The sequence below is a fragment of the Aquabacterium sp. genome (assembly GCF_016234775.1).
Lineage (GTDB): Bacteria > Pseudomonadota > Gammaproteobacteria > Burkholderiales > Burkholderiaceae_C > Aquabacterium.
The window spans coordinates 112959-168924 of record NZ_JACRAH010000001.1; the positions used below are offsets into that span (position 1 = coordinate 112959).

General features: G+C 62.2%; 52 protein-coding genes and 1 tRNA gene (2 of these 53 only partly in view). 34 read left to right on the forward strand and 19 right to left on the reverse strand.

The window, feature by feature from the left end; all coding sequences use genetic code 11:
• From HY836_RS00515 to HY836_RS00575, 13 genes are all read left to right on the forward strand, one after another.
• Positions 1-228: the end of a FliH/SctL family protein gene (locus tag HY836_RS00515; RefSeq protein WP_290672287.1), read on the forward strand. Its footprint begins 846 nt before the window's first position; 228 of the gene's 1074 nt are visible here — the last part of the coding sequence; its start codon lies beyond the left edge, outside the window; it ends in the stop codon at positions 226-228.
• Between the two features lie 32 nt (positions 229-260).
• A complete protein-coding gene (fliI, locus tag HY836_RS00520) occupies positions 261-1655 on the forward strand; it encodes a flagellar protein export ATPase FliI (RefSeq protein WP_290672852.1) in 1395 nt (464 codons plus the stop codon).
• 59 nt (positions 1656-1714) lie between these two features.
• Positions 1715-2200 carry a flagellar export protein FliJ gene (gene fliJ / locus HY836_RS00525; RefSeq protein WP_290672290.1) on the forward strand — a complete coding sequence of 162 codons (486 nt, stop codon included), beginning with the start codon at positions 1715-1717 and terminating at the stop codon, positions 2198-2200.
• A 39-nt stretch (positions 2201-2239) separates the two neighbouring features.
• On the forward strand, positions 2240-3679 hold the full coding sequence (locus tag HY836_RS00530; protein WP_290672293.1) for a flagellar hook-length control protein FliK: 1440 nt from the start codon (positions 2240-2242) through the stop codon (positions 3677-3679).
• A gap of 139 nt (positions 3680-3818) precedes the next feature.
• Positions 3819-4454: a flagellar basal body-associated FliL family protein gene (gene fliL / locus HY836_RS00535; RefSeq protein ID WP_290672296.1), complete on the forward strand. Its 636-nt coding sequence runs from the start codon at positions 3819-3821 to the stop codon at positions 4452-4454.
• 45 nt (positions 4455-4499) lie between these two features.
• Positions 4500-5501: a flagellar motor switch protein FliM gene (fliM, locus tag HY836_RS00540; RefSeq protein ID WP_290672299.1), complete on the forward strand. Its 1002-nt coding sequence runs from the start codon at positions 4500-4502 to the stop codon at positions 5499-5501.
• A complete protein-coding gene (gene fliN, locus HY836_RS00545; protein WP_290672301.1) occupies positions 5494-5976 on the forward strand; it encodes a flagellar motor switch protein FliN in 483 nt (160 codons plus the stop codon). Before fliM ends, fliN begins: the two co-directional genes overlap by 8 nt.
• Before the next feature lie 16 nt (positions 5977-5992).
• Positions 5993-6343, forward strand: a complete 351-nt coding sequence (locus HY836_RS00550; protein WP_290672304.1) for a flagellar biosynthetic protein FliO — start codon at positions 5993-5995, stop codon at positions 6341-6343.
• Positions 6343-7128, forward strand: a complete 786-nt coding sequence (gene fliP / locus HY836_RS00555; protein ID WP_290672307.1) for a flagellar type III secretion system pore protein FliP — start codon at positions 6343-6345, stop codon at positions 7126-7128. Before HY836_RS00550 ends, fliP begins: the two co-directional genes overlap by 1 nt.
• Before the next feature lie 15 nt (positions 7129-7143).
• On the forward strand, positions 7144-7413 hold the full coding sequence (gene fliQ / locus HY836_RS00560; RefSeq protein WP_290672310.1) for a flagellar biosynthesis protein FliQ: 270 nt from the start codon (positions 7144-7146) through the stop codon (positions 7411-7413).
• Between the two features lie 29 nt (positions 7414-7442).
• A complete protein-coding gene (gene fliR, locus HY836_RS00565) occupies positions 7443-8204 on the forward strand; it encodes a flagellar biosynthetic protein FliR (RefSeq protein ID WP_290672313.1) in 762 nt (253 codons plus the stop codon).
• A 33-nt stretch (positions 8205-8237) separates the two neighbouring features.
• Positions 8238-9644, forward strand: a complete 1407-nt coding sequence (locus HY836_RS00570) for an alkaline phosphatase family protein (RefSeq protein ID WP_290672316.1) — start codon at positions 8238-8240, stop codon at positions 9642-9644.
• A gap of 57 nt (positions 9645-9701) precedes the next feature.
• Positions 9702-11705, forward strand: coding sequence for a DNA topoisomerase IV subunit B (locus HY836_RS00575; protein ID WP_290672319.1), 2004 nt, complete (start codon positions 9702-9704; stop codon positions 11703-11705).
• A gap of 33 nt (positions 11706-11738) precedes the next feature.
• On the opposite strand, the gene HY836_RS00580 is transcribed toward HY836_RS00575, so the two are convergent.
• Positions 11739-12488, reverse strand: a complete 750-nt coding sequence (locus HY836_RS00580; RefSeq protein ID WP_290672322.1) for a hypothetical protein — start codon at positions 12486-12488, stop codon at positions 11739-11741.
• Positions 12489-12617: 129 nt separating this feature from the next.
• Entirely contained in the window at positions 12618-13418 is an 801-nt protein-coding gene (locus HY836_RS00585; protein WP_290672324.1) for a hypothetical protein, read from the reverse strand.
• Positions 13419-13638: 220 nt separating this feature from the next.
• On the opposite strand from HY836_RS00585, the gene parC reads away from it, so the two are divergent.
• Positions 13639-15966 carry a DNA topoisomerase IV subunit A gene (parC, locus tag HY836_RS00590; RefSeq protein ID WP_290672327.1) on the forward strand — a complete coding sequence of 776 codons (2328 nt, stop codon included), beginning with the start codon at positions 13639-13641 and terminating at the stop codon, positions 15964-15966.
• A gap of 21 nt (positions 15967-15987) precedes the next feature.
• On the opposite strand, the gene HY836_RS00595 is transcribed toward parC, so the two are convergent.
• Positions 15988-16479 carry a cytochrome b/b6 domain-containing protein gene (locus HY836_RS00595; RefSeq protein WP_290672330.1) on the reverse strand — a complete coding sequence of 164 codons (492 nt, stop codon included), beginning with the start codon at positions 16477-16479 and terminating at the stop codon, positions 15988-15990.
• A 278-nt stretch (positions 16480-16757) separates the two neighbouring features.
• On the opposite strand from HY836_RS00595, the gene HY836_RS00600 reads away from it, so the two are divergent.
• Positions 16758-17579 (forward strand): NAD(P)-dependent oxidoreductase, encoded by an 822-nt coding sequence (locus tag HY836_RS00600; protein WP_290672333.1) that lies wholly within the window; start codon positions 16758-16760, stop codon positions 17577-17579.
• A gap of 10 nt (positions 17580-17589) precedes the next feature.
• Here HY836_RS00600 and HY836_RS00605 read toward each other — a convergent pair whose 3' ends face one another.
• Positions 17590-18210 carry a response regulator gene (locus HY836_RS00605; protein ID WP_367114596.1) on the reverse strand — a complete coding sequence of 207 codons (621 nt, stop codon included), beginning with the start codon at positions 18208-18210 and terminating at the stop codon, positions 17590-17592.
• A gap of 197 nt (positions 18211-18407) precedes the next feature.
• Here HY836_RS00605 and HY836_RS00610 point away from each other — a divergent pair, with 197 nt between their 5' ends.
• The 10 genes from HY836_RS00610 (at position 18408) to HY836_RS00655 (ending at position 29682) form a co-directional block, all read left to right on the forward strand.
• Positions 18408-20333, forward strand: a complete 1926-nt coding sequence (locus tag HY836_RS00610; protein ID WP_290672336.1) for an ATP-binding protein — start codon at positions 18408-18410, stop codon at positions 20331-20333.
• A gap of 148 nt (positions 20334-20481) precedes the next feature.
• Positions 20482-21054: a chemotaxis protein CheW gene (locus HY836_RS00615; RefSeq protein ID WP_290672339.1), complete on the forward strand. Its 573-nt coding sequence runs from the start codon at positions 20482-20484 to the stop codon at positions 21052-21054.
• A gap of 34 nt (positions 21055-21088) precedes the next feature.
• The gene (locus tag HY836_RS00620) at positions 21089-21433 is read left to right on the forward strand and encodes an STAS domain-containing protein (protein ID WP_290672342.1); all 345 of its coding nucleotides are present in this window, start codon (positions 21089-21091) and stop codon (positions 21431-21433) included.
• Positions 21430-23613, forward strand: a complete 2184-nt coding sequence (locus HY836_RS00625) for a chemotaxis protein CheA (RefSeq protein WP_290672346.1) — start codon at positions 21430-21432, stop codon at positions 23611-23613. Before HY836_RS00620 ends, HY836_RS00625 begins: the two co-directional genes overlap by 4 nt.
• A gap of 13 nt (positions 23614-23626) precedes the next feature.
• Positions 23627-25882 carry a methyl-accepting chemotaxis protein gene (locus tag HY836_RS00630; RefSeq protein ID WP_290672348.1) on the forward strand — a complete coding sequence of 752 codons (2256 nt, stop codon included), beginning with the start codon at positions 23627-23629 and terminating at the stop codon, positions 25880-25882.
• Positions 25883-25906: 24 nt separating this feature from the next.
• Entirely contained in the window at positions 25907-26722 is an 816-nt protein-coding gene (locus HY836_RS00635) for a protein-glutamate O-methyltransferase CheR (protein ID WP_290672351.1), read from the forward strand.
• Positions 26719-27276, forward strand: coding sequence for a hypothetical protein (locus tag HY836_RS00640; RefSeq protein WP_290672354.1), 558 nt, complete (start codon positions 26719-26721; stop codon positions 27274-27276). Before HY836_RS00635 ends, HY836_RS00640 begins: the two co-directional genes overlap by 4 nt.
• A 1-nt stretch (position 27277) precedes the next feature.
• Entirely contained in the window at positions 27278-28390 is a 1113-nt protein-coding gene (locus HY836_RS00645; RefSeq protein ID WP_290672357.1) for a chemotaxis response regulator protein-glutamate methylesterase, read from the forward strand.
• A 127-nt stretch (positions 28391-28517) separates the two neighbouring features.
• Complete coding sequence (locus HY836_RS00650; RefSeq protein ID WP_290672360.1) at positions 28518-29087, forward strand: chemotaxis protein CheW; 570 nt, start codon at positions 28518-28520, stop codon at positions 29085-29087.
• Complete coding sequence (locus tag HY836_RS00655; protein WP_290672363.1) at positions 29068-29682, forward strand: chemotaxis protein CheD; 615 nt, start codon at positions 29068-29070, stop codon at positions 29680-29682. The genes HY836_RS00650 and HY836_RS00655 overlap by 20 nt, the downstream gene beginning before the upstream one ends.
• Positions 29683-29713: 31 nt before the next feature.
• Here HY836_RS00655 and HY836_RS00660 read toward each other — a convergent pair whose 3' ends face one another.
• Both HY836_RS00660 and HY836_RS00665 read right to left on the reverse strand, forming a co-directional pair.
• Positions 29714-31123, reverse strand: a complete 1410-nt coding sequence (locus HY836_RS00660) for a bifunctional serine/threonine-protein kinase/universal stress protein (protein ID WP_290672366.1) — start codon at positions 31121-31123, stop codon at positions 29714-29716.
• Between the two features lie 35 nt (positions 31124-31158).
• Complete coding sequence (locus HY836_RS00665) at positions 31159-31902, reverse strand: metallophosphoesterase family protein (protein ID WP_290672370.1); 744 nt, start codon at positions 31900-31902, stop codon at positions 31159-31161.
• Between the two features lie 196 nt (positions 31903-32098).
• Between HY836_RS00665 and HY836_RS00670 the strand changes: the two genes are divergently transcribed.
• Complete coding sequence (locus HY836_RS00670) at positions 32099-32380, forward strand: H-NS histone family protein (RefSeq protein WP_290672373.1); 282 nt, start codon at positions 32099-32101, stop codon at positions 32378-32380.
• A gap of 5 nt (positions 32381-32385) precedes the next feature.
• On the opposite strand, the gene HY836_RS00675 is transcribed toward HY836_RS00670, so the two are convergent.
• Complete coding sequence (locus HY836_RS00675) at positions 32386-33615, reverse strand: diguanylate cyclase (protein WP_290672376.1); 1230 nt, start codon at positions 33613-33615, stop codon at positions 32386-32388.
• A gap of 190 nt (positions 33616-33805) precedes the next feature.
• Here HY836_RS00675 and HY836_RS00680 point away from each other — a divergent pair, with 190 nt between their 5' ends.
• Positions 33806-36580 (forward strand): CHAT domain-containing tetratricopeptide repeat protein, encoded by a 2775-nt coding sequence (locus tag HY836_RS00680; RefSeq protein ID WP_290672379.1) that lies wholly within the window; start codon positions 33806-33808, stop codon positions 36578-36580.
• Positions 36581-36616: 36 nt separating this feature from the next.
• Here the strand turns inward: HY836_RS00680 and HY836_RS00685 are convergent.
• From HY836_RS00685 to HY836_RS00720, 8 genes are all read right to left on the reverse strand, one after another.
• Positions 36617-36691, reverse strand: a tRNA-Arg gene (locus HY836_RS00685).
• 18 nt (positions 36692-36709) lie between these two features.
• A complete protein-coding gene (gene ureG / locus HY836_RS00690) occupies positions 36710-37354 on the reverse strand; it encodes an urease accessory protein UreG (RefSeq protein WP_290672382.1) in 645 nt (214 codons plus the stop codon).
• The gene (locus tag HY836_RS00695) at positions 37351-38106 is read right to left on the reverse strand and encodes an urease accessory protein UreF (protein ID WP_290672385.1); all 756 of its coding nucleotides are present in this window, start codon (positions 38104-38106) and stop codon (positions 37351-37353) included. The genes ureG and HY836_RS00695 overlap by 4 nt, the downstream gene beginning before the upstream one ends.
• Before the next feature lie 8 nt (positions 38107-38114).
• Positions 38115-38825, reverse strand: coding sequence for an urease accessory protein UreE (ureE, locus tag HY836_RS00700; protein WP_290672388.1), 711 nt, complete (start codon positions 38823-38825; stop codon positions 38115-38117).
• A 36-nt stretch (positions 38826-38861) separates the two neighbouring features.
• Positions 38862-40589: an urease subunit alpha gene (gene ureC / locus HY836_RS00705; protein ID WP_290672392.1), complete on the reverse strand. Its 1728-nt coding sequence runs from the start codon at positions 40587-40589 to the stop codon at positions 38862-38864.
• 33 nt (positions 40590-40622) lie between these two features.
• Positions 40623-40928: an urease subunit beta gene (locus HY836_RS00710; RefSeq protein WP_290672395.1), complete on the reverse strand. Its 306-nt coding sequence runs from the start codon at positions 40926-40928 to the stop codon at positions 40623-40625.
• Positions 40925-41113 (reverse strand): hypothetical protein, encoded by a 189-nt coding sequence (locus tag HY836_RS00715; RefSeq protein ID WP_290672398.1) that lies wholly within the window; start codon positions 41111-41113, stop codon positions 40925-40927. The genes HY836_RS00710 and HY836_RS00715 overlap by 4 nt, the downstream gene beginning before the upstream one ends.
• A gap of 109 nt (positions 41114-41222) precedes the next feature.
• Positions 41223-41525, reverse strand: a complete 303-nt coding sequence (locus HY836_RS00720; protein WP_290672401.1) for an urease subunit gamma — start codon at positions 41523-41525, stop codon at positions 41223-41225.
• Between the two features lie 108 nt (positions 41526-41633).
• Here HY836_RS00720 and HY836_RS00725 point away from each other — a divergent pair, with 108 nt between their 5' ends.
• Together HY836_RS00725 and HY836_RS00730 are read left to right on the forward strand one after the other, a co-directional pair.
• Positions 41634-45221 carry an ATP-binding protein gene (locus tag HY836_RS00725; RefSeq protein ID WP_290672404.1) on the forward strand — a complete coding sequence of 1196 codons (3588 nt, stop codon included), beginning with the start codon at positions 41634-41636 and terminating at the stop codon, positions 45219-45221.
• 30 nt (positions 45222-45251) lie between these two features.
• Entirely contained in the window at positions 45252-46211 is a 960-nt protein-coding gene (locus HY836_RS00730; protein ID WP_290672407.1) for a response regulator transcription factor, read from the forward strand.
• Between the two features lie 10 nt (positions 46212-46221).
• On the opposite strand, the gene HY836_RS00735 is transcribed toward HY836_RS00730, so the two are convergent.
• Entirely contained in the window at positions 46222-47019 is a 798-nt protein-coding gene (locus tag HY836_RS00735; protein ID WP_290672410.1) for a LytTR family DNA-binding domain-containing protein, read from the reverse strand.
• Positions 47016-48146: a sensor histidine kinase gene (locus tag HY836_RS00740; RefSeq protein WP_290672413.1), complete on the reverse strand. Its 1131-nt coding sequence runs from the start codon at positions 48144-48146 to the stop codon at positions 47016-47018. The genes HY836_RS00735 and HY836_RS00740 overlap by 4 nt, the downstream gene beginning before the upstream one ends.
• A gap of 335 nt (positions 48147-48481) precedes the next feature.
• Between HY836_RS00740 and HY836_RS00745 the strand changes: the two genes are divergently transcribed.
• On the forward strand, positions 48482-50092 hold the full coding sequence (locus HY836_RS00745) for a carboxylesterase family protein (RefSeq protein ID WP_290672416.1): 1611 nt from the start codon (positions 48482-48484) through the stop codon (positions 50090-50092).
• 14 nt (positions 50093-50106) lie between these two features.
• On the opposite strand, the gene HY836_RS00750 is transcribed toward HY836_RS00745, so the two are convergent.
• Together HY836_RS00750 and HY836_RS00755 are read right to left on the reverse strand one after the other, a co-directional pair.
• Entirely contained in the window at positions 50107-50625 is a 519-nt protein-coding gene (locus HY836_RS00750; protein ID WP_290672419.1) for an NUDIX domain-containing protein, read from the reverse strand.
• 71 nt (positions 50626-50696) lie between these two features.
• Positions 50697-51461, reverse strand: coding sequence for a fused MFS/spermidine synthase (locus HY836_RS00755; protein WP_290672421.1), 765 nt, complete (start codon positions 51459-51461; stop codon positions 50697-50699).
• 73 nt (positions 51462-51534) lie between these two features.
• On the opposite strand from HY836_RS00755, the gene HY836_RS00760 reads away from it, so the two are divergent.
• The 4 genes from HY836_RS00760 to urtB all read left to right on the forward strand — a co-directional run.
• A complete protein-coding gene (locus HY836_RS00760) occupies positions 51535-52257 on the forward strand; it encodes a GntR family transcriptional regulator (protein ID WP_290672424.1) in 723 nt (240 codons plus the stop codon).
• A gap of 17 nt (positions 52258-52274) precedes the next feature.
• Positions 52275-52991: a sterol desaturase family protein gene (locus HY836_RS00765; RefSeq protein ID WP_290672427.1), complete on the forward strand. Its 717-nt coding sequence runs from the start codon at positions 52275-52277 to the stop codon at positions 52989-52991.
• A 179-nt stretch (positions 52992-53170) separates the two neighbouring features.
• Positions 53171-54448, forward strand: coding sequence for an urea ABC transporter substrate-binding protein (urtA, locus tag HY836_RS00770; protein WP_290672430.1), 1278 nt, complete (start codon positions 53171-53173; stop codon positions 54446-54448).
• 225 nt (positions 54449-54673) lie between these two features.
• Positions 54674-55966, forward strand: partial view of an urea ABC transporter permease subunit UrtB gene (gene urtB, locus HY836_RS00775; RefSeq protein WP_290672858.1) — the 5' portion only. The gene runs 270 nt beyond the window's last position; 1293 of the gene's 1563 nt are visible here — the first part of the coding sequence; the start codon lies at positions 54674-54676; its stop codon lies beyond the right edge, outside the window.

Genomic DNA, 55966 nt, shown 5'->3' on the forward strand with positions numbered 1-55966 from the left:
ATCACCCGCGGCGGCTGCATCGTGGAATCGGACATCGCCGTGGTGGATGCGTCGGTGGAGGCCCGCTGGGAACGTGCGGCGGCCTCGATGGGCCACAACGCGCCGTGGAACAACGGTGTCGAAGCCCATGGCTCGACCGAAGTGCGCCTGCCCGAAGGCGAAGACGAACTGGATGAGTGGCCCGAGAGCGAAGCCTCGGTGGCCCAACGTGAGGAGGGTGAAGTATGAACATGCCCATTCGCGTCCACAACGATGTGGCAATGGACCGCTGGAACCGCTTTCTGGATGACCTGGATGCCTGCGCGGGCTCCCGTTTGCCGCTGGAAAACCAGGGCAAACTGGTGCGCGTGGCCGGCCTGGTGCTGGAGGCTGCGGGTTTGCGCTTGCCCGTCGGTGCCGTTTGCGAAATCCATTCCGAAACCCGCCTGGAATCCACGCCCGTGCTGGCCGAAGTCGTCGGCTTTGCCGGTGACCGCGCCTACCTGATGCCCACGGCCGAGGTACATGGCCTGTCCAGCGGTGCCCGTGTGGTGCCCCGCACCATCCCGATCAATCCGCCCATTCTGGGGCGGCCGAATCACCCCTGGCGCCGTAGCGAAGACCGCACGCGCCACCTGCCTGTGGGCAGCGGCTTGCTGGGGCGGGTCGTGAACGCCCAGGGCGAGCCTCTGGACCGCAAAGGCCCCTTGCACCATGTGCGCAGCGAGCCGCTGGCCCGCCGCCCCATCAATGCCATGGAGCGTGACCCGGTTCGCCAGCCACTCGATACCGGCGTGCGCGCCATCAACGCCATGCTCACGGTCGGGCGTGGCCAGCGTATCGGTTTGTTTGCGGGCTCCGGCGTTGGCAAATCGGTTCTGCTTGGCATGATGGCCCGCTACACCCAGGCCGACGTCATCGTGGTGGGCCTGATCGGTGAACGGGGCCGTGAAGTCAAGGAATTCATCGAAGACATCCTGGGTGAGGAGGGCCTGGCACGCTCGGTCGTGGTGGCCGCACCCGCTGACGCGCCGCCGCTGACCCGCATGCAAGGCGCCAGCTACGCCACCGCCGTGGCCGAGCACTTCCGTGACCAGGGCCTGCACGTGCTGCTGTTGATGGATTCGCTCACCCGCTATGCCATGGCCCAGCGCGAAATTGCCCTGGCCATTGGCGAACCGCCTGCCACCAAGGGCTATCCGCCTTCGTGTTTCGCCAAGCTGCCCCAGCTCGTGGAGCGCAGCGGCAATGGCCTGAACGGCCACGGCTCGATCACGGCGTTTTACACCGTGCTGTCCGAAGGTGATGACCAGCAGGATCCCATTGCGGATGCCGCCCGCGCCATCCTGGACGGCCACATCGTGCTGTCACGCGAGTTGGCCGAATCCGGCCACTTCCCGGCCATCGACATCGAACGGTCCGCTTCCCGCGTGATGCACAACGTGGCGGAGAGCCAGCACATCGACGATGCGCGTCGCTTCCGCCAACTGTGGTCGCGCTACAGCAAGGCCCGCGATCTGATTCAACTGGGTGCCTACACACCTGGCGGCGACCACGATCTGGATCTGGCCGTGCGCCTGCATCCGCACATGGTCAACATGCTGCAGCAAGATATGGGGGCGCCCGCTCACATGCACGACAGCGTGGACGAACTCCACCAGATCGTGACCGCCTGATGTTTGTCTGAGTAGCCAAGCCTAACTAGTGAAGCCCGACAGGGCAGGGGACAAGGTTCATGAGTGCCAATTCATCGCTGCTTGTAGTACTGGAGTCTGCGGAGAAGGCGAGAGATGAAGCCGTGGCAGAGCTCGAAGGCGGCAAGAGAGCCTATGAGGCCGCACGCCAGCAGGCGCAATCGCTTTTTGACTGGCGCAGCGAGTACCAGAAACGCTGGCAGTCTCAATTTCGCCAGGTGGGTGGAATGGAGATCATGCGGTGTTATCAGGACTTCATGCAGCGATTGGCCGAGGCCATTTCGGATCAGGATAAGAGGGTAGAGCAGGCACGTCTGTATATGGAGCGTTGCAGGGCTTTGCTGATTGAGCGTGAGCGCAAGGTGGCCGCGGTAGCTCAATTAATGGACAGAAGGCTGGTCGAGCTACAGACAAAGCAGAACCGGCAGGATCAGAAAGCCACCGACGAAGTCGCTTCGCGCGCAGGCCGATCAGGTTTCGGTATGGGTGCAGGCGGATCGCCGCTGCCATCCGGTTCCATCGGCTGACAGCGGGTTGGACGGGCCTTTCAGGACAAGGATCGCATCATGGCTACACCGATCAAATCGACGAATGCCTCGGCCAATGTGCCCGGCGTGAACGGCGTGTCTCCTGCCATCAGTGATTTGCTGGCGCGCTTTGGCGCTCAGGGCGACGGTCAGAATCAGCAAGCGGCTTTCTCCCAGTGGATGGAAAAGCACGCCATCGTGTCTCCGGGCGCGACCGCCTCGGGCGCGGGTAGCGCCGCCAAATCCCCAGCCGCTGAGCACAACGGCTTGTCTGCCTCTGCTGCAGAACAGGCCATGCTGAGAGCCAAGCAGCAAGCCGCCATGGCCACGCGCCCGGTCCAGACACCGGCGCAGCCGGCACCGCAGGCCCGCGTCAACCAGCCGGACGATGAGGGGGCGCGCGCAAGCGGGGCTTCCTCAGCCAAACCGGCTTCGACGCAGGCCAGCAAGAACACGAAGCCTGCAGACAAGACCGCCAAGGCAGGCAAGGCTGAAGGTGCCGACAAGGCCGATAACGCCAAGGATGGCGATGACAGCGTCAACTTCACGACGGCCCTGGGCGATGGCGTTGCTGTGGTGCGTGAACTGACGCCCCCGCCTTCCATTCAACCCGGTGATTCAGCCGGGATGATGGCTTGGCTGGCCAGCCTGACGCACGGTGAGCTGGCCCAAGGCAAGCCAACAGATGCGGCTGGCGGCACGACAGATACCAGCGCGCAGGCGGGCAGTGTGCTCAAGACCACAGACGGCCAGGCTGCTGATGCCGCCTTGCTGGACGCCAAGGGCGCAGCCGCAGGTACGCCAGGCGCCGTGGCCCTGGACAACGCCCTGTGGCAAAACGTCAGCGCCAGTGCCGCCACCCAGGTGGAGGCCATGATGAACCAAGCTGGTAAGGGCCTGGACGGGCGAGCCGACGGGGATTCCCTGGCCGGCCTGCTGCCAGGTGGTGGCTTGACCGGTGCCTCGCTGGGCAACCCCCTGGAAGCCAAGGCTGGCGTGAGGCATGAGTCCGCCACGCTGCCCACCCCTGTTGATTCCCCGGATTTTGCGCAAGCCCTGGCTGAAAAGGTCAATATGTGGGTGAGTGCCACCAAGGCGGATGGCTCGATGACGGCCGAGTTGCACCTCAACCCGGCAGAAATGGGCCCGATCAACGTGAAAATTTCACTGGATGGCCAAACCGCGCAGGTGGATTTCGCTGCGGCGGCGTTAGAAACGAGAAAGGCCATCGAAGCCAGCCTGTCCATGCTGTCGAGTGCCTTGAGTGATGTCGGGTTGAACATGACCGGTGGTGACGTCTCCTCGCAGACGGCCCAGCAACAGTTCAGCCAGGGATCTGCCCAGGCGCAAGGCGGTGCAGGCCGCGCAAATGGTGCCGCAGACAGTGGTGACTCCGAGTCGGGTGTGGATCCCGCCGGCATGCGCCCTGTCAACGCACCTCGTCCCGGCCGCCTGGGCGGTCTGGACCTCTACGCTTGAGGGCATCCGAGGCCGCCGCTGGGAATCAAGCGTGTTTCACATCGTTTATTGATCCATTGCGACGGCGCTGACTTCGAATAATCCACTCATGACCTTGCGCCTTTTTGGCCCCGTGTCATGAACACCAGGAGATACGCGAATGTCAGCAGCCCCCGCCGCCGCCCCGGCTGAAGGCGATGCCCCCAAAAAGGGCCCCAAGAAACTCATCATCATCATTGCTGCCGTCGTCCTGCTTCTCGTTCTGGGCGGGGGCGGTGCCTTGTTCATGATGAAGAAGAAGGCCGCCGAGGCTGAAGCCGCCGCTGCAGCCGAAGAAGAAGACGGTGGCCACGCCAAGCCCGCCAAGGAAGCCAAGAAGCCCGAACACAAGGGTGACAAGGCTGCGCCTCCTGCTTTTGTGCCGCTGGACCCATTTGTTGTCAATCTGGCTGACCGCGACTCCGAGCGCTTTGCGCAAGTCGGTATCACGCTGCAGGTCGACGACGCCAAGATGAGCGAAGAGATGAAGGCCTACATGCCCGCCATCCGCAACGCCATCTTGCTGATCCTGTCGCACAAGTCCTCCGAGGAACTGCTGAGTCAGGAAGGCAAGCACAAGCTGGCTGAAGAAATCCGCCGTGACGCAGCGCGCGCCATGGGCTACGAGATCGAGGATCCTGAAGAAGAGGATGCCGCTGTGGAAGACACGCCCAAGAAAAAGAAGAAGAAAAAGAAGAAGGTCGAGTCCTACAACCCGATTGTGCAAGTGCACTACGCGAACTTCATCATCCAGTGATGTCTTGCTGACCCCTTATTCAACGGTCCCGGAAGTCCTCAGGCCATGAACCAGCAGATCCTTTCTCAAGACGAAGTTGATGCCCTCTTGCAAGGCATCACGGGCGAGAGCCAGAAGCTGGAGCAGGAAGAAGCGCCCAAGGAAGGCATTCGCGACTACAACCTGGCTCAGCAGGAACGCATCGTTCGTGGGCGCATGCCCACGATGGAAATCATCAACGAGCGTTTTGCGCGCAACATCCGCATCGGCTTGTTCAACCTGATCCGCAAGTCACCGGAAGTGTCCGTGGGCGGCATCAAGGTGCAGAAGTACAGCGCCTTCCTGCGCGAGATCGTGGTGCCCACCAACTTCAACATCATGGCCGTGCGACCCCTGCGCGGGTCCGGCCTGATCGTTTGCGACCCCACGCTGGTTTTCGGCGTGATCGACGCGTTGTTTGGCGGCGTTGGCAAGTTCCACACCCGCATCGAAGGCCGTGATTTCTCGGCCACCGAGCAGCGCGTGATCCATCGCCTGGTCGAGGTGATCACCGCCGAGTACAAGAAATCGTGGCAGGGCATCTACCCCGTCGAGCTGGACTACCAGCGTTCGGAAATGCAGCCTCAGTTCGCCACGGTGGCCACCCCCAGCGAGATCGTGGTGTGCTGCTCGTTCACGCTGGAGATCGGCGATACCAGCGGCACGATCCACATCTGCATTCCCTACGCCACGCTGGAGCCCATCCGCGACATCCTGTTCTCGTCCATCCAGGGTGACTCGGCCGAGCCGGATCGTCGCTGGGTGAAGTTGCTGACCCAACAGATCCAGTCCGCCGAGGTGGACCTCGTGGCCGAGTTGGCCCATGCCCCGGCCACCGTCGAGCAGTTGCTGGCCTTCAAGCCGGGTGACTTCATCGAGCTGGATCTCGAAAAAATCATCAAGGCCAAGGTGGACGGCGTGCCCGTCTTCGATTGCTACTACGGCACATCGAACAACAAGTACTCCTTGCGTATCGACAAGCTTCTGACCGCCGGCAACATGAGTTGGCTTGGAGACCAAAATGTCTGAAGAATTTCCACCCGAATCCGGTGCCAACGCCGAACAGGACGCGATGGCCGCAGAGTGGGAGGCCGCGCTGGCGCAGCAGGCCTCGACACCTCAGCCAGATATGGACGAGTTCGCCAGCGCCGCTGCCAGCGAAGTGACCAATGCCCAGGCGCAGATGACGCCTGCCGCTTTTGCCAACTTTGCGCCTTCACAGGCCAGTTCGGCCGGCAACGACATCAGCATGATCCTGGACATCCCGGTTCAGCTGACGGTGGAACTGGGCCGCACGCGCATTCCTATCAAGAACATCCTGCAACTGGCGCAAGGCTCCGTGGTGGAGCTCGACGCCATGGCCGGCGAGCCCATGGACGTGCTGGTCAACGGCTTCCTGATCGCGCAAGGCGAAGTGGTGGTGGTCAACGACAAGTTCGGTATCCGTCTGACCGACATCGTCACGCCGTCCGAACGCATGCGCCGCCTCAGCAAGGGCAACTGAACAGGATCGATCAGAGATGCCTTCTACTGGTTTGACCGTGGTCTGGTTTTTGGGCGTCGTGGCCCTGATTCCCTTGACACTCTGGGTTCTCAAACGCTCCGGCCTGGCCACGGGCACCGTTGGGGGCGCACCTGCGCTGATCAAGCCTGTCGGGCAGCTCAACATCGGGCCGGGCCAACGCCTGGTGACCGTGGAAGTGGGCTCCGGCGACAGCCGCACCTGGCTGGTGCTGGGCGTGACCGCGCAGCACATCAACACCTTGCACACGATGGCACCGCAAATCGCACCTGTGGCCGAACCAGCCACCCCTTCCTTCACCAACCTGCTGCGTCGCTCTTTGGGCCAGCAAGACAAGGGGCCGGTTTGATGCGCACCAACGTGAAATCTCTTACCTGGCTGGGCCGTGCCGCCTTGCTGGCTGTGATGTTGGTCGGGGCGCTGGGCAGTTCGGCCGCCATGGCGCAAAGTGCCGGTGGCAGCAGCACCTTGCCGTTGCTCGTGGGGCAGGGCGCTGGTGGCAACAGCTACTCCGTGCCCGTGCAAACCTTGCTGTTCTTCACGGCATTGAGCTTCCTGCCTGCCGTGCTGCTGATGATGACGGGCTTCACCCGCATCGCCATCGTGCTGAGCCTGATGCGCCAGGCCATTGGCACCCAGGCGGCGCCACCCAACCAGGTGGTGATCGGCCTGTCGCTGTTTCTGACCCTGTTCGTGATGGGCCCGACGCTGGACAAGGTCTACAAGGATGCTTACGAGCCCTTTGCCACCAACCAGATCAGCTTCAACGAAGCGCTGGAGCGCGGCCAGGGCCCCATGCGCAGCTTCATGCTCAAGCAGACCCGCCAGTCCGACCTGGGGCTGTTCGTCAAGCTCGCCAGGCTGGAAGGCGATGTCAAACCCGAGACCGTGCCGCTGCGCGTGCTGGTGCCTGCCTTTGTCACCAGCGAGTTGAAGTCCGCTTTCCAGATCGGCTTTCTGATCTTCATTCCATTCCTGGTGATCGACATGATCGTGGCCAGCGTGCTCATGAGCCTGGGGATGATGATGTTGTCGCCCGTGATGGTGGCCCTGCCGTTCAAGCTGATGCTGTTCGTGCTGGCCGATGGCTGGAACCTGTTGCTGGGCTCTCTGGCCGCCAGCTTCGTTCAGTAGGGAAGAGGGTAAAACATGGATCCGCAACAAGTACTGACTTTCAGCCGCGATGGCTTGCTGACCCTGTTGACCGTCTGCGGCCCCATCGTGCTGGTGGTGCTGGCCGTGGGCCTGATCGTGTCCATCTTCCAGGCTGCCACTCAGATTCACGAACAGACCCTGTCTTTCGTGCCCAAGCTGCTGGCTGCCTTTGCCACACTTGCCGTGGCCGGCCCCTGGATGATGAGCAAGCTGGTGGACTACATCCAGCAGGTGCTGCAGTCGATCCCGTCCGTGGTGAGCTGAAAGCTCGCCGCCGCACCTGAGTCAGCCACATGGTGAGTTTTTCGGAAGCCCAGGTTCTGGCCTGGATCACGCCCTGGCTCTGGCCCTTCTTTCGTGTGCTGGGCCTGTTCACCTCAGCGCCCGTGCTGTCGATGCGGGTGATTCCCCGGCGCGTTCGCCTGAGCCTGGCCATCCTGATCGTGATCTGCGCGCAGCCCAGCCTGCCTGAGATGCCGCCCATCGAGCTCAACTCGGCTGGCTCGCTGATGGTGATCGCGCACGAGGTGCTGATCGGCCTGACCATGGGTTTTGCCGCCCGTGTGGTGTTCGCCGCCATCGAGTTTGCGGGGGAACTGGTGGGCCTGCAGATGGGCCTGAACTTCGCCAGCTTCTTTGATCCCATGAGCGGCTCTCAGGTCACCGCGGTCAGCCGCTTCTACGGCACCACGGCGGCCTGGCTGTTCGTGGTCATGAACGGGCACCTGATGTTGACCGGCGCCGTGCTGGGCAGCTTCCATGCTTTTCCCGTGACGCCGGAACCGCTGGGTTTCCTCAGCATCGTCCAACCCCAGGTCTGGGGCGCCGAGGTGTTCAAGCTGGGCTTGTGGGTGTCGCTACCCGTGGTGTCCATGCTGATTCTGGTCAACCTCGTGATGGGGTTGATGGCCCGCGTGGCGCCACAGATGAACATCTTCTCCATTGGCTTTCCGATCACCCTGGCCGTGGGCTTCACCGGCCTGTGGCTGACGCTGCCCATGATGCAGACGCCCCTGACGATGGCGCTGGAACGGATGATGGGTTACTTCCAGTGAACTGAGGCAGTTTTGGCGCTAACCTTGGCGCCCATGAAATTGCCATCACGTCGTCCTTCGATTCGTCCCACGCCTGTGGCCAAACGGGCGTCTTCCAACGTTTTCGCACGAGATGATCGCCCTACGCGCCGTCAGGTGCTGGAGGGTCTGGTGGGCGCCGGTGTGGCGGGCGCGGTGGGCTTGCCGGCATGGGCAGGCAAGGGTGACAAGACGGACAAGCCTGGTGAGGGTATCTGGAAACCGGATCACACGGTCATCGTGATTCTGGAAAACCTCTCGGCCTACGACGCGACCTCTGGCCAGCTCAGAGGCCGCAATGCGCCGGTGTATGACTCAAGCAAGTCAGACTGGACGTATTTCAACGAACTGGCGGGCAAGGGCGTGCGTTTCAGCAATTCGCACTTCGGGCGCACGCCTTACAACTCGAATCTGCCAACCCGCTCCAGCCAGCCCAACTACCTGTTTTTGTTTTCCGGGCACAACCAGGGCGTGTTGCCGGCGTGGTTCGAAGACGAACGGTCTCCCTACAAAGGTGTGGCCCTGCGTGATCGCCGCGGCCAGTTGCTGCCGACCACCACCGAAACCAATGTGGGTGTGGCCAACAGCAATGTGCCCAACTCCTGGCTGCCTTTTACCTCGCCCAATCTAGGGGCGGCCATTCTGCAAAGCGGAGGCACCTTCCTGAGCTTTTCCGAATCCCTGCCGTATCCAAGCTGGAACTGCGGCACGGACTCCAGCGTGGCGCCTTGCAGCGCCAACTTTGCCTTCACGGACGATTACCGCCGCAAGCACAACCCGGCGGTGAACTGGACGGACCAGATCAACCCCACCAGCCCGCGCGGCCTCAAGGGCGACCTGGCCAACCATGTGATGCCGGTGAGCGTCAACCTGGCGTTCGAGCCGACCAAGGACCCTGTGCTCAAACAAAGCTTTCGCGGCTTTGCCAAAGACGCCAACGGCAAGGCCTTGCCCTTTGACAGCCTGCCCAAGGTCTCGATCGTGGTGCCCAACGAGCAGCACGATGCGCACAGCAACTCCGCGAAGGTGGCAGACGACTGGCTGCGCCAGAACATCGGCGCTTACGCCGAGTGGGCGCAGAAGAACAACAGCCTGCTGATCGTCACGTTCGACGAAGATGGCAGTACCGATGGCAGCCAGGGCGACGCCTACATGACCGGTGCGCACCGCATACCGACGGTCTTTTTCGGTGCCGGCGTGAAACAGGGCGTGGTCGATCAACGGATCGACCACCTGAACGTGCTGGCCACGGTTCTGTGGCTCAATGGGGCGCTGGAGCGCTTTCGGGCCGATTTCCGCCAATTTCACAAGGTGGTGGACGGATCCGGCTCCGAGGCAGAGAAAGAATGGCTCAATCTGGTGCCGATCACGAATGTGTTCGAGCGCACGCAGGCGAAATCCCAGGACAAGCCTGCCAGATAGTCGCCCGAAAGCCAACCGCCCTCAAATCGCCTGACGAAGTTCGTAGAATCGGCGCCCATGTCATCGAAGACCCCCACCAAAGCCTCCAACACGTCCACCCAGCCCAGCGCCACCTACGGCGAAGGCTCGATCCGGGTCCTCAAGGGACTGGAACCCGTCAAACAACGGCCGGGTATGTACACCCGGACGGACAACCCCCTGCACATCATCCAGGAGGTGATCGACAACGCCGCCGACGAGGCGCTGGCCGGTTTTGGCAAACGCATTGCCGTGACGCAGCACACCGACGGTTCCGTCAGCGTGGAAGACGACGGGCGTGGCATTCCTTTCGGGCTGCACCCGGAGGAGCAGGTGCCGGTGGTCGAGATCGTGTTCACGCGTCTGCACGCGGGGGGCAAGTTCGACAAGGGATCGGGTGGCGCCTACAGCTTCTCCGGTGGTTTGCACGGTGTGGGCGTGAGCGTGACCAACGCGTTGTCGACCCGCCTGCAGGTGACCGTGTCCCGCGAGAAACAGGTGGCGCAACTGGCCTTCAGCGGCGGCGATGTGATCGAGCCCGTGACGGTGCGCCCTGCGGTTTCGGGCGACCGCAAGAACGGCACGACCGTGCGCGCCTGGCCAGATGCCAAGTATTTCGAAAGCGCCGAGCTGCCCAAGGCCGAACTGGTGCACATGCTGCGCAGCAAAGCCGTGCTGATGCCGGGCGTGACCATCACGCTGACGAATGAGAAGTCCGGCGAGGTGCAGACCTGGTTGTACAAGGGCGGCCTGCGCGATTACCTGACGCAATCGCTCAACACCGACCCGATCATCCCGCTGTTCGAAGGCGAGCAGTACGCCGCCAACGCGGATGACAACTTCGCCGAAGGTGAGGGCGCCGCCTGGTGTGTGGCCTTCACGGAAGAAGGCTCGCCCATGCGCGAGAGCTACGTCAACCTGATCCCCACGGTGGCAGGTGGCACGCACGAGGCCGGCTTGAAGGATGGCTTGTTCAACGCCATCAAGGGCTTCATCGAGATGCACTCGCTGCTGCCCAAGGGCGTCAAGCTCATGCCCGATGACGTGTTCAGCCGCGCCAGCTTCGTGCTCAGCGCCAAGGTGCTGGACCCGCAGTTCCAGGGCCAGACCAAGGAGCGCCTCAACAGCCGCGACGCCTTGCGCCTGGTGGGCACCTTTGTGAAGCCAGCCATGGAGCTGTGGCTCAATCAGCATGTCGAGTACGGCAAGAAGCTGGCCGAACTGGTGATCAAGCAGGCGCAGGCCCGCCAGCGTGCCGGCCAGAAGGTCGAGAAGAAGAAGGGCTCCGGCGTGGCCGTGCTGCCCGGCAAGCTGACCGACTGCGAAAGCCGCGATCTCAGCCTCAATGAAGTCTTCCTGGTCGAAGGGGACTCTGCCGGCGGCAGCGCCAAGATGGGCCGCAACAAGGAAACCCAGGCGATTCTGCCCCTGCGCGGCAAGGTGCTCAATGCCTGGGAGGTCGAGCGCGACCTGCTGTTCAAGAACAATGAAATCCACGACATCTCGGTGGCCATCGGCGTGGACCCCCACGGCCCCAACGATTCACCGGACCTGAGCGGCCTGCGCTACGGCAAGATCTGCATCCTCTCCGATGCGGACGTGGACGGCTCGCACATCCAGGTGCTGCTGCTGACCCTGTTCTTCCGGCATTTCCCCAAGCTCATCGAGGCCGGCAACATCTACATTGCCCGCCCGCCGCTGTTCCGTGTGGACGCGCCCGCGCGTGGCAAGAAGCCTGCGGCCAAGTTCTATGCGCTGGATGAAGGCGAACAGACCGCCATCCTCGACAAGCTGCGCAAGGAAGGCTGCCGTGAAGGGGCCTGGTCGATCAGCCGATTCAAGGGCCTGGGTGAGATGAATGCCGAACAGCTGTGGGATACCACGCTGAACCCGGACACCCGCCGCCTGCTGCCGGTAGCCTATGGCGAACCCGGCTTTGCCGATACCGAAGTCTCGTTCAACAAGCTGATGGGCAAGGGTGAGGCCGCGTCACGCCGCGAACTGATGGAGCTTCATGGGGACGCGGTCGAGATCGACGTGTAAATGAGGGGGCGTGGCAGATGAGGCGCCACGCGCTCAGTGTGTCAGGGCCGCCTGGCGCTGTGCATCGCCATGTGTGCCTGGCTTGACACGATCACGCTGAAGCCAACCCACGGTGATCACACCTGTGAGGGGATGGGTGTAGCGCACCTGCGTCCAGCCCGGCGCATGCCCCAGGATGACGACCTTATCACCCTCCACAATGTGTTTGCCCATGAGGCAGTTTGCATCAGGGGCGGTGTGAAGCAGGCTCCTGCCTGGCTGGGCCACCACGCCGGGGCCTGATGGCTGGGCGCCGAGCTCGCGCAGAGGCGCCGCCTGGCATATCGCACTGGCCAGCGGTGCCGGGGGCTTGATACCGGCTGTTGGCGGGTGTGTTTCCAGCAGCTTGATCGCGTCAGCCATGACGGCTTCCGAACTGCGCTGCTGGCACGCCGTGTCTATCGTCATCTTCGGACCGATCACGATCCGCTCGGCGCGCTCCACATCCCACTTCGAACCTGTTTTGCGCAGGTGTACCCGTTTCATCTGAGCGCGGCCATCCTGGATCAGCAGGTCGCCATCGGCGCGTCTGGCCAGCGCGCAGACTTTGGCTTGCGATCCGTCCACCCAGGCTCGGCTGAGCGTCAGGCGGGCATCGGCAGGCAGGCCGGATGCTGGCGTGTTGCGCGCAAGGTCTACCAGGGACGCTCGTACAGGATCCGACGCTTTCAGTTCACGGGCATACGTCAGGGAGGTGCCGGCCCACAGCAGGCCGGTCATCAAGGTGATGAGCAGACGAGACATGCTTGTAGTACGGCGAAACGCGCCGCGAACAGAGTTCAGGAGACTGCAAGGTAACCCGACACCTGACGACGTGATGGCAACAATCAAGGGCGCAACACCCCTCAGCTGCCGCGATCACAGGTGCGCTTTTCAGCGCAGCCAGACCTCGATGGTGCGCTGGCAGTCCACGCGCATACCGGGTTGGTCAGCGTGCTGGCATGGCGCGCCGGCTGGGCGCCGAGGGGGCTGGGCCAACATGCTGGATTGCCAATCAGCTTTGGCTGTGAGTTGATCGACGTCCAGGTGAAACAAGGTGGCGACAGGGCCTGCCTGGAATGCCGCGGTCGATTTGAGCGGTTCAGTGGTGAATTCCAGCCGGACGTCCAGGGCCATACCGGCCATCGCCTGCATGGAGGTCGTCAGGAACCGGCGTACACCTTCGTTGGCGTTGGCCGCCGCTGCGTCCCTGTCTTGTTTGGGTGAGTTGGCCTGATCAAACAGGCTGATCACGAACGGATCGTTGTTCACGATCAGCTTGACTGGTTGCCCTGCCTTGCGCACCAGTTCGAACCCATATTGCAGCCCCTGCGACTTCTGCCCTGGCTTGTTGTCAAGGGCGTAGTGCAGTTGGTGGAAGTTCGGGACCTGGAAGGTGATGGTGTGATCGACCTGGCCATCGGCACCCGCCTGCGACTGCTCACTGACGGTGACCCCGGGCCCCAGGCTGCGCGCCCGCTCCTGAAGCGCCTGCAGTTTGGCCGCACTCATGGGCGGCAACTTGCCCCCGAATTGGCGCAGCAAGGGGTGGTAGGCCGGCCAGTGCATGGTTTCGGTGATGGTGCCGCTGCCGTCAGGCTGTACCTTGAAGACGACATCCATGTGCAGGCATCCGCTCAGCAGCAAGCACAGCAGGCTCAGTGAGATGAGGCGCCAGAGTTGACCGAATGTCATGTGATGTTCCGCTGTGAGAGTTGAGGTGGTGGGCAGGCGTCAGACAACCTGCTCCATAACGCGACTCCTTTGATATTAGCCGTTGGCGGACGTGACACATTCCAGAATTCCCTGACAGGCAGCCGTTGTGGGTTGCCGAGCAGGCAAAATAAGGTCCCGCTGCAGACTTGTCTGCGTCTAACGGGCCTCGTCGGTGTGGCGGGGCGTTTGCCTGATCAAGATGACCCAACAAACCATCGATTTCAATCCACCGCCACCCAGTGACGGCGCCGAATCCCTGACCCTGGCCCATTACGCCGAGCGCGCCTACCTGGAATACGCCCTGAGCGTGGTCAAGGGCCGTGCCTTGCCGGATGTGTGCGACGGCCAGAAGCCCGTGCAGCGACGCATCCTGTATGCGATGGACCGTATGGGCCTGAGTTTTTCGGGCAATAGCGGCGCCAAGCCGGTCAAGAGCGCCCGTGTGGTGGGCGACGTGCTGGGCCGCTATCACCCCCATGGCGACTCTGCGGCGTACGAGGCCATGGTGCGCATGGCGCAGGACTTTGCGCTGCGCTACCCGCTGATCGACGGCCAGGGCAACTTCGGCTCGCGCGATGGAGACGGCGCAGCCGCGATGCGTTACACCGAAGCGCGCCTGGCGCCGATTGCCCGCTTGCTGCTCGATGAAATCGACATGGGCACGGTGGATTTCATCCCCAACTACGACGGCTCGACCGAGGAGCCCAGGCAGTTGCCGGCTCGCTTGCCGTTCGTGCTGCTCAACGGCGCCAGCGGCATCGCCGTGGGCCTGGCCACCGAGATCCCCAGCCACAACCTGCGTGAAGTGGCGGCGGCCACGGTCGCCCTCATCAAGAACGACAGGTTGCCTGATGAAGAGCTGTATGAGCTCATCCAGGGCCCCGACTTTCCCGGCGGCGGCCAGATCATCTCCACCCAGAAGGAGATTCAGGACGCTTACGGCACCGGCCGCGGCAGCCTGAAGGTGCGCGCGCGCTGGAAGATCGAAGACCTGGCGCGGGGCCAGTGGCAACTGGTGGTGACCGAGCTGCCTCACGGCACCAGTGCGGCCAAGGTGCTGGAAGAAATCGAAGAGCTGACCAACCCCAAGGTCAAGGCCGGCAAGAAGGCTCTGACCGCCGAGCAGACCCAGCTCAAGACCACCGTGCTGTCCGTGCTGGACGCCGTGCGCGACGAATCCAGCAAGGACGCGGCCGTGCGCCTGGTGTTCGAGCCCAAGACACGCACCATTGAGCAGCAGGAACTGATCACGACCTTGCTGGCGCACACCAGCCTGGAAACGTCATCGTCCATCAACCTGACCATGGTCGGTGCGGATGGGCGGCCCACGCAAAAGGGACTGCGTCAGATCCTGGTGGAGTGGATCGGCTTCCGCATGGAGACGGTCACGCGGCGCACGCGCCACCGTCTGGGCAAGGTGCTGGACCGCATCCACATTCTGGAAGGCCGCCAGCTCGTCTTGCTCAACATCGACGAGGTCATCCACATCATCCGCAACAGCGACGAGCCCAAGGCCGCGCTGATCGAGCGCTTCAAGCTCAGCGACCGTCAGGCCGAGGACATCCTTGAAATCCGCCTGCGTCAATTGGCGCGGCTGGAAGCCATCAAGATCGAGCAGGAGCTGTCCGAATTGCGCGCCGAACAGGCCAAGCTGGAAGACATCCTGAACAACCCCAGCGTGCTCAAGCGCACGGTGGTCAAGGAAATCGAAGCCGATGCCAAGCAGTTCGGTGACGAGCGCCGTACCCTGATCCAGGCGGAAAAGCGCGCCGTGGCCGAAGTCAAGGTGATCGACGAGCCGGTGACGGTCGTGATCAGCCTCAAGGGCTGGGTGCGGGCGCGTACCGGCCATGGGCATGACCCGGCGAGCTTCGCCTTCAAGGCGGGCGATGGCCTGTATGGCACCTTCGAGTGCCGCACGGTCGATCCCATGATCGTGGTGGGCAGCAACGGGCGCGTGTACAGCGTGCCGGTGGCGGCCTTGCCGGGCGCCCGCGGTGACGGCGCCCCGATCACCACCATGATCGAGCTGGAATCGGGCACGCAGCCCGTGCATTACCTGGCTGGCAGCGTCGATCAGACCTTGCTGTTTGCCAACACCGGCGGTTTCGGCCTGATGGCCAAGCTGGGTGATCTGATCACACGCCAGAAGGGCGGCAAGGGCTTCCTGACGCTGGACGAAGGTGACCTGGTGCTGCCGCCCGTGCTGGTACAGGCAGCGCATACCCATGTGGCCTGCCTGGCTCAGGGTGGGCGCATGCTGGTCTTCGGGCTCGATGAACTCAAGCTGCAATCCAACGGTGGCCGAGGCCTGACCTTGATGGAAGTGGACGCGAAGAAGGACCCATTGATCTCGGTGGCCACGGTGGCCGGCGGCGTCAAGGTCATTGGTGCGGGCCGCGGCGGCAAGGCCAAGGAAGAGGACGTGCGCAACTCCGCCTACCTGGCCCACATCGGCAAGCGCGCCCGCAAGGGCAAGGCGGTCGATGCCTTCCAGAAGGTGATGCGCGTGCTGCCGTTGGCCTGATGGCCTTGGCGCGTCGTTCGCTCAGTGAAAGATCACGGCCAGGGCTTTGAATTGATTCGACTGCTCTGGCCCGGTCACGCTGATGAGCGTTTGGCTGGGTGAATCGATCTTGAAGCCGGCCTTTTGAAGGTCGGCCAGCATCGCCTGGGCGGACTGCCCTGCGAGCGGTGCAATGTCGCTGATCGGGGCGTTCAACACCGCCGTGGTGGCGCGGCGCCCGGGGTTGCCGCCCTTGCCATTTTCTTCTTCCTGGATGAAGGCGGATCCCAGCAGGATCACCACAAAGCTACCAATGATGGCCAGCGCTGCCGGTTTGGCGAAGTAGCGTTTGAAGACGCTGAAGTTGGCCAGCGCATGGGCGACGACGCCAGCAACCATGATCCACCCCAGCCATTCGTGTACCTCCTTATGGAGGCCCAGGTCGGCATGAAAGAACATCAGGATGCCGGTACAGGCCATCAGGATGAATGCACCGATGGTGAGGGGCGTGGCCCATTCTCGTGAAATCTGCATGGCCTTGTTCGCACTGAATGCGGAACCTCGTTGTTGATGACTTGTCGAGTGTGCGGGGGGCATGTTTCTCGTTTGTTGCCCTGTGAGCGCAGGGATTGATCGACCTCAAACCTGCTGCTCATTTGTCGCGCTGGCCAAGGTGGTGTCATTGCTTGACGTAAGCGTCATCGAAGGGCATGGGGGTGTTGGCGCTGGCAAGCAGGAAAACGCCAGCACAGCCTCATGTGCAGCCTGGGTTAGGCTTCCTGACATCGTTGACGCGTCTTTCAGGAGCCCACATGACGTCCCTTGCCGGCAAAACACTGTTCATCACCGGTGCCAGTCGCGGCATTGGCAAGGCCATTGCACTGAGGGCTGCGCGTGACGGGGCCAACATCGTCGTGGCGGCCAAGACGTCCGAGCCCGACCCGCGTCTGCCAGGCACCATTCACTCGGCCGCGGCCGAGATCGAAGCCGCTGGCGGGCGTGCCTTGCCGCTGGTGCTGGACGTGCGTGACGAAGACCAGGTGCGGGATGTGGTGGCCAAGGCGGCAGCGCACTTTGGCGGTATCGACATCCTCATCAACAACGCCAGCGCCATCAACCTGACGAAGACGCCCGAAGTCGCAGCCAAGCGCTACGACCTGATGATGGACATCAACGTGCGCGGCACCTTCATGTGCTCACAGGCGTGCCTGCCGTTTCTGGAGAAGGCAGCCAACCCGCACATCCTGGTGCTGTCTCCGCCCATCAATCTGCAGGAGAAGTGGTTCGAGTCGCACGCGGCCTACACCGTCTCCAAATACAGCATGAGCACGGTGGCTTTCGGGCTGGCGGCCGAGTTGCGCAGCAAGGGCATTGCCGTGAATGCCTTGTGGCCACGCACACTGATTGCCACATCCGCCTTGAACGTGGCCGGCTCGCAGCTTGGTACCCTGGGCCGCACGCCGGACATCATGGCGGACGCAGCCTACCGGATCCTGACGCGTGCCAGCCGCGACGTGACGGGGCAATTCTTCATCGACGAGCAGGTGCTGCGTGATGCAGGCGTGACCGATTTCGACCGCTACCTGGTAACGCCGGGCTCGACGCCCATGCTGGATCTCTACGTGGATGAGTGAGCAGCGAGTTTCAGTCTACCAGCCCGTGTGACACCGCGAATCGCGTCAGGCTGGCCACGTCGTGCAGATCCAGCCGCTGGATCAGTTCGGCGCGGTGATACTCGACCGTCTTGATGCTCACGGCCAGATCGCGGGCAATTTCCTTGTTGGACTGCCCTTTGGCGATGCAGCGCAGAACATCCTTTTGCCGAGGGGTGAGCTTGTCGCTGGCATCCTTGTCTTTGACGGCAGACAAGGCGATGTCCGGGCTCAGGTAAACGCGACCTTCGCGTACACAGTGCAAGGCCATGGCGAGTTCAGCCAGCACGAAATCCTTGGAGACAAAGCCCGATACCCCGAGGTCGATGGCACGTTTGGCCAGATCGGCATCGGTGCTGCTGGTCAGAATGACGATCTTGATCTCTGGTTGCGTCTGGCGAATGGCGCGTGCCACGTCCAGGCCGTTAACGCTGGGCATGTTCAGATCCAGCAGCAGGATATCCGGTGGGGTGCTGGCGCAGGCCTTCAGGCAGCGCGGTCCATCATCCACGGCGGCGATGCACTCGAAACCACCAAGATCTTCCAAAATAGCCACAATACCGGCTCGAACCAGTATCTGATCGTCAGCTACGATGACCCGCATTGCTTGCATGATGCATTGTCGGCATCCTCACACCAAGCCTTCGGCAGGATTTCGTGACATTGTTCCGTCGAGTCCGATCCCATGCATCCAGCTCCAGCTCGGCACCGAGATGGCGGGACGCGGTTTGCGGGCGATTTGTACTGGACGGACAAGTCCTTCATGTTGATCCCAATGGTCAACGCTATCTGGGCTTGTCCAGAGCTCAGGTGGCTGTGTCCGCCTGGTTGAAGCAGCTGCGTGCCGAGGATGCTGTGGCCATCGAGCAGGCATTGGCGCTCAGGTCGGGCATCGACCTTCAGGTCCAGATTGGGCATACGGCCATCCTGATGCGAGGGAAGTCCTCAGGCGCTCATCGTGTCGAAGGGCTGTTGCTGAAACTGCCTCCTCCACGCAAGGTGCCACCAGGCACGCCGATTCGCGCGCGAGACGAGTTTGTCGCAGCCATCAGTCACGAGTTGCGTACACCGCTCAATGCCATTCTGGGCTTTGCGCGACTGGCCAGAGCCGACGCACCTGAGGGTGCCGAGCGGCGTCATCTGGACTACATCGATCAGGCCTCCCGGTTGATGCTGCGGGTGGTCAATGATCTGTTGGACCTGACCCGTCTGGAAGCCGGCAAGCTGGAGATCGATCCCGAACAACCCCTGAACATGCATGCTGTGGTGTCGCGGGTTGGGGCCGTGGCTGCCAGCCTCAGGCAGGACAAACCTGTGCGCTTGTATGCGTCGGTCGATGCTGCGTGTCCCATGCGTTTGCGTGGCGATGTCGGTCGCATCGAGCAGATTTTGCTGAACCTGGTGGCCAATGCCCTCAAATTCACGGACAGGGGGCGCATCGTGGTCGATGTTCGGCAACGCAGCAGACAAACAGAAAGCGTCGTGCTTCGGATCTCCGTCTCTGACACCGGTGCTGGCATCGCGATGGACCAGATTGCCCGAATCGGGCTGCCGTTCGAGCAGGCCAACAACCCATCATTGCCTCAAACCGGCGGCACAGGGCTGGGCCTGGCCGTGGTCAACCGTCTGCTTGAGTTGCATGGCACGAGTCTGAAAGTAGCCTCTGTGGCCGGTGGTGGTTCCATTTTCTGGTTCGACATCGAGTTCCCGTTCGACGACGCCATTGCAGACGTGCCGCTGAAACCCGACACCCTGGTCATCAGCGAAGATGAGCGCCTGATCCAGACGATTGCCACGCAATGGGCTGTGCATGGTGAAGCCTTGTGCCATGGGGAGGATGCACAGTCCGCCTCGCGCTGGGTGCTCGACCTGGCTTCTGACCGCGCGCACCACATGGCTGGGCAAGGTCTGGCCTGGGGGCGGCAAATCTTCTGGGTCAGCGCCGAGCCTGCTGTGAACACCTCAGAGGTCTGCCCCTTGCCCTTGCTGGCCCATGCCGTCTTCGGTGGGGGCAGTGACGAGCGGCTGGAGCTGGATCCGCAACTGCGGGGCCTCAAGGTCCTGGTGGTGGAGGACAACGCCCTCAATCAACATGTGCTGCGTGAATACCTCAGGCGGCTGGGGGTCGATGTCACCATCGTGGGGGAGGGACGGCCCGTGCCGGCCTTGCTGGGGCAGCGACACGTTGATCTGGTTCTGCTGGACATCCAGTTGCCCGACTGGAGTGGCTGGGATGTGGCGCGAGCCGTGCGGGCGCTGCCCAATGGCAGCGACATGCGCATTGTGTTCTTGAGCGCGCACGTTGACCCTTCCGATCAGATCGAGGCTGCACACCTGGGCGCATTGGCCTGCCTGAGCAAACCGTTTGATGCTCCCCAGTTGCACCAGATTTTGCGGGAAGTGGCGCAAGCGGCCCGCGTTACCGAGCGACGATTCGAGCAGGCTCAGGTTGAGGATGCGGCAAATCCTGTACCAACCGTGCGCCCCAAAGCCGCCTTGCTTGGGCTTTTTGCCGCTCAGTGGCCAAGTCTGCGCACCCAGATCACAGGCGCGGAAGATGCGCAGGCCTTGCGCAGGGCTGTCCACGCGCTGAGGGGCTCCTTGGCGGTGATGGGCCAGGCCAAGCTGGTCGAGCGCGCGCGGCAGGTCGAAGAGGCCTTGCTGGCAGGGCGGGTGATCACCATGGATGAGCTGCAGGATTGGCTCGTCGCGGTTGATCGCCTCGTCGATTTTTGACCCGCAATCTCCCCCGGGTGAGGACCTGGGGCGCTTCCAAGGTGAGGGGCTGATGGGCTAAAGCCGGCCTTCTCCACACAATGAGCACCAAGGGAACAGGACCGGTTCATCGGCCAACCCTCTGGATGCAAGTGGATGGAGACGAAGCATGGACATCACAACGACCTCAGAGGTTCGTGAAACGGCCAACAGAGCTGAAGCCGCCGCGGCGAACGTGATGATCCCACAGCGCGGCGGCAACCAATACCTGACGTTCACCGCAGCAGGAACCACCTATGCGATGAGCATCGTGTCGACCAAGGAAATCATCGAGTACGGATCCGTCACCAGGATCCCCTTGATGCCTGCCTTCATACGTGGCGTGATCAATGTGCGTGGCCTGGTGTTGCCTGTGATCGATCTGGCCGCCCGTCTGGGTTTCCCTCCGGCGCGGCCCGGGCGCCGGTCCTGCATCGTGATCGTCGAAATGACGCATGAAGGTGAGACCTTTGACCTGGGCGTGGTGGTGGATGGCGTCAATGAAGTGCTGGAGCTGGATCAGGATGATCTGGAGCCACCTCCGCGATTTGGCGCCAACATCCGAAGCGATTTCATCGAAGCCATGGCACATGTCCATGGTCACTTCGTCATCGTGATGCACCTGGAGCAGGTGTTGTCCATTGAAGAGGTGTCGGACTTGGCGAGGGTGAGTGAGTCCAGGCAACTGCTCGTCCATCATTGATCGATTCAATCTGACCTGACACAGAGGTGTGGCCATGATCGAATGCACTTTGAGCGAAGCGGCGCAGGCAAGGTGCCTGACCATTCGAGGGGAGCTCACCATCGCCAGCGTGACGGATGCCAAGGCCTGTCTGCGCGCCACCTTGGTCGATTTGATTCCAGGCTCGCTGGCCCTTGATCTGAGCAAGCTCACTGAGGTTGACGCTGCCGGCGTGCAACTGCTGTTGTGCATGACGCGCAGCCTGCATGCGGCTGGCATGGCGATGAACGTTCAAGCGTGCTCTGACAGCCTGATCAACACGGCATGGGAGCTGGATCTGGCCGATGAGCAAGGTTGTCTGGGCGTGCCATACCAGACCCTGGTGGAGGTGCCAGCATGAACGACCTGGATCTCGACATCAGCGGGGCGGTCGCCACCTTTCTGGTTGAAGGGCGCGAGTTGGCGCAAGAGCTGGAACAAGGCTTGCTCAAGCTGGAGCAAGGCCACGATCGCAGTGACAGCGAGCTCATCAACGCGATGTTCCGTGCAGCGCACACCATCAAGGGGTCTGCAGGCATTGTGGGCATCGACAGCCTGGGGCGATTCACGCACAGGGTCGAGTCGCTGCTGGATCGTGTTCGCGAGGGCGAGCCCTTGCTGGACGATGACATGATCACGCGCTTGTTGCGCTGTTGCGATCACATTCTGAAGCTGCTGGATCTGGCAGAGGCAGGTGACCTCGAAGGGCAGGCTGTGTGTGACAAGGAGGCGGAACTGCTGGAGGGCCTGGGGCAGGATACGAGGGTAAGGGAGTCGGCGGGAGCGCCAGGCACCTACCATGAGCTCCCTGGTGGCGACAACTGTGGATTCAGGCTGTGGGCAGTGTTTGGGCGGGACTGCTTCCGTGATGGGCTCGATCCTGCATCGGCCTTGCACTTTCTCAGCAGTCGCTGTGATGTGCGCCAGCGTGTCGCGTTGATCCAATCCCTGCCGGAATTCGACCAACTGGATCCCGAGACATGTTTTCTGGCCGTGGCCTTGCACGCATCCAACCGTCATTGCGGCCTGGCTTATGAGACGTTCGAGTTCTTTCGTGAGTCCTCGCTGATTGTGTCCTGCAGTGATGGCACATCGGCGGCCGTGGTCAGAGATTTGTTGCAACCCCTTCGCGCCCAATTGGGTGACGCGGCTTTGCAGCCCTGGCGAGACGCCGGCCTCATTGCGCAAGACGAGTGGCAGGAACCCGTTGGGCGAATGGCCCGGCCTGTTGCGGCCGTGGCGACGCAGGCTGAGCGTCAGGATAATGGCGAACCACCCTCAGGCACCCAGGCTTCTCCTCGAAAGGCGGCCGCCTCGCCGAGCGCCGGCGCAGCGGGTGGCGCATCCAATGCGACCCGATTCGTGCGCGTACCGGCTCAGCGATTGGACTCGCTCATCTCCCAGGTGGGCGAGCTGGTGATCGCCGGGGCTGGTGTGGACGTACAGGCAAAACAGATCGGGCATGTCGCGCTGCAGGAGGCCGTTGGCACGCTGATGCAGTTGATTGACACCATCCAGTCCAGCACCTTGCAGATGCGCATGGTGCCCATCGGCGAGACCTTCAGTCGTTTTCAGCGTGTGGTGCGCGACGTGGCCCATGAACTGGGCAAGAACATCAAGCTGGACGTTGTGGGTGCGGAGACCGAGTTGGACAAGGCCATGGTTGAACGCATCGGTGATCCGCTGATGCACCTCGTGCGCAATGCGATGGACCATGGGCTGGAAACCCCTCAGGACCGCGCGGCATCCGGCAAGCCCGAGCAAGGAACCCTGAGGCTGCGCGCGTTTCATGATTCAGGCAATGTCGTGGTCGAGGTCAGCGACGACGGTCGAGGGCTGCGCCGAGACAAGATCATCGACAAGGCGCTGGCCAAGGGCCTGATCAGTACAGCCGAAGGGCTGTCCGATCATGAGGCCTATCAACTCATCTTCGAGCCGGGCTTTTCTACGGCAGAGCAAGTCACCAGCCTGTCCGGCCGCGGTGTGGGCATGGACGTGGTCAAGAAGAGCGTGGAAGCCCTGCGCGGCACCATCACCTTGAATTCCCGCGAGGGAGAGGGCACGCTGGTTCAGATGCGCCTGCCTTTGACGCTGGCGATCATCGATGGGTTCATGGTGGCGGCAGGCGATGCTCGCTTCATCGTGCCCCTTGACATGGTCGTCGAATGCATCGAATTGCCTCCAGATGCCCTCTCGGCAGGCAGCCCGCAGTACATCAACCTGCGCGGTGAGGTTCTGCCATATGTCTGCTTGAGACAGGCTTTCGATATCGATGGCCCTGCCGTGCGCCGCCCCAGCGTGGTTGTTGTCCGTTTCTCGGACATGAAGATCGGCTTGCTGGTGGATGGTCTGCTGGGTGAAATGCAGACGGTCATCAAGCCGATGAGCGGCATCTTCCGCCACCTGAGGTCAGTGTGCGGAACCAGCATTCTTGGAACGGGCGACATCGCCTTGATTCTGGATGTTCACCAGCTTGTGTCCAGTTCACTGGACAAGAGTACCAGGCAAGCAGTGTTGCTTGCCCCCACGCCAACAGTCTGACGAGGAGCGCATCATGGGTGCAATGGATCTATTCTTGAGTCGGCATGACGATCGCCTGACTGCCTGGTCGACGCGTGCGCAGATGGCCATAGAGAGTGGACATCAGGCCGACGCCCTGGCGTTGACGGATTTCACCGGCGCAACGCGCAATTACGCCGAAATGGCGCTGTCATGGATGCGCCTGGCGAGCCGCCAGCAGGAGGGGCTCATCGACCTGACAGCTCGGGCCGAGAAATTGACGGACGCGATGGCCCTTGCTCAATCTCGGGAGGCCATGCTACAGGCTGAGTTGCAGGCGATCGGCCGGTCTCAGGCCATCATCAGTTTCGATACGCAGGGTCACATACTGGATGCCAATGACAATTTTCTTCAGACCCTCGGGTACAGCCTGGACGAAGTCAAGGGGCGTCATCACAGCATGTTCGTAGACCCGGCGTACCGTGAATCGATCGAATACCGGCAGTTCTGGGAAAACCTGGCGCTCGGCCGCTACGATGCCGGGCAGTACAAGCGCATCGCCAAGGGCGGCAAGGAAGTCTGGATACAGGCAAGTTACAACCCGGTATTGGACAAGGATGGCCGGCCTTGCAAGGTGATCAAGGTCGCTGCTGACATCACCGCAGACAAGCTGCGCAATGCCGACTACCAGGGGCAACTGGCTGCGATTGGCAAGTCACAGGCCGTCATCGAATTTGATCTCAAAGGCAACATCCTGTTTGCCAATGACAACTTCCTCAATGCCGTTGGCTACTCCCTGGACGAGGTCAAAGGTAGGCATCACAGCCTGTTTGTTGATCCCACCTACCGTGACAGCCCGGCCTATCGCCAGTTCTGGGAGCGCCTGGGGGCCGGCCAGTTTGATGCGGGGCAGTATCAACGCATTGGCAAGGGCGGGCGCGAGATCTGGATTCAGGCCAGCTACAACCCGATTTGCGACATGAGCGGCCGCCCCTTCAAGGTGGTGAAGTATGCGGCCGACATCACCGAACAGGTGTTGTCAGCCCGCGCGTTCGAGCAAGAGCTGGAGTTCGTGGTGGGCAGCGCGTCCAAGGGGGATTTCGATCAGCGGTTCAACATGCAAGGCAAGCAGGGCATGCAAATGACGACAGCCAGGAGCGTCAACGCCTTGCTGGCGGCCAGTCAGGCAGGCTTGCGCGAGGTGCAGGAGATCACCAACAAGGCCATTCGGGGTGATTTTGCAGACCGCATCAAGCTGGATGGCAAGCAAGGCTTCTTCCTGGATCTGGGGGTCGGGACCAACGATCTGATGGATGTGGTGGAGCAGGGCTTGATGACGGTACAGACCGCGCTGCAGGCGATGGCGTCGGGTGACCTCAATCACGTCATTGACGACAATTTCGAAGGCATCTTTGACGAGCTCAAGCAGTCCTTCAACGCCACGATCGGCAAGCTCCGCCAGGTCATCGGTGACGTGAGGGCCAACTCCGACATGCTGGCGACGGCGGCCACTCAGATTGCGGGTACGGCTTCCAGCCTGTCGGAGTCGGCCAACAACCAGGCCACCAGCGTCGAGGAGACTTCGTCTGCCATCGAGCAGATGACCGCCTCCATCGGACAGAACGCCGACAACGCGAAGGTCACGGATGGCATGGCACGCAAGGCCGCTGGAGAGGCCCATGACGGCGGCGCAGCGGTGGGTGAAACCGTTGGCGCCATGAAGAGCATTGCCAACAAGATCGGCATCATCGATGACATCGCCTACCAGACCAATCTGTTGGCGCTGAACGCGGCCATCGAGGCGGCGCGGGCTGGAGAACATGGCAAGGGGTTTGCCGTGGTGGCAGCCGAAGTCAGGAAGCTGGCCGAGCGCAGTCAGGTCGCAGCGCAGGAAATCGGGCAACTGGCTGCTGGCAGTGTGCACACGGCAGAACGTGCGGGCGCCTTGCTTGGCGAAATCGTACCAGCCATCAAGCGAACCAGTGATCTGGTGCAGGAGATCACCGCCGCCAGCGACGAGCAGTCCACCGGTGTCGGGCAGATCAACATGGCGATGAGCCAGTTGACCCAGCTGATTCAACAGAATGCGGCGGGCAGCGAGGAACTGGCGGCCACCGCCGAGGAGATGACGCTGCAGGCAGACAAGCTTCGCCAGATGATGGAGTTCTTTCAGATCGGCTATCGCGAGCCCTCACCATCTCACGTCGCAGCCAAGCCCGTGGTGACAAGGATGGCCCCCAGCAGGGTGTCCGATGCGGGTGGATCGGTAGACGAGAGCAAGTTTCGCCGCATGGCCAGCGTTCGCCACTGACACGTTCAACACGGAGCCCGCATCATGATTGGTGCTGAGATTTCTGATAAGGACTTCGAACGCCTTCGGCGCTTCTTTGAGTCGGCTTCCGGCATCCATCTGGCTGACTGCAAGAAGGTGCTGGTGTGCGGCAGGCTCTCGCGTCGCTTGCGGCACTTCAAGCTGGACAGTTACCGCGAGTACATGGATCTGATCGAGTCTCCCAATCAGCGTGCCGAGCGCCAGATGGCAATTGACCTGTTGACGACGAACGAGACGCACTTCTTCCGTGAGCCCAAACACTTCGAGCGGTTCCGTCGTGTGTTGAAGGAGTTGGCAGATCGGCCAGGCAGCCCGGCGATTCGCGTCTGGAGCGCAGCCTGCTCCACGGGCGAAGAGCCCTACAGCCTGGCCATGACCATGTCTGAGGTGCTGGGGGGGCGCAGCTGGAGCGTCCTGGCATCTGATTTGTCCATGAAGGTCCTGGAGGACGCGAGACTGGGCATCTACCAGAGCCAGCGTTTCTGCGAAATTCCCCGCGACCTGGCAGAAAAGTATGTGCTGGAGGGCTTCGACGAATATGCCGGGCAGTACCGCATGGATGCCAGCCTTCGCCAGCGGGTGCACTTCGAGCAGATCAATCTGATGGAGCCCTTGCCGCGGGTCGGCCCCTTTGACGTGATTTTCCTGCGCAATGTACTGATCTATTTTGATAAGGCTTCCAAGCGTCGGATCGTGGACGCCCTGGTCCAGAAACTGCGCCAGGGTGGCTTGCTGTTCATCGGGCATTCCGAAACCCTGGGTGGGGTGACCGATTCTGTGGTGGCGATCGAACCCACGGTGTACCAGAGGCAGTCATGAGTGATGCCATCTTGTCACCGGCGGGGCTTGACAGGGCGTTGCCAGTGCTGGAGGGCAATGGGCAGATTGCTTGCAACGCCATCGGTGCCACGAGTGTGACCTTGCGGGAGGGGCAATGGTTCTTTGGCCGTGGTGATGTCCATGTGTCGGTTTTGGTGGGCGCCAGTGTGGCCTTGGTCCTGTGGTCGCCGCGGCAAGGTTGGGGCGGGGTCTGTTGCTTTGCTCATGCTGAACCCGCTTCAGGAGGTAGTCGGCAGGGGCTTGACATGCCGCGGCCAGCCCAGGAGTTGACGCGCCAGCTTGAGGATCGTCTGGCCCGTACGGGCGGCCACTGGTCTGGCATTGAACTGTCTCTGGCTGGCGGCGCGCATCACCACGATAGCGATGTCGGGATGCTCAATGTGGCCTGGTCTCAGCAATGGGCCGGCAGCAAGGGGCTCGTCCCTCGTCTGCAAGATGTGGGGGGGCGTGTTCTGCGTCGTCTCACTTTTCAGCTGATGGATGGCACTGTTCGCATTGCCCATGGCGGGCGCATGTGTTCTCAGGAGATGTGACATGGGTCAGGGTCCGATTCGGGTGATGGTGGTCGATGACTCGGCCGTGGTGCGGCAGGTGCTTGGCGCGATGGTCAGCAGCGAGCCAGGGTTGGAGCTCATCGGCGCACATTCGGACCCGCTGTTTGCGCAGAAGGCCATGGCCCAGAACTGGCCGGATGTGTTGATCCTGGATGTGGAGATGCCCCGCATGGATGGCGTCACGTTCCTGCGCCAGATCATGAGCACACGGCCCACGCCCGTGGTGATCTGTTCTACGCTGACCACAGCCAACGCTTCAACCACGCTGGAGGCGATGCAGGCCGGGGCTTTCGAGATCATCGAAAAGCCCAATGCCAGCGTGCGAGATCAGCTTCAAGCGCAGAGGCAACGCCTGATCAGTGCGGTCAAGAGTGCCGCAAGGGCCAATGTGCATGCGTTGGCCCGCAAAGTTACGCCCACGAGCGTCGTTCCTTTGCCCATGGGGCTTGAAGCCGACAAGGCCAAGCCTGTACGTGCCATGTCCGAGACGACGGACCGCATCGTGGCGGTCGGGACCTCTACAGGCGGCACCCAGGCTCTGGAGTTTCTGCTCAGTCGTTTGCCGGTGACGGCGCCGGGCATGGTCATCGTGCAGCACATGCCTGAGGCCTATACCCTGGCCTTTGCCGAAAGGCTCAACCAGGTGTGTCAGGTTCGTGTGAAGCAGGCGCAGGATGGTGAGCGCATCATCAGCGGCCAGGCGCTGATCGCCCCCGGGGGGCGGCATCTTCAGGTGCGCAGGCAGGGCGCTTACTACTACGCAGTCGTCAAGGACGGACCGCCTGTTTCACGGCATCGCCCCAGCGTCAACGTCTTGTTTGCCTCTGTGGCTCACCATGCCGGTCCGAACGCCGTCGGGATCATCATGACGGGCATGGGGGATGATGGCGCCAGGGGCATGCTGGAGATGAAGCAGGCCGGGGCGACCACCTATGCGCAGGATGAAGCCAGTTGCGTCGTGTTCGGCATGCCGCGTGAGGCCATCAAATTGCATGCAGTGGACCAGATTCTGCCGCTCGATGAGTTGCACGATGCCTTGATGGGGCGCATCAGTGCCAAAGGCCGTCGCACCGCAGCTGCACAGCCGGCTTGAGATGGTTCAACGGGGTGACCAGTTTCTTCCCGGGTCAGGACCCGGGGCGGCCCCAAGGTATGGCGCTGATGGGCATTCGGGGCTTGCATCTCCACAATTCATTCATGGATTACGCAGGAGAGCAAGCATGATCGCATCGAGGGCTCGCAAGGGCAGATCAACCGCCATTCCGCCAGAGGTCACTACCGCGCCAATGGTGATCCATAGCGGCGGAACCCCTTATCTGACCTTCAGTGCAGGGCATTCCCATTACGCGCTGTACATCGTCTCGACAACGGCCATCGTGGATGCGCCCAGCATTGCCGCTGACCCTCGCATGCCTGAGTTTGTCAAAGGCGCGGTCCAAGTGGAGGATCGTCTGATACCGGTTATCGACCTGGCCAGTCGCATGGGCCTTCCACCTGCGCGGGTAGCACGCCGTTGCTGTGTGGTGCTGGTGAATGCGCACTTGGGAGACAAGGTCATCGAAGTGGGTGTGGAGGTTGACCATGTCCAGGAGGTGCTGGATTTAGGGCGGCCCGAACCGGACCTCCCACCCCCTTGTGGTGCCAACATCAATACGCACTTTGTTGAACTCATGGCCAAGCGACCAGGGCATTACGCGATGGTGATGCACGTGGAGCAGCTGTTGTTCACCGATGAGTTGTTGGCGTTGTCTGAACTGGAGGAGTTGGCAGATGACGTCGTTCATCACTGATTTGCTGCGGGCAAACACGCCTCATCGCCAACCTCAGCCGACATTGGCGCCTTGCCAGGATGCGGTGGGTGGCGACTTGCCTGGCTTCCTGGAGAGCAGTGGTTTGGTGAGCCGGCATTCGGCCGTTGAACGCAGTGTGTTGCTCAGGCCAGGGGATTGGTTGTTTGGCCGTGGAAACCTGCGGGTGTCGGCCATGCTGGGCGCCAGCCTCGCCCTGGTGATGTGGGTGCCTCGGTACAGACTGGGCGCCGTGTGCTGCATTGCCCATCCTGTCCGACCTGCCGGCGTATATGGGTTGGAAGGGCCGTGTGGCCTCTACGGTGAAGATGCCGTTCGCTGGCTGGACGAACGTCTTCAAAGAACAGCCTGTGATTGGTCTGATGTGGCGTTGTCGTTGATTGGTGGTGCGCATCAGCAGGGGGGATGTGCGGGCCAGCGCAACGTCAGTTGGGTGCAGGCATGGTCTGCGACGCAGCATCTGGTGCCTGCGTTTCAGGATGTCGGGGGGAGTGTGTTGCGCAAGCTCAACTTCAATCTGACAGATGGCAGTGTGACGGTGACCCACGGCGGAAGCCTTGGCAGCGTCGACGTCTGAGGCCCCTTCCGACAGGGCTTCAACACGTGGCTCAGACCCTGACGACTGTCACGGAGCAGTCAGCCTCTGCCACCACCTGGGCGCTCACGCTTCCCAGGTAGCGCCGCAAGGCCGAGTTGCCGCGCGCACCCATCACGATGTGATCCACCTGGTTCTTGTTGGCAAACTCGACCAAGGCGTGGGCGGTATCCGGTGCTTCCAGCACGTGGAAGGTCAGGCGGTGCTCGTCGAGCTCCAGTTGCTGCTGAAGCGGCCGGGCCCAGTGCTTGATGGCCACCAGTTGCTGCACATGCAGGCTGTTGCCCTCGTCGTCTGTCAGCTTGTCCATGCCGACGCGGTTGATCTTCATGATGCTGACGCATGCCAGACGCGCGCCCGGCTCGATCTGCAGGATGCGCCTGACGGTGGCCAGCAGCTTCTTGTCCAGTTCGGGTGTGCTGGCCTTGGTGGCGATCGCCACCATGATGATCGGGCTGTGCTCGACGTGCTGGGTGGCATTGGCCTCGGCCTCGGGCTCCGCACCCATGGCCTTGAACCAACGGCGCAGGCTGCTGATGCCGCCGCGAGGCGCCATGTGCTCGGCGCGTTTGGTCAGCGGGATCTGATCGGGGTGTTGCAGGTCCAGTGCGAGCTGGGCGCCGGTCTGATAGCGTTTGGCCGGGTCTACCTCCAGACAGCGCAGGATCACCTCCTGCAGCCACGGCGGGGTATCGGCTCGGTGGGCGCGAGGCGGAATCGGGTCGGTATAAAGCCGCTTGCGCAGGCCTGACACCGTGCTGGGGCTGCCGAAGGGGCGCTCGCCCGTGGTCAGGTGATAGAGCATCACGCCCAGTGCGAAAAGGTCGCTGCGTGGATCGTTGCGGATGAACTGCACCTGCTCGGGCGACATGTAGGGCCCTGTGCCCATGGGCAGCGAGAACTCCTCTTCCAGCAGATCAGGCAGTTGCGCGTGCCGTGACAGACCGAAATCGATCAGCACAGCCTCTCCCGTGGGGCGGAACATGATGTTGCTGGGCTTGACATCCAGGTGTACCAGGTGCTGCTTGTGCAACTCGTGCAAGGCGAAGGCGACGCGCTGGCCAATCTCGGCGACCTCGTCAAACGGCAAGGGCGCCTTGTCCAGCCTGGGGCGCAAGGATTCGCCCTGGATGTGCTCCATCACGATGTAGGGCTGCTTGATGAAGTCGCCCTTGGTGAGGAAGCGCGGCACGTGCGGCCCCTTGAGCATGGGCATCACCATTTGTTCGACCTCGAAGCCCACGATGGTGGCCGGATCCTCGCCGCCTTTGATGCGCGGGATCTTCATGATCAATGCATGCCCGGTGTCGCCGTCCAGCGGCTCCACATCCCACAAGGTGGCCATGCCGCCTTGGTGCAGTTTCTCCTTGAGGCGAAACTGGTCAATCACATCGCCGGTTTGCAGTTTTCCTGGCGGAGTCATCATGCGCAGTTCCTGTTGCTGGCGTCTGGGCGCGGTTAGCGGCCGTCGCGCAGGCGATCGGCCAGGTGGCGAGGCAGGCCCGCATCGATGATGCGTTGTGCGGCTGCTTCATGGTCGTAGGGCACTCGGTGAAACGTGATGTTGTGGCTGACGGTATCGAAAATCAGGTAGCAAGCCGCCGGGTTGCCGTCGCGGGGTTGCCCGACAGATCCTGGAATCGCCAGCCAGCGGCGCATGGGCGACAAGGTGATCGGTGTGCCATCAACGGGCGAGAAGTCGCCTGACTTTCCGGCGCTGGAGAGGTGATACAGGCAGGGTTGATGCATGTGCCCGCAAAACACAAAGGGGTGCTGGCTGACCTGCATGCTGCGCACGGCTTCCATGCGGCCATCCAGGTAACCCCACTGAGAAGGCGCATGCAGATTGGCATGGGCAAACTGGCAATCCTCCAGTTCGGCCACCAGAGGCAGCGATTCGATGAACGCCACATGGGAGGCGCTCAATTGCTGGCGGGTCCAGGCCAGGGACTCCTGAACATGCCCTGCCATGTTATGTGCCCCCTCATGCCGCACCGCATCGTCGTGATTGCCCTTGATGGCAATCGCGCCTTCCTTGACGCGTGCCTGCACGAAATCCAGGACCCAGACCGGGTCGGCACCGTAGTCGACATAGTCACCCAGCAGCACGGTCTGATCACAGGCCTGTTGCCTGGCGTGCTCCCAGACGGCTTCGGTGGCCTGGCGGTTGGCGTGCAGATCGGAGAGAACGGCGAGTTTCATGACGGGACAGCTTCAGGAATGGGCCAGTTTAGGCTCAGGCCTGCCAGACGCTCAACCCGGGGTATCAGGACTTGTGCATTTTCAAATCTTTTGCGGATTTATCGAAAACGTGGCGTAACACGAGACCCCCGGGGGTTTGATACCATTGCGCGCAACGGCATGCCCGGGTTCCTGGGTTCGAGACCGAAGAGACACCATGAGATCTGCAGAACAAGAAGCCGTGCTGCGCTCGGTGCGCAAGCTTGTCGCATTCTGGCAAATCACCGCCGATGAACTTTCCGGTATTCCCGAGCCTGTCAAGGTGGTGGAAGAGGCTCGGCCGCCTGCCGGGCCCAAATACCGCCACCCCCGTAGCGGAGAAACCTGGGACGGTGAAGGGCTCCAACCGGCGTGGCTGCGAGAAGCCTTGACCCGGCAGGGCTACACCGTGGAGGAACTGCGTCTGCCACGGGCAGAGGATCGGCCCGAGCACGGCTGATCTGCTTAGGCTGCGGCGGTCAGCACCGCGTTGTCGGGTGGCGGCTGGTTGGCGGGCTGCTCGGTTGCGGGTGCCCTGTACGGCATCACGCGGCCACGACCGGATTGTTTGGCCACGTAAAGTGCGGCGTCGGCTTGTTTGACCAGGTCGTCGGCGAGATCTTCCTGCCCAGGCATGTGCGCCGATACACCAATGCTGCAACTCAGCAGCACCGAATGGCCATCCTGGCTGATGAAGGTTTGCTTGATCTTGTCGAGCATGGCCTGTGCCACCAGGAGCGCGCCAGCCTCATCGGTATTGGGCAGCAGCACCACGAACTCTTCGCCGCCGAAGCGGGCCACCATGTCGACGGGCCGGCGCAGAACGGACGAGAGCCCTTTGGCTGCAGCCTGCAGGCAAACATCGCCAAACGGGTGGCCGTGGTTGTCGTTGATGTGCTTGAAATAGTCCAGATCGACCATGGCAATGGCCAGGGATTCACGGCGGCGTCGGGCATCTCGCCAGGCCACGTGGAGCGATTCCTGGAATTTGAGCCGGTTGGGAATCTGCGTGAGCGCGTCTGTGCGGCTGAGGACTTCGAGCTCGCTGGCACGCTGCTCCAGCAGCGCCTGCGACCGTTGGCGAGCCCAGTATTCGCGACCGACCAGCCTGGAAATGCTCAGCGAGTAGGCGAAAAACACGCCGATCAAGGCCGCCAGCGCCAGGTTGACCGAGCCGCCCTGAGGCAGCACGGCCAGTACCGTAGGGCCCAAGGTGCAGATGGGGTACAGCAGCGGGAGGATGGCATCGATGGCAACGATGACGGTGCCGCCTGCGGTGATGCCGACGGTACTCATCAGGATCAGCCAGCGCAGGTTCTCTGCATCGGGCGCCACCAGCACGAGGCCACACAGGACGCCCCAGTAGGCGTTGTAGGCCAGGGACTGCGCCCGAAAGACCAGCAGGGTGCGCCGGAAGTTGCGCTCCAGCCGCTCTTTGAGACCCCGGTTGTAGGCCAGGCGCAGCGCGGCACAGACCAGCAGAGCCAGTCCGTTGAGCAGGGCGAAGTAGGGGTGGCGTGCGACGTACTGGTCTGCCTGCATCAGCACGGCCCAGATGGCCGAGTAGAGCAGCACGCCCTTGCGCATGCGCTGGGCGGCGTCCAGGACGCACTGCTTCTGAAGTGACAGCGGCACGTCTGTGCCGTCTTGCAACGCCTCAGCGTCGTCGGATGTGTGTGTGGTGTGGGCAACCATATTGACCTTGACTCGAAAAGCGTCAGGCCACATCCGAAAGGCCTGACGTCCAAGCCGTTTTCGGATGAGGGTGTCCGAACTTGAGGTTCGTCTTGGGAGCAACAGCGGTCTTCTTGTTTGCCCAACCGCTGCCCTACACTGCGCTGCCGCATTGATGTGGCCTGCTTCATCCTCCGAAAAACGATCTGTCATGCTGCTTCGCCTGCAACTGCGCTATCTGATGGTTTGTCTGCTCCTGTGGTGCGGGCATGGTGTTGCGTTGGCAGCTGACTGCCTTGACCAGGAAACGTGGGCGGCCATCCAGCATGCGCAATGGGATCATGCTCGTGTGCGGTTGCAGGCCATGGTTGATCAGTCGGTGGTTGTAAGGGGCAACCTGGAGCGGTGGATCTGCCTGCGTCGGATGCTGGGCAATGCGCAGGCGCAATTGATGCAACTTGAGGCCGCTACGGATAATCTGCAATTGGCTTACAACGAAGCCCTGCTTCAGCTTGGCCCAGAGCACCCTGAGACCATGAATGCGGCGATGGGGCTGGCGATTGTTCACGGCAAGAGAGGTGAGCACGACAAGGCTCTGCCTGTGCTGCGGGCGCTCTTGCCGCCAACAGAGCGGCGCTATGGTGCGAACGCCATGCAGGTGCTCACCTTGCTGAAAAGCACGGCCACCAGCCTGGCCTGGATCGGCAACTATGCCGATGCCTTGCCCCTGGATGAGCGTGTTTTGCGGATTGCAGAGCAACTCAAACCAGACGGAGATGTGGGCGGCTGCCAGAGCGTGGCTCTCTGTGAGCGGATCAAAGGCAATGCGGCCAAGAATCTCGCGTTGACGTTGACCAGGCTGGGCAGGGCCCCTCAGGGGCTCCCGCTGGCTGAGCGCGGTGTTGCCTTGCAAATGGCACATCTGGGCCCTTCACATCCGAACGTCCTGGATGCGCAGTTGGTGCTGGCGTCTGCATTGATTGGTGTGGGGCAAATCCAGGAGGCGCACGAGCTTCAGGAAAAGGTGCGAAATCAGGCGCAGGCGGCATTGGGGTCCACTCACCCCATCACGCTCAAGGCGGAAGGCGACCTGGCTGCGTCATCGACTGGTCGAGAGGCCTTGGTTCAGAGCAAGTCACCGCAACAGGCTCGCCTGCAAGTGCTGAGAGAGACTTTGGGGCCGAGTCACCCGGACGTGCTTCTGGCCAGCGTCAATCTGGTGGACACCTTGACGAAACTTGGGGAGTTTGCGCCCGCATTGGAAGCTGCAGAGGCCGCTGTACAGGGGCTTTTGCAGCGCACGGATACCTTGATGTTTGACGACCGTAGTCAGCGCGCCTGGTTGAATCAGCAATACAAGCTGGAATGGCTTTATCTGGGTTTGTTGGTGCGCAATGGCCGTGTACCTGATGCCTTCCTGGCTTCGGAGACGCTGAAGCATCATCGCTATGCACTGCAATTGGGTGCATCCGGCGAGACGGCACTGGGCAGTGCCCGCGCGCAGACATCCAAGGAGGCGCTGCGCCAGCTGACGCTGCTTGATCAGCGTATTGCTCTGGCGCGCAGTCTCAACCAGAGTGTGTCGGTATTGTTGGCGGATCGATCCGCAGCATTTGATCGCTGGAATGCATCTCGTGCCAGCACCCCCTTCACGCTGCCCAACGTCAAGGCCGTGCCGGCGTGGGCCCAGACCGTGGTCAAGCATGGTGACGCGGTGATCAGCTATCGTGTGATCGGGGGCTCGTTGTGCGCTTTTGTGCTGGAGGGGGACAAAGTATCTTTTGTTCGACTGGCCGATGCTGATCGTGTCATGCCCACGATCGAGGCATATCGGTTGACCATGCGTCAGATCGCCATGAGTGGCAAGCCGTATGACAAAGATGTATTGTTGCCCTTGTGGCGGTTGCCAAATGGCTCATTTCGTTACGCTTCTCAGCAGCCTCCAGGTGTGGCCACCAGAGCCGGCGGCCTTAATGAGGTGCTTCAATCGCTTTCCGAGTGGTTGATACAACCCTTGTTGCCCAAGCTGGGCACGCACAGTGGCAGGTTGCTGGTCAGCGTGGATGGCAGCCTGGGGCATGTTCCGTTCGAATCCTTGCCGATGGAGTCGGGGCAAGGCGAACCGAAGATCCTGGGTGAGCGCTTTGCCGTCTCGCTTTTGCCATCGTTTGTCATGTTCGACACGCTGCAGGCGCGGCAGCGAGCCTATGCTGATCTGGATCGCCGGCCCCTGATGGCCGTGGGCGGGGCTCACTATGCGAAGGTGGAAAGGCATGGCTTCATCTCTATCCAGCGAGAGAGAAATGTTCGCGCCATGCAGCCGATGGACTTGAAACAGATGTGGCAAAGTGCCAAACATGATAGGTCTTTGTTGCCGCTGGCATATCTGAACTGGTCGCAGGGCTTCTCGGATCTGCCTGGTTCGGCCGAAGAGGTAGATGAACTGGCGGGTTTGTTTGGCGAGCAGCCTTCACGGCGTTCCTTGGTCCTCAAGGGCGCGAGCGCCAGCGAGGCCACCATCAACCGCCTGGATCAGAGCGGCGATCTTGCCGACTACCGGATCCTGCATTTCAGCACGCACGGTTTTTTGAGTGATGACGAACCTGCGCTGAGTGCGGTCGTGCTCAAACAGGTCAACCGTGAGCCGGGCACCGACGGCTACTTGACGGCAGCGGAGTTGTCCACGTTGGCGCTGCGCAGCGACCTGGTGGTCGTTTCTGCATGCGATTCAGGCGCCAGTCATGTGACGGTTGGGGATGGGGCTACGGGGCTGTCCATGGCACTGTTTCAGGCGGGCACCGTCTCGTCCATCTTGTCTCTGTGGCCAATAGAAGACGAGGCCTCTCGTCGTTTCATGGTCCATTTTTACCAGTTGATGGCAAATGGCCTGGACGCAGGGCAGTCCTTGCGTCAAACCAGACTTTGGGCGAGAGATCGAGGCTTGTCTCGACACGTCTCTGAGGGGCTGGTCCGATGGGGCCTGTAATCACGCAGTCACGCCACGAACGGGCGTGATGCAGGTTGGTCCCCCCGACAGGAATCGAACCTGTATTTGCCGCTTAGGAGGCGGCCGTTCTATCCATTGAACTACGGGGAGATCAAGGCGAAGGCAGCATTATGCCTTGAGCATGCCCTTGGTTTCGATGAAGCCGATGACGTCGGCCAGGCCCTGTTGCGTCTTGAGGTTGGTCATGACGAAGGGGCGGGTGGGGCGCATGCGCTTCGTGTCGGCTTCCATGATCTCCAGATTGGCGCCGACATAAGGGGCCAGATCCGTCTTGTTGATGACGAACAGGTCACTCTTGGTGATGCCGGGGCCGCCTTTGCGCGGGATCTTTTCACCCGCGGCCACGTCGATCACGTAGATCGTGAGGTCGCTGAGTTCAGGGCTGAACGTGGCCGCCAGGTTGTCGCCGCCGGATTCGATGAAGACGATGTCCGCATTGGGGTACTTCGTCAGCATGCGGTCCACGGCTTCCAGGTTGATGGAGGCGTCTTCGCGGATGGCGGTGTGCGGGCAACCGCCGGTCTCCACGCCCATGATGCGGTCCGGATCCAGGGCGCCGGCGACGGTCAGCAGGCGCTGGTCTTCCTTGGTGTAGATGTCATTGGTGATGACGACCAGGTCGTACTGCTCGCGCATGGTCTTGCACAGCATTTCCAGCAAGGTGGTCTTGCCGGAGCCCACGGGGCCACCGACGCCCACGCGCAGGGGAGGAAGCTTCTTGGTGCGGCCGGGGATGTTGTGCAGATTGCTCATGATCGGAACAGTCGTGAGTATTGGGTTTCATGCTGGGCGCTGAGGATGGCCAGCATGGGGGTGAAGGCCTGGCGCTGCGTGTCGGGCAGGGTCAAGGCGTGGTCGATGGCGGCCGGGATCTGGTCGATCAGGCTTTGCAGAATGCGTTGGCCGGCACTTTGGCCCAGGGGCACCACCTTGATGGCAGCCTGGGCCATGTTCTCGGCCCAACCAAAGGCGAAGCTCAGCAAGGCTTCACGGATGGCTTCGGCGTTGCCGCGCGGGCCGGGTGCGGGCAGGCAGTGCGCCACGGCCAGGGCGAAGGCAATGGGCCAGGTGGGTGTGGGCGTGAGGGCGGCGCATTGGGCCAATCTCTCGTCGCTCACTTGCAAGGTGGCAGTACCCGTGCGGTTACGCAGCCATTCCACCAGCGAGCGGCCCATCTGCTCGGTCTGCAGGCGCAGTTCGCTGGTCTCACGCGTTTGCGTGACCCAGTTGTTGAGCTCGTTGAGGCGAGTCAAATCGCCACGTTGCCAGGCGGGGATGGCGCGGGCTACCACGGCCAGATCGGCGCGGGCCACGCTCAGATGGAGCTGGTCAACCAGCCACGCGGCGGCGTGATGCTCGTTGGTGACGCGGCCTGATTCGACGGCAGCTTCCAGCCCTTCCGAGTAGCTGAAGCCGCCCACCGGCAAGGCGGGCGAGGCCAGCCACATCAGTTGCAGCCGGGCTGCTGGGCTCAAAGGCTCACTGCGGGGGACAACGCGGGGCATGTGTCAGGTCAGTGGTGGTGACCGTGGTCGTCGTCATGATCATGGTTGCACCCAGGACCGTGAACGTGAGGCGCAGCCGGTGCCGACTTGATGGCAATGCCGATGGGCTTGCCGCGCACGGGCGCTTGAGTCTGAGTCGCCGGCGTGGCATGGGCCACATGCGCGTGACCGTGGCTGCAGCCTGGGCCGTGCACGTGGCCAGGTTCGCCATGGGCGGGGTTTGGATGGCTGTGATCGTGGTCATGGCTGTGGTGCGCATGCCCACCAGCCGAATAGGCGCCGCCCTCAGGCTCGAACGCGGCTGTGGCTTCCTTCACCGTCAGGTGCATGGCGCGCAGCATGTCGGCCAGCACATGATCAGGTTCAATCTTCAGATGATCCGGCTGCAGCTCAATCTGCACATGGCGGTTGCCGAGGTGGTAGGCAGCGCGAACCAGATCGAAGGGCGTGCCGTGTTCGGCGCACGGCGTGATCACGAGCACGGGCTGCGGCGCCGCCTGCACGCGGATCATCGAGCCATCCTCGGCCACGAGCACGTCGCCACCACGGACCACGGTGCCACGTGGCAGGAACACGCCCAAGGTACGGCCCGCGCTGTCAGTGGCATCGAAACGGCTTTTCTGGCGCACGTCCCAGTCGAGCTCGACAGACGAGGCGCGCTTGAGCAGCACGGTGGCCAGACCCTGGCCTTGGGGAAGGAGCTTGTTGACAGTCAGCATGGGCAGAGTGTTTCCTGTTGAGGTCGCCAGTGTCCGTCAAAACAGGAAGTAGCGCTGCGCCATGGGCAGCGAGGTGGCGGGCTCGCAGGTCAGCAACTGGCCGTCCGCTCGCACCTGGTAGGTCTGGGCATCGATCTCCATCACGGGCATGTAGGCGTTGTGCACCATGTCTGTTTTCTTGACCGTGCGGCAGCCCTTCACACCCACCACCTGCTTTTTCAACCCGTATTGCTGGGGCAGCTCGGCGCTGATGGCCGCCTGGCTCATGAAGGTCAGTGAACTGCGGCTCAGGGCCCCGCCAAAGGCGCCAAACATGGGGCGGTAGTGCACCGGCTGCGGTGTGGGAATGGAGGCATTGGGATCACCCATGGCCGCTGCAGCAATGAAGCCGCCTTTGAGGATCAGGCTGGGCTTGACGCCAAAGAAGCCGGGTTTCCACAGCACGAGGTCTGCCCACTTGCCTTCTTCGATGCTGCCCACTTCATGCGCCACACCATGGGCCAGCGCCGGGTTGATGGTGTACTTGGCCACATAGCGCTTGACACGGGCGTTGTCGTGGCGATCGGTGTCGCCAGGCAGCTTGCCCCGCTGCGACTTCATCTTGTGGGCCGTCTGCCAGGTGCGCATGATGACCTCGCCCACGCGGCCCATGGCCTGCGAGTCGGAGCTGAACATGCTGATGGCGCCCAGGTCATGCAGGATGTCTTCGGCGGCGATGGTTTCGCGGCGGATGCGGCTTTCCGCAAAGGCCAGGTCTTCGGCGATGGAGGCGTCCAGGTGGTGGCACACCATGAGCATGTCGAGGTGCTCGTCAATGGTGTTGACCGTGAAAGGCCGCGTCGGGTTGGTGGAGGAGGGCAGCACATTGAGCTCGCCCACCACCTTCATGATGTCCGGCGCGTGCCCGCCGCCCGCGCCTTCGGTGTGGAAGCTGTGGATGGTGCGGCCCTTGAAGGCGGCCACCGTGTCTTCCACGAAGCCGGATTCATTGAGCGTGTCCGAGTGGATGGCCACCTGGATGTCAGCTTCTTCCGCCACGCTCAGGCAGGTGTCGATGGCCGCGGGTGTGGTGCCCCAGTCTTCGTGCAGCTTCAGGCCGATCACGCCGGCTTCGACTTGCTGACGCAGCGCCTCGGGGCGGCTGGCGTTGCCCTTGCCCAGGAAGCCCAGGTTCATCGGGAAGGCCTCGGCGGCCTTGAGCATCATGGCGATGTTGTCCGGGCCGGGCGTGCAGGTGGTGGCGAAGGTGCCCGTGGCCGGGCCGGTGCCGCCGCCGATCATGGTGGTCACGCCGCTGTTCAGCGCTTCTTCGATCTGCTGCGGGCAGATGAAGTGGATGTGGGTGTCCAGGCCGCCAGCGGTCACGATCATGCCTTCAGCGGCAATGATTTCGGTGCCTGGGCCAATGACGATGTCCACGCCGGGTTGCACATCGGGGTTGCCGGCCTTGCCGATCTTGACAATGCGGCCCGCCTTGATGCCGATGTCGGCCTTGATGATGCCCCAGTGATCCAGGATCAAGGCATTGGTCAGTACACAGTCGAAGGCTTCCATGGCACCAGGGCCGTTGCAAACCTGGCTTTGGCCCATGCCATCACGGATGGTCTTGCCACCGCCAAACTTGACTTCTTCGCCATAGCCACCAGCGCGCAAGGTCAGATCCTGCTCGACCTCGATGACCAGATTGGTGTCCGCCAGGCGCAGTCGGTCGCCCACGGTGGGGCCGAACATCTCGGCATAGGCGCGTCGGGGAATGCTTGCCATCTTGCTTTGTCCTTCTTGTTCGGGATGGGCGCTTCAGAGCTTGCCCTGGATCAGGCCACGAAAGCCATACACCACACGGTCGCCCGCGTAGTCGACCAGTTCGATGGTGCGCTGCTGGCCGGGCTCGAAGCGCACGGCCGTGCCTGACGCGATGTTCAACCGCATGCCGCGCGCGGCCTCACGGTCAAATCGCAAGGCGCCGTTGGTCTCTGCAAAGTGGTAGTGCGAGCCCACCTGAATGGGTCGATTGCCCGCGTTCTCGACCACCATGGTCAAGGTGCGGCGGCCCGGATTGATGCTCAGGTCAGGGCCATCGGTGAGAAGTTCGCCTGGAGTCATTTGCGGCCCTTCATCCAGATGGCCCCGGCGATCACCAGCGCAACCGCCACGAAACCCAGGACGTCGGTGCTGTGCCAGTGACTGACGCCAGGCATGTCATGGCCTTCGTGTGCCAGCGCAGGCGCGTGGGCGACGGCGGCGCCCAAGATCAGTGCCAAGTTTTGGACGAGTTTGGTGCGTGTCATGGAGTGGGGCCTTCGGGTTTGCGGGGGTGGTAGTTGAACGCTGTTTCTGCGGCGCTCAATGAACTCGATCGAATCAAGGTGTGCACTTTATTGGTGCTTTTGCTTGCGGTCATGCAATTGGTTGGTGCACTGTCACCAACTTGGTGCCATCCGGGAAGGTGGCCTCGACCTGAATGTCGGGGATCATGTCCGGCACGCCTTCCATGACCTGTTCGCGTGTGAGCACCGTTTTGCCTTCGCTCATGAGCGCAGCGACGCTCTTGCCGTCACGGGCGCCTTCCATGATGAAGGCGGTGATCAGGGCAACCGCTTCCGGGTAGTTGAGCTTGAGCCCTCGCGCCATGCGGCGTTCGGCCAGCAGGGCGGCCGTGAAAATCAGAAGCTTGTCTTTTTCGCGTGGCGTCAGTTCCATCGTGTGTCTCGGTGTGGACCGGGGCCTTTGGGTATGTGGGGCAGCGGCTTGGGCTGGCAGCGCCTTCGGCATCGAAATTGCGATGACAAGGGCAGACGAATCCACACTATGCAAGAGCCAGACCAAAATCGTCCAGAGCTGATAAGCCGTTCGACGTATGCGCATGACGAACCCGCAGGGGAAGCACTGCAGCGGGTGGTCAAAGTGCGTCGTGACTACAACACCTGGGTGGCCTCCGAGACCCTGGAAGACTACGCCTTGCGTTTCACGCCGCGCTCAGCCAGGCGCTGGAGTGACTGGCGCGTGGCCAACACGGCTTTCGGGGCTGCGGCGTTTCTGGTGCTGGAAGCAGTGGGGGCCACCTTGCTGGTGGATTACGGTTTCATCAATGCGTTCTGGGCCATCCTGGCGACCGGTCTGATCATCCTGCTGGCCGGTTGGCCCATCAGCGTGTATGCCGCCCGCCATGGCCTGGACATGGACCTGCTCACACGCGGGGCTGGATTCGGCTACATCGGCTCGACCATCACCTCACTGATCTACGCGACCTTCACTTTCATCTTCTTTGCGCTGGAGGCCGCCATCATGGCCTACGCGCTGGAGCTGGCGTTCGACATCCCGCCAGCATGGGGCTACCTGATCTGCGCCTTGGTGGTCGTGCCGCTGGTGACGCATGGTGTGACCATCATCAGCCGTCTGCAGTTGATCTCGCAGCCCCTGTGGCTGGTGATGCTGGTGCTGCCCTTCATCTATGTGTTCAAGGAGCATCCTGGCATCCTGCATGAGCTGGCGGCCTACCCTGGCGAATCCGGCGAACACCGAGGATTTGACCTGCTCTCCTTTGGTTCGGCCATGACCGTGGGGATCGCGCTGATCACGCAGATGGGCGAGCAGGCCGATTACCTGCGCTTCATGCCGGAGCACCGTGCCGGGCACAAGGCCCGTTGGTTGACGGCCGTGTTCGTGGGGGGGCCGGGCTGGGTGATCCTGGGTGTGTTGAAGATGCTGGGCGGGGCCTTGCTGGCCTACCTGGCCATCAGCTTTTCGGTGCCGGTGGACCGGGCTCTGGATCCCAACCAGATGTACCTGGTGGCCTGGGAAAAGATCTTCCCCCATCAGTCCTGGGCCATTGCCGCCGTGGCCTTGTTCGTGGTGATCTCGCAGCTCAAGATCAACGTCACCAACGCCTACGCCGGCTCGCTCGCCTGGTCGAACTTCTTTGCGCGGGTCACGCACAGCCACCCCGGGCGTGTGGTCTGGGTGGTGTTCAACGCCGTGATCGCCTTGTTGCTGATGGAGCTCAATCTGTTCCAGGCGCTGGGCAAGGTGCTGGGGCTCTACTCCAACATCGCGATCGCCTGGATCATGGCCGTGGTGGCCGACCTCGTGATCAGCAAGCCGATGGGTTGGTCGCCCAAGGGGATCGAGTTCAAGCGCGCCTACCTGTATGACGTGAACCCGGTTGGTGTGGGGGCGATGGGCCTGGCCTCGCTGATCTCCGTGCTGGCCTATGTGGGCTGGCTGGGTGAGTTGGCGCAGGCGTTTTCTGCCGTGATCGCCATGATCGTGGCCTTCGTGACGGCGCCCTTGATTGCTTGGGCGACCAAGGGGCACTACTACCTGGCGCGTTCGCCCTTGAAACAGCCGCACGTGGGGCGCCCACCCTTCGTGCACGATGCGCCGGCTGAAGAGGCGGGCATCCCCTTGAGCAAGGTGATCCGCTTGCGGGCTTTGCACCGGTGCACGGTGTGCGAGCGCGAGTACGAGGCCGATGATGTGGCTCATTGCCCGGCCTACCAGGGCTTCATCTGCTCCTTGTGTTGCTCGCTCGATGCCCGTTGCCAAGACCTCTGCAAGCCTGAAGCGCGCTGGGCGGAGCAGTGGCGTGGCCTGGGCCGCAAGCTGATGCCGGCGTTCATCTGGCGTCGCATGGACACGGAGTTGGGGCAGTTCATGCTGATCATGCTGGTGCTGGCGCCCCTGCTGGCGGGCGTGTTCGGCCTGGTGTATCAGCAGCAGTTGCGGGATCTGGATGTGCTGGATCTCACCAACACCGGCGCGGCTGCAGACATGCTGCAGGGGGCCTTCATCAAGGTGTTTGCGGCCTTGTTGCTGGTGGCCGGCGTGGTGGCGTGGTGGGTGGTGCTCACGCACAAGAGCCGCCAGGTCGCGCAGGAAGAATCCAATCGCCAGACCCATCTGCTGGTGCGTGAAATCGAGTCCCACCGCATCACCGACGAGAAGCTGCAGCAGGCCAAGCAGACCGCCGAGCAGGCCAACCAGGCCAAGAGCCGCTACATCACCACCATCAGCCACGAGTTGCGCACGCCCTTGAACGGCATTCTGGGCTATGCGCAATTGCTCGATGAAGATCAACAGCTGCCCGAGCACGTCAAGCACGGGGTGGGGGTGATCAAGCGCGGCGGCGATCACCTGTTGTCGCTGATCGAAGGCACGCTGGACATCGCCCGCATTGAAAGTGGCAAGCTGACGTTGGACGTCAAGCCTGTTCGCCTGGGCGACTTGTTGCAGCAGATCACGGGCCTGATTGAAAACGAGGCACGCGCCAAGCACCTGCGTTTCGAGGCCGACATTGACCCTGCGCTACCAGAGGCCGTGCGTGCCGACGAGCGACGCGTGCGCCAGATCCTCATCAACGTGCTGGGCAATGCCGTGAAGTTCACCAGCACAGGGCAGGTGACCTTCAAGGTTCGCTACGCCCGTGAGATCGCCCAGATCGACATCACGGACACGGGGCCAGGCATTGCACAGGCCGAACTGGACAAGATCTTCGAGCCGTTTGCGCGAGGCTCTTCGGCAGCAGGCAACTCCGCTGCGGGCACTGGCCTGGGTCTGACCATCAGCAAGATGCTTACTGACCTGATGGGCGGTGAAATGAGCGTGCAGAGCAAGCTGGGCCTGGGCACCACCTTCCGCATTCGCTTGTTCCTGCCGCAGGTGCGCGCCGCCGACGTGCAACGCGCCAGACCCAGCGGACAACGCACCGGCTATGTGGGCGAGCGCCGCCGCATCTGGGTGGTCGACAACGAGGAGGCCGATCGTGGCTTGCTGCTGCGCATCCTGGAGCCGCTGGGCTTCGAGGTGACGGCGCTGGCCTCCGGGGTCGAGTGCGTGGCGCACTTGCGCGCCTGCCCACCCCAGTTGATGCCCCACGCTTTGTTCATGGACCTGGCCATGCCGGGCATGGATGGGTGGGCTACCTTGCGCGCCATCCGGGTGTCTGAGCTCAGCGATGCACCAGCGGCCATCGTGTCAGCCAATGCCTTTGACAAGGCGCTGGACAACGATGTGGGCATCACCCCGGACGATTTCATCGTCAAGCCGGTGCGCGTGGCCGAGTTGCTGGACTGGTTGGGACGCAAGCTGCAGCTGCAGTGGATCGAGGTGGAGCGGGCGCAGGCCAACAGTGCGCCCGTGCCCCATGCCAGCCAGCAGGCGGGGCAGGAAGGGCAGGACAGCCCGCTGCCCTCGCTGACTGCGCTGCGCAGCCTGGAGGATCAGATCCACGCCGGCTACATCCGCGGCGTGCACAAGGCGCTGGATCAGATTGCGGCCGCCGAACCGCAGTGCGAGGTTTTCGTCCAGAAACTGCGTACCATGGCGCGGCAGTTCCAGCTGGATGCCATGGCCAGCCTGCTGAAAGAATCCCTGGCCCAGGCGCAATCTGGTGCCTGAGACACTCTGAATTCGATTGTTATACCCACCATGTTCGAGAGACTCGACCGCAGCCGTACCGACGTCGTGCTCATCGTGGACGATGTGCCGGATAACCTGTCGCTGCTGCATGACGCCCTGGATGACGAAGGCTACACCGTGCTGGTGGCCACGCATGGCGAAGCGGCCTTGCAGCGCGCCAGCCAGGCCGTGCCCGACATCATCTTGCTGGACGCGATCATGCCAGGCATGGATGGGTTCGAGGTGGCGCGCCGTCTGAAGGCGCAACCTGAGACCAGCCACATCCCCATCATCTTCATGACGGGCTTGAGCGAGACCGAGCACGTGGTGGCTGCTTTTGCCGCAGGTAGTGTGGATTACGTGGTCAAGCCCATTCGGCCACGCGAGGTGATGGCCCGCATCGCCGCGCACATGCAAAGTGCCCGACAGGCCAGGCAGGCGCGCAATGCGCTGGATGCGTTTGGCCACGCCTCGATCACCGTGCGTGTCAGCGACGGTCGGGTTCTGTGGCAGACGCCGCTGGCGCGCAAGCTCCTGCAGGCCTACTTCGATACACCCGAGGCGGTGGCGCCATTGGAACTGGCTGCATGGCTGGCACATGCGGTGCCTGCCCTGGCAAAGGGCATGGCGGAAGGCCGGGCGCCGGTGAGCGCACCCGTCTGGGCGGTGAACCAGGCTGGGAGTCGCTTGAGCTTCACACTGCACCAGCCCACTGGTGAAGACGAATGGCTGCTGGTCATGCAGGAAAGCTCCGATCAGGCTGCCATGGACGCCCTGAGTCAGGAGTTCAAGCTCACGGCCCGAGAGGGCGAGGTGCTCTATTGGGTGGTGAAGGGCAAGACCAACCGCGACATCGGCGACATCCTGGGCAGCAGCCCCGCCACGGTCAAGAAGCAGCTGGAGCACATCTTCGCCAAGCTGGGCGTGGAGACGCGCACGGCTGCCGCCGGGTTGGCCATGAGCCGGGTGTCGCAGTTGAAGGTGCGTTGAACTCTGCCGATCACATCGGCTTGAACAGGTGGGCGTAACTGCGGCTCACCGACAAGCGTTCATCTCGGCCGCGCAGGTGGAGGAAGATGCGGCCCGTGTCTTCCCGAATCACCCGGTCGATCAGGGTCGTGCGTACCACCGTGCCTCGGTGAATCTGCGTGAATGTCTGGGCATCCAGTCTGGGCATGAGGTCGCGCAGAGGTGTGCGAATCAGCAAGGTGCGATCCTGGGTCACCACGCGGACATACTTGTCGTCGGCCTCGAAATAGTGGATGTCCGTCACGGGCACCATGTGGACGGTCGAGCCCAGTCCTGCCTGGATGATGTTCAGCGGTGGCAGACCAGTCTGGGGCCCCGTGGACGCACTGCGCAGGACCTGCCATGGCGTCATGGCGTGCGTTTCATCGCCATGCCGCTCTTTCAGTCGAGCTGACAATCGTTCGCATGTTTTCTCCAGGCGTTGCCCCTCTACCGGTTTGAGCACGTAGTCCACCGCAGCGCGTTCGAACGCATCGACGGCAAAGCGGTCAAATGCGGTGACGAACACGATCAGCGGTAGCGCGGCGTCCATCGGCCAGTTGTCCACGATGCGCTCGGCCGCTTCCAGGCCATTGAGCACAGGCATCTGGATGTCCAGGAAGATGATGTCTGGCCGATGCTGTTTGGCTGTGATGGCGGCCTCTTCGCCATCGTGAACGATGGCCGTGATCTGCAGGGTTGGCCAGAGCTTGCCTAGCATCTTGGCCAGGCCTTTGGCCAGAACGGGCTCGTCTTCGGCGATGAGCGCCGTGGCGGTCGGCTGGTTCATGAGGTGCGGCCCTCTACGTACAGTGGCAGGCGCAGCGTGACCTCGGTGGTGTCATGGCGTTGGTCGTGTCGCATGTTGAAGTGGCTGTCGTCGCCGTACAGCGTGCGCAAGCGGTCACGAATATAGTGCAAGCCAAATCCTGTCCCGCTTGGTGGTTCGTGCTCATCGGTCGCGCCACCGTCCGAGGAGTTCACACCGGAGTTGAGTACGCGCAGCACGAGTTGGCCATCCTGCTCGCTCGCGCCCACCGTCAGCGTGCCCCCTTGCTTTCTGCGCTCCAGCCCGTGCCGGATGGCATTTTCGATCAGCGGCTGCAGCAGCATGGCAGGGACCTGCGCGCCGCCCAATTCATCGGGCAGGGCAAGTGTGCTGTGCAGGCGATCACCCATGCGGATCTTCATGATGGACAGGTAGTCAGCCGCGAGCTTGAACTCCTCGGCCAGAGCGTGCTCGCTGGCGCGGCTGCCGGTGAGGGTGGTGCGCAAGAAGCCGATCAGGTGCAGCAGCATCTGGCGGGCCTGCTGTGGGCTGTCGTCAATCAACTCATACAGATTGGACAGCGTGTTGAACAGCATGTGGGGATCCAGTTGCGAGCGCAGCAGGTTGAGCTGCGCCTGTGCCGTGAGCTTTTGAGCCATGCGTTCTCTGGCCTCACTGAGTGCGGCCCTGTCTTGAAAGTACTCGAATACATAGACGGACAAGGTGCCATAGCTGGCATTGAAGAAGGTCATTTTGTAGACCGGATAGGTCTGCGGCAGCCAGGCCTGTCCCCAGTCGGACGCCTGAATGGCGATGAAGGTTTGTTGGGCCAACCAGGAGCCCAGTAGCAGGCACAGAACGGTGGTGAACAGCAGTTGCCACTTCACGCGGGTCGGCAGCCCCCGGTACAGCCCCTCTCGTTCATAGCACGCCTGCGCATCCGGCATCTGCCGCCAGCCGTGGCGCGCCACCAGCAGCATGGCATTGGCCGTGATCAATAGGCCGAACAGGCCGATGCACTGCAGCCAGGCGAGGTAATACAGCAGCCCCTGAGTCTGTGGGTGTTGGGGTGACAACACTTCCGTGGCATGCAGTGACAGGGCGCCCACCAGCAGCAGGACCTGATTGAGGATGAACAACCTGGGCATGACACGTCGCCAGGTCAGATTGGGTGGGTAAGGGGCCGGTGACGTGGCCTGGGTAGAAGGCATGGCCGCTAGCGTACTGCATGGGCGGGGAAGGCGAGGCTGCGAGGGGTGGGTGGCAGCTGTGCGGCGCGAATGGCAGATGTGCGGTGCCAATGGCATGGCGGCAGCGAGGTGGCGCCTGCGCAAGCTCCAGACGCCGTTCACGTTATCGATCTGCTGTTGGCCTGCTGAAGTGGCTGTCCATCGCATCTGTCTGGTCGTCGTGAAGGCTCCTGCCTAGATTGTTTTCCTGATGACATTCGGGCCTCATCAGCTCAGACAAGAGGAGCAAGATAATGAAACAAGCATGCATCAGGCAGCAGGTATTGGCATGGACCTTGGGTGCCTTGAGCGTCGGCTTTGCGCAGGCTCAGACTGGCCCGGCCGTACGTCTGGCAGTGGGGGATCTGGTGGGTGTGACTCAGGATGGGGTCGATCAGTTCAGGGGGGTCCCCTATGCGCAGCCGCCTGTAGGGGCTTTGCGTTGGGCTGCGCCGCAGCCAGCCCCATCATGGGTGGGTTCGAAAGATGCAAGTCAGTTCGGTGCAGCCTGTCCGCAGGCGCTCGAGCCCTTTGGGGATAACGTTCGCAACAGCGAAGACTGTCTTTTCCTCAATGTCTTTGTGCCGCCATCTGCCAAGGTCGGACAACGACCTGTCATTGTCTGGATCCCAGGCAGCGGTCAGGTTCTGGGATCTGCGCGCCAGTACGACGCCAGCAAGCTGGCCCAAGCCACGCAGGCCGTGGTGGTGACGATGAATTACCGCCTGGGTGCCCTGGGATGGTTGTGGACATCGGGCATGGCAGCCGAGCGCAAAGGCCACAACTTCGCCTTGCAGGATCAGCAAGAGGCCATGCGTTGGGTCAAGCGCCACATCGGCAACTTTGGCGGAGATCCTGATCGCATCACGATGGCGGGCGAGTCTGTCGGCTCGATATCGGCATCCTTGCACCTGGTGTCGCCTACCGCTGCCGGGCTTTTCCATCGGGCCATTCTGGCCAGCGGCATCGAGCCACCGGGCTTGCTGACATCGGTCAAGGCAGCCGAGCTGGGTGATGCGTTTGCGGCCAAGCTGGGCTGTGCTGCGGGGGCTGATCAGCTGGCGTGCCTGCGCAGCAAGTCACCACAGGAGTTGCTGAAGGTCTCCCCCACCTACGCAGACATCGGCAAGTATGGCTTGGGCTGGAAGCACTTCGTCGATGGCGAGATGATCACCGGCGACGTTTTTGCGGCCTTGTCCAAGGGTAACTTCAACAAGGTGCCTTTGATGGTGGGCTCGACCAAGGACGAGGGCCGGGGCTTCATCCCGCTGTCGTTCGAGTTGGATGGCACGCCGATGACGCAGGATGAGTACGTCACCGCCACCAACAAGTTCATTGGCAGCTTCATGCAACCCGTGCTGACCGGCTTGATGTACCCCAGCAGCAAACTGGGCAGCCCGGCGCAGGCCTATTCGCAACTGGTGACGGATGGCTGGTTTGCCTGTCAGGCCAATGAGGTGGCCAACCGCGCGAGCACCCAGGTGCCCACATATGCCTATGAGTTTGCTGACCGCACGGCGCCGGAATACGTGAGGGATCCGTTCATGGCGTCTGGTGCCTTCCATGCGTCGGATGTCTTGTACTGGTTCCAGTCGCCCATTGGTGGGGCCCCCCTGACCTTGAATGCGGCCCAGAAGCGTTTGTCCGACCAGATGCAGGCCTACTGGAAGCAGTTCGCCGAAATGGGCAACCCCAACGGCGCAGCTGGTGCTGCGAACTGGCCGAAGTTCAACAAGCTGACCACGCCGTATCTGACGCTGGCGCCTGATGACATTTCCGTTCAAGACTGGGGGGCATTCCAGCGCGCGCACCAGTGCACGGCCTGGTCGCTGCTCTACAGCATGCGCTCGCTGGGCGCGGTCTGATCGAGGCGCTTGTTTCAGAGCTTGGGCAGGTCCATCGCTTCGGGCGTATGGCCCTGCCTGATCAACCAGTCACGCAAAGCCAGGCCGGTGGCTGCGGGCCAGTAGCGCGCCTTGGCAGGCTCGATGCGCTTGTAGTCCACCAGTTCTTCATTCAGCACGATCTCGCCAGTGGCGGGCACGTGGTACGCGATGATGATCTGGTTGTGGCGTGGGAATACGTAGTGGCCGATGAAGTTGGCGGCCTGGGCCTGGAGGTTCAGCTCTTCCTGCACTTCTCGCATGACGGCTTCTTCCGGGCTCGGGTCGGTCTTTTCCAGAAAGCCGGTGATCAGCGCATAGAAGGGCACGGGCCAGGCCCGGTTGCGCGCCAGGATGATGTGGCCTTCATGTTCCACCACGGCGGCGACCACCGGAGTCGGGTTGTCCCAGTGGACGTAGCCGCAGGCCTCGTCCGGGCAGGCGTTGCGGCTGATGCCCTCATCGATTCTGGATTGAAGCGGTTTGGCGCATTGCGGGCAAAAGTTGAATGCCATCTGACGGTCTCTCCTTGATTGATGTCGTCCAGCGTGGCCTTGCTGCCCTTGCGTGCAAAACGGGCGTGGGCTCAAGCCGCAGGCGGTGCTGACAGCCTAACCGACTTGAGCAGGGCTCGCTGGAATCGGCTGGAGCTCACGGCCAGGATTTCCTGGTGGATTGGCGGCAATGCGGCCCAGTTGGTCTCGAATTGCGAGAGGCCTTGGGCCAGGCCCTCCAGCGAGCCGGCGATGGCGATGTCATTGCCGCCTTCGTCTGATTCAGCTGAAATCACGCCGCCGGAAAACGCCTTGCTCAGGCGGCGCATCACTTCGCGCGTCTGCTCGGTGTCTGCCTGCACATTGGCCACGAGCCAACCGTTCGGCGCAAGCGCAGCGCGGCAATGTTGGTAGAAGCTGCGTGAGCAGAGCGCCTCTGGCAAGCCCTGGCCCGTGAATCCGTCCACGAGGATCACGTCATACGCCTGCGGCGGTTGGCGCACAAATCGTGCGCCGTCATCGCACACGATGCGAAGCCGTTCACTGTCTGGTGGAATGAGAAATTCATGCCGCATGTCGATGACGTCCTGGCTGATTTCCACGACGGTCAGATCGGTGTCGGGCAGGTGCTTGTGCAGGTACTTCAACATCGAGCCACCACCCAGACCAATCATCAGGATCGAGCGGGGCGCCGAGTTGAAGAGCAGAAAGCCCATCATCGCCCGGGTGTAGTCCAGCACGAGTTCGTCGGGCGCATCCAGGCGCATGCAACTCTGGATCAGCGAAGACTCGAAACTCAGCGAGACGGTCTGGCTGTTGGTATGGAGGCGGGGCCTCTCGATGGGGGTGTCATTCACGATGGGGCCCGAGTGTAGGTCATCTCGGGTTTGCCCTTTTTAAACTTATCAACTGGTATGATAAGCTGGCCTGATGGAAAAGTTGTTGGACCCCATCCTCAGGCAGCCTTTGTCGGACGCGCTTTACGTGCAACTCAAGGGCAAGATCATCGACGGTGAGTTGAAGCCCGGCGACCGTCTGCCTTCCGAGCGTGTGCTCAGCGAGGAGTCCGGCGTCAACCGGGGTGCCGTGCGGGAGGCGATCAAGCGCCTTCAGCAGGCAGGCCTGGTGGTCGTGAAGCAGGGCGGCAAGCACGAGGTGCTGGATTACCGCCAGCAAGGCAGCCTGGAGTTGTTGCCCAGCCTGCTGATCAACAGCAAGGGCATGGTCGATCCCAAGGTGGTGCGCAACATCATGGGCATGCGCTCGGCGCTGGCGCCTGAGATCGCGGCGGAGGCGGCGCGCCTGGGCGGGCCTGCGCTGGCTGACAAGCTCGATCCGGTCTTGTGCGTGATGGAAGGCAGCTTGCACGATCTGGCCGCCTTGCAGGTTGGCGCCATGCACTTCTGGCAGACCCTGGCCATTGCCAGCGACAACATCGCTTATCAACTGGCTTTCAACTCGATGCGCCGCACTTATCACAAAGCCTGGGACAAGTTGACGTACGTGATGGCGCGCGAGTTCCAGGATCTGGACAATCTCAGGGCCATCGCGGCGGCAGTTGGGCGTTCGGATCCCGACGCGGCGCGCGTGGCTGCCCGTGCGCACGTGGAGTTGGGTCGTCAGGCCCTGGATGCCGTGTTTTCGGCAGTTTGATTGATCAGGAGTTCTCCATGTCTGCATTGCGCGCAACCGACACGGTCATGCCCACGGCTGAGGACACGGTCCATCACAACCCGATGCGGCCCCCAGCAGATTCGCCGCGAACGGTGAGTGAGGCGGTGTGGGTGTTTCTTCGGCACCCCAGTCCGCTCATCCTGCTGGTGACGCTGCTTGCCCTGGGGGTGATGCGCTGGCAGGCCGGTGATCTCGCCTGGCAGGATGCCGCCATTGCCTTGGGGATCTGGGCGTACTTCCCGTTCAACGAGTGGCTGATCCACAAGTTCATCCTGCATTACCGCCCGCGGCAGATTCTGGGGCGGACGGTGGACTTCTACCTGCCCAAGACCCATCGGCGTCACCACTCGGACCCTTGGAACCTCACCTGGGTGTTCGTGCCGCGGCATGTGCATGCCCTGGTGCTGGGGCTGCTGTCTCTCGTCTATCTGGTGGCGGGATCCTGGCGCCCCGAGTTGCTCACCTTCGCCTTCGTGTACCTCCTGTTCGGCCTGCACTACGAGTGGGTGCATTACCTGACGCACATCACCTGGTGCCCGCCGCTGGCGTATTACGAACGCCGCGTGCTGGAGCACCGTTGGCACCATTTCCGCAACGAGAACTACTGGTGGGGCGTCTCTTTCGGTGCGGGAGACCGCGTGCTGGGCACGGCGCCAGACGCCAAGGACATCGCCCGCTCGGGCACCAACCGGGACCTGGGTCTGAAGCGCTGATCGCAGCGTTTTTCTACGCCACCTTACGCCACTCATACGCCAGGTGGCGTATTTCGCACTTTGAAGCCTCTGGGCACACTGAATGCATCGGATCTGAAAACGGCCATCCAAGCTGATCAGAGACGTGACAAGCAAGAGTCAAGCGTTCAAAACCCCACCGCTTCAAAGGAGCGAAATCCATGAGCATTTCTCGTCGCAGCGCCGTTCAAACCCTGTCCGCCGTCGCCCTGGGCGTCGCCGGTCTGGCCTTCAGCTCCATGGCCCAAGCCGCCGACACCATCAAGGTTGGCGTGCTTCACTCGTTGTCGGGCACCATGGCCATCTCCGAGACCGTTCTGAAGGACACCGTCCTGATGGCGATCGACGAGATCAATGCCAAGGGTGGTCTGCTGGGCAAGAAGCTGGAGCCTGTGGTGGTCGACCCCGCCTCCAACTGGCCTCTGTTTGCCGAAAAGGCCAAGCAGTTGCTGACACAAGACAAGGTGGCCGTGACCTTCGGTTGCTGGACTTCCGTGTCGCGCAAGTCGGTGCTGCCTGTTTACAAGGAAAACAACGGCCTGCTGTTCTACCCCGTGCAGTACGAAGGTGAAGAGCTCGAAAAGAACGTGTTCTACACGGGCGCCGCACCTAACCAGCAAGCCATTCCTGCCGTCGAATACCTGATGAGCAAGGACGGTGGCGGCGCCAAGCGCTTCGTGCTGCTGGGCACCGACTACGTCTACCCACGCACCACGAACAAGATCCTGCGTGCCTTCCTGAAGTCCAAGGGTGTTGCTGAAGCCGACATCATGGAGGAGTACACCCCCTTCGGTCACTCCGACTATCAGACCATCATCGCCAAGATCAAGAAGTTCGCTTCTGAAGGCAAGAAGACCGCTGTGGTCTCCACCATCAACGGTGACTCCAACGTGCCTTTCTACAAGGAACTGGGCAACCAGGGTCTGAAGGCCAAGGACGTGCCCGTGGTCGCCTTCTCGGTGGGTGAAGAAGAGCTGCGCGGTGTGGACACCAAGCCTCTGGTTGGTCACCTGGCTGCCTGGAACTACTTCATGTCGGTCAAGAATCCGACCAACGATGACTTCATCAAGAAGTGGTCGGCTTACGCCAAGGCCAAGGGTATCGCCGGTCACAAGGACAAGCCTCTGACCAATGACCCGATGGAAGCCACCTACATCGGCATCAACATGTGGGCTCAGGCGGTGAAGAAGGCCGGCTCCACCGATACCGACAAGGTGATCGCTGCCATGGCTGGCCAGACCTTCAAGGCACCTGGCGGTTTCATGTCTACGATGGATCCCAAGAACCACCACTTGCACAAGCCCGTGTTCATCGGCGAAGTCAAGGCCGATGGTCAGTTCAAGGTTGTGTGGAAGACCCCAGGTCCTGTCAAGGCTCAACCTTGGAGCCCCTTCATCGAAGGCAACGACAAGAAGAAGGACGCGCCTGAAGTCAAGTGATCGTTTGATCACGCGAGTGCCCGTCCTCGCTAACTGACGGGATGAACCATGAGCAGAGCGGTTCGCCCCGTTGGGGTCACCAACGGGGCGTTTTTTATTCCTGCTGACATCCTGAGACAGGACATGCCTGTGAAGACACACCACGCTGAGCAAAGCCCGCACGGCAAGACGACGATCAAGTCGCGCCTGAGCAGGGCCATGTCGGCCACCTTGCTGACCCTGACCATGGGCGCCACCTTGGGGCTGACCATCGGGCAACAAGAAGCCCTCGCACTGACCGCCGAAGAAGCCTATTCCATTGCCGGCGGCGACAACGATGCACGTATCGCTGCCCTGCAAAAGCTGGTTGCCAAGGGTGATCCAGCCTTGCCCGCATTCCTGGAGGCCCTGGCCGCTGACACCGTGAAGGTGGCTGGCAACAAGGCCTATATTGTCTACGGCGACGATGTGAAAGACGCCGCGACCGGCGCACCCGCCAAGCTGCCCGAGGGCGCCGAAGACGTGGTCAACAACAACCGCATGAGCAGCGAGATCGATGCGGCACTGGCTGCAGGCAAGCTGGCCTCGCCGGATGTGGCCGCGCGCGCCGAGGCGATCGACGCTTTGTCCAATGCGGCCGATGAGTCCAAACTGCCTGTGATCGAAAAAGCCTTGGCTGCGGAGACCGACGCCAAGCTCAAGTCCTTGCTCAAGGCCGTGCGGGCCAAGGCCATGCTGACATCGTCAGACGCTGGCACCCGCATTGAAGCGACCAAGGCGCTGGCAGAAGACGCCACGCCTGAGGCCCGCGCCCTGTTGATGGAGCGCATGGCTGGCACAGACGAGACCGATCCTGCCGTCAAGGGGGCCTTGCAGCTCGCGCTCGACAAGGTCAACCGCAAGCTGGCTTGGGGGGAATACGCTGGCGTGCTGTTTACCGGCATCAGCCTGGGTTCGATCCTGCTGTTGGCCGCGCTCGGTCTGGCCATCACCTATGGGCTGATGGGCGTGATCAACATGGCCCATGGCGAGTTGATGATGATTGGCGCCTATGCCACCTTTGCCGTGCAGAACGTGTTCCGCACCCACTTCCCGGGCGCTTTCGACTGGTACATCGTGCTGGCTGTGCCGGCCTCCTTCATGGCCGCAGCCCTGGTGGGCGCGGTGCTGGAGCGCGGGGTGTTCCGCTTCCTCTACGGGCGCCCGCTGGAAACCCTGCTGGCCTCCTGGGGCGTGAGCCTGATGCTGATGCAAGGCGTGCGCAGCCTGTTTGGCGCGCAGAACGTGCAGGTGGAAAACCCCTCGTGGATGTCTGGTGGCTTTGACATCCTGAGCAACCTCACGCTGCCTTACAACCGCCTGGTCATCATCGCCTTCGCGGCCCTGGTGCTGGTGGGCATGACCTTGCTGATCGCCCGGACGCGCCTGGGCCTGTTCGTGCGCAGTGTGACCCAGAACCGCCCAATGGCGTCCTGCATGGGTGTGAACACCGCGCGTGTGGACACCATGGCGTTTTCGCTGGGTGCCGGTATCGCAGGC

Excerpts from the sequence above, each read along its gene's own strand:
- fliI (WP_290672852.1), top strand. The coding sequence starts at position 261 with ATGGACCGCTGGAACCGCTTTCTGGATGACCTGGATGCCTGCGCGGGC.
- fliJ (WP_290672290.1), top strand. The coding sequence starts at position 1,715 with ATGAGTGCCAATTCATCGCTGCTTGTAGTACTGGAGTCTGCGGAGAAG.
- HY836_RS00530 (WP_290672293.1), top strand. The coding sequence starts at position 2,240 with ATGGCTACACCGATCAAATCGACGAATGCCTCGGCCAATGTGCCCGGC.
- fliL (WP_290672296.1), top strand. The coding sequence starts at position 3,819 with ATGTCAGCAGCCCCCGCCGCCGCCCCGGCTGAAGGCGATGCCCCCAAA.
- fliM (WP_290672299.1), top strand. The coding sequence starts at position 4,500 with ATGAACCAGCAGATCCTTTCTCAAGACGAAGTTGATGCCCTCTTGCAA.
- fliN (WP_290672301.1), top strand. The coding sequence starts at position 5,494 with ATGTCTGAAGAATTTCCACCCGAATCCGGTGCCAACGCCGAACAGGAC.
- HY836_RS00550 (WP_290672304.1), top strand. The coding sequence starts at position 5,993 with ATGCCTTCTACTGGTTTGACCGTGGTCTGGTTTTTGGGCGTCGTGGCC.
- fliP (WP_290672307.1), top strand. The coding sequence starts at position 6,343 with ATGCGCACCAACGTGAAATCTCTTACCTGGCTGGGCCGTGCCGCCTTG.
- fliQ (WP_290672310.1), top strand. The coding sequence starts at position 7,144 with ATGGATCCGCAACAAGTACTGACTTTCAGCCGCGATGGCTTGCTGACC.
- fliR (WP_290672313.1), top strand. The coding sequence starts at position 7,443 with ATGGTGAGTTTTTCGGAAGCCCAGGTTCTGGCCTGGATCACGCCCTGG.
- HY836_RS00570 (WP_290672316.1), top strand. The coding sequence starts at position 8,238 with ATGAAATTGCCATCACGTCGTCCTTCGATTCGTCCCACGCCTGTGGCC.
- HY836_RS00575 (WP_290672319.1), top strand. The coding sequence starts at position 9,702 with ATGTCATCGAAGACCCCCACCAAAGCCTCCAACACGTCCACCCAGCCC.
- HY836_RS00580 (WP_290672322.1), bottom strand. The coding sequence starts at position 12,488 with ATGTCTCGTCTGCTCATCACCTTGATGACCGGCCTGCTGTGGGCCGGC.
- HY836_RS00585 (WP_290672324.1), bottom strand. The coding sequence starts at position 13,418 with ATGACATTCGGTCAACTCTGGCGCCTCATCTCACTGAGCCTGCTGTGC.
- parC (WP_290672327.1), top strand. The coding sequence starts at position 13,639 with ATGACCCAACAAACCATCGATTTCAATCCACCGCCACCCAGTGACGGC.
- HY836_RS00595 (WP_290672330.1), bottom strand. The coding sequence starts at position 16,479 with ATGCAGATTTCACGAGAATGGGCCACGCCCCTCACCATCGGTGCATTC.
- HY836_RS00600 (WP_290672333.1), top strand. The coding sequence starts at position 16,758 with ATGACGTCCCTTGCCGGCAAAACACTGTTCATCACCGGTGCCAGTCGC.
- HY836_RS00605 (WP_367114596.1), bottom strand. The coding sequence starts at position 18,210 with ATGCAAGCAATGCGGGTCATCGTAGCTGACGATCAGATACTGGTTCGA.
- HY836_RS00615 (WP_290672339.1), top strand. The coding sequence starts at position 20,482 with ATGGACATCACAACGACCTCAGAGGTTCGTGAAACGGCCAACAGAGCT.
- HY836_RS00620 (WP_290672342.1), top strand. The coding sequence starts at position 21,089 with ATGATCGAATGCACTTTGAGCGAAGCGGCGCAGGCAAGGTGCCTGACC.
- HY836_RS00625 (WP_290672346.1), top strand. The coding sequence starts at position 21,430 with ATGAACGACCTGGATCTCGACATCAGCGGGGCGGTCGCCACCTTTCTG.
- HY836_RS00630 (WP_290672348.1), top strand. The coding sequence starts at position 23,627 with ATGGGTGCAATGGATCTATTCTTGAGTCGGCATGACGATCGCCTGACT.
- HY836_RS00635 (WP_290672351.1), top strand. The coding sequence starts at position 25,907 with ATGATTGGTGCTGAGATTTCTGATAAGGACTTCGAACGCCTTCGGCGC.
- HY836_RS00640 (WP_290672354.1), top strand. The coding sequence starts at position 26,719 with ATGAGTGATGCCATCTTGTCACCGGCGGGGCTTGACAGGGCGTTGCCA.
- HY836_RS00645 (WP_290672357.1), top strand. The coding sequence starts at position 27,278 with ATGGGTCAGGGTCCGATTCGGGTGATGGTGGTCGATGACTCGGCCGTG.
- HY836_RS00650 (WP_290672360.1), top strand. The coding sequence starts at position 28,518 with ATGATCGCATCGAGGGCTCGCAAGGGCAGATCAACCGCCATTCCGCCA.
- HY836_RS00655 (WP_290672363.1), top strand. The coding sequence starts at position 29,068 with ATGACGTCGTTCATCACTGATTTGCTGCGGGCAAACACGCCTCATCGC.
- HY836_RS00660 (WP_290672366.1), bottom strand. The coding sequence starts at position 31,123 with ATGACTCCGCCAGGAAAACTGCAAACCGGCGATGTGATTGACCAGTTT.
- HY836_RS00665 (WP_290672370.1), bottom strand. The coding sequence starts at position 31,902 with ATGAAACTCGCCGTTCTCTCCGATCTGCACGCCAACCGCCAGGCCACC.
- HY836_RS00670 (WP_290672373.1), top strand. The coding sequence starts at position 32,099 with ATGAGATCTGCAGAACAAGAAGCCGTGCTGCGCTCGGTGCGCAAGCTT.
- HY836_RS00675 (WP_290672376.1), bottom strand. The coding sequence starts at position 33,615 with ATGGTTGCCCACACCACACACACATCCGACGACGCTGAGGCGTTGCAA.
- HY836_RS00680 (WP_290672379.1), top strand. The coding sequence starts at position 33,806 with ATGCTGCTTCGCCTGCAACTGCGCTATCTGATGGTTTGTCTGCTCCTG.
- ureG (WP_290672382.1), bottom strand. The coding sequence starts at position 37,354 with ATGAGCAATCTGCACAACATCCCCGGCCGCACCAAGAAGCTTCCTCCC.
- HY836_RS00695 (WP_290672385.1), bottom strand. The coding sequence starts at position 38,106 with ATGCCCCGCGTTGTCCCCCGCAGTGAGCCTTTGAGCCCAGCAGCCCGG.
- ureE (WP_290672388.1), bottom strand. The coding sequence starts at position 38,825 with ATGCTGACTGTCAACAAGCTCCTTCCCCAAGGCCAGGGTCTGGCCACC.
- ureC (WP_290672392.1), bottom strand. The coding sequence starts at position 40,589 with ATGGCAAGCATTCCCCGACGCGCCTATGCCGAGATGTTCGGCCCCACC.
- HY836_RS00710 (WP_290672395.1), bottom strand. The coding sequence starts at position 40,928 with ATGACTCCAGGCGAACTTCTCACCGATGGCCCTGACCTGAGCATCAAT.
- HY836_RS00715 (WP_290672398.1), bottom strand. The coding sequence starts at position 41,113 with ATGACACGCACCAAACTCGTCCAAAACTTGGCACTGATCTTGGGCGCC.
- HY836_RS00720 (WP_290672401.1), bottom strand. The coding sequence starts at position 41,525 with ATGGAACTGACGCCACGCGAAAAAGACAAGCTTCTGATTTTCACGGCC.
- HY836_RS00725 (WP_290672404.1), top strand. The coding sequence starts at position 41,634 with ATGCAAGAGCCAGACCAAAATCGTCCAGAGCTGATAAGCCGTTCGACG.
- HY836_RS00730 (WP_290672407.1), top strand. The coding sequence starts at position 45,252 with ATGTTCGAGAGACTCGACCGCAGCCGTACCGACGTCGTGCTCATCGTG.
- HY836_RS00735 (WP_290672410.1), bottom strand. The coding sequence starts at position 47,019 with ATGAACCAGCCGACCGCCACGGCGCTCATCGCCGAAGACGAGCCCGTT.
- HY836_RS00740 (WP_290672413.1), bottom strand. The coding sequence starts at position 48,146 with ATGCCCAGGTTGTTCATCCTCAATCAGGTCCTGCTGCTGGTGGGCGCC.
- HY836_RS00745 (WP_290672416.1), top strand. The coding sequence starts at position 48,482 with ATGAAACAAGCATGCATCAGGCAGCAGGTATTGGCATGGACCTTGGGT.
- HY836_RS00750 (WP_290672419.1), bottom strand. The coding sequence starts at position 50,625 with ATGGCATTCAACTTTTGCCCGCAATGCGCCAAACCGCTTCAATCCAGA.
- HY836_RS00760 (WP_290672424.1), top strand. The coding sequence starts at position 51,535 with ATGGAAAAGTTGTTGGACCCCATCCTCAGGCAGCCTTTGTCGGACGCG.
- HY836_RS00765 (WP_290672427.1), top strand. The coding sequence starts at position 52,275 with ATGTCTGCATTGCGCGCAACCGACACGGTCATGCCCACGGCTGAGGAC.
- urtA (WP_290672430.1), top strand. The coding sequence starts at position 53,171 with ATGAGCATTTCTCGTCGCAGCGCCGTTCAAACCCTGTCCGCCGTCGCC.